Source organism: Planktothrix serta PCC 8927 (genome assembly GCF_900010725.2).
GTDB classification, from domain to species: Bacteria; Cyanobacteriota; Cyanobacteriia; order Cyanobacteriales; family Microcoleaceae; genus Planktothrix; species Planktothrix serta.
On sequence record NZ_LR734870.1, the window covers coordinates 1 to 57,671 of the forward strand.

Annotated in this window: 38 protein-coding genes and 1 tRNA gene (1 of these 39 running past the window's edge); 19 read left to right on the forward strand and 20 right to left on the reverse strand. The window is 39.9% G+C overall.

From position 1 onward, the window contains the following. Positions 1–106 precede the first annotated feature (106 nt). On the forward strand, positions 107–1,816 hold the full coding sequence (locus PL8927_RS12760) for a glycosyltransferase family 2 protein (RefSeq protein WP_083622006.1): 1,710 nt from the start codon (positions 107–109) through the stop codon (positions 1,814–1,816). A gap of 409 nt (positions 1,817–2,225) precedes the next feature. Here PL8927_RS12760 and PL8927_RS28845 read toward each other — a convergent pair whose 3' ends face one another. Together PL8927_RS28845 and PL8927_RS12770 are read right to left on the reverse strand one after the other, a co-directional pair. Beyond that, positions 2,226–2,414, reverse strand: coding sequence for a tetratricopeptide repeat protein (locus tag PL8927_RS28845; protein ID WP_156093189.1), 189 nt, complete (start codon positions 2,412–2,414; stop codon positions 2,226–2,228). A 28-nt stretch (positions 2,415–2,442) separates the two neighbouring features. Continuing rightward, positions 2,443–4,032 (reverse strand): tetratricopeptide repeat protein, encoded by a 1,590-nt coding sequence (locus tag PL8927_RS12770; RefSeq protein WP_083622008.1) that lies wholly within the window; start codon positions 4,030–4,032, stop codon positions 2,443–2,445. A gap of 166 nt (positions 4,033–4,198) precedes the next feature. Here PL8927_RS12770 and PL8927_RS12775 point away from each other — a divergent pair, with 166 nt between their 5' ends. Together PL8927_RS12775 and PL8927_RS12780 are read left to right on the forward strand one after the other, a co-directional pair. Beyond that, entirely contained in the window at positions 4,199–5,290 is a 1,092-nt protein-coding gene (locus PL8927_RS12775) for a glycosyltransferase (RefSeq protein WP_083622207.1), read from the forward strand. A 54-nt stretch (positions 5,291–5,344) separates the two neighbouring features. Next, positions 5,345–7,510 (forward strand): sulfotransferase, encoded by a 2,166-nt coding sequence (locus PL8927_RS12780; RefSeq protein ID WP_083622011.1) that lies wholly within the window; start codon positions 5,345–5,347, stop codon positions 7,508–7,510. A 122-nt stretch (positions 7,511–7,632) separates the two neighbouring features. Here the strand turns inward: PL8927_RS12780 and PL8927_RS12785 are convergent, their stop codons facing one another. After that, the gene (locus PL8927_RS12785) at positions 7,633–8,880 is read right to left on the reverse strand and encodes a tetratricopeptide repeat protein (protein ID WP_083622014.1); all 1,248 of its coding nucleotides are present in this window, start codon (positions 8,878–8,880) and stop codon (positions 7,633–7,635) included. A gap of 200 nt (positions 8,881–9,080) precedes the next feature. On the opposite strand from PL8927_RS12785, the gene PL8927_RS12790 reads away from it, so the two are divergent. Further along, positions 9,081–14,396 carry an FkbM family methyltransferase gene (locus PL8927_RS12790; RefSeq protein ID WP_083622016.1) on the forward strand — a complete coding sequence of 1,772 codons (5,316 nt, stop codon included), beginning with the start codon at positions 9,081–9,083 and terminating at the stop codon, positions 14,394–14,396. A gap of 85 nt (positions 14,397–14,481) precedes the next feature. On the opposite strand, the gene PL8927_RS12795 is transcribed toward PL8927_RS12790, so the two are convergent. The 6 genes from PL8927_RS12795 to ctpB form a co-directional block, all read right to left on the reverse strand. Further along, positions 14,482–15,453: a methyltransferase domain-containing protein gene (locus tag PL8927_RS12795; protein ID WP_083622019.1), complete on the reverse strand. Its 972-nt coding sequence runs from the start codon at positions 15,451–15,453 to the stop codon at positions 14,482–14,484. Between the two features lie 98 nt (positions 15,454–15,551). After that, positions 15,552–19,019 carry a tetratricopeptide repeat protein gene (locus PL8927_RS12800; protein ID WP_083622021.1) on the reverse strand — a complete coding sequence of 1,156 codons (3,468 nt, stop codon included), beginning with the start codon at positions 19,017–19,019 and terminating at the stop codon, positions 15,552–15,554. Positions 19,020–19,120: 101 nt separating this feature from the next. Further along, a complete protein-coding gene (locus tag PL8927_RS12805) occupies positions 19,121–21,085 on the reverse strand; it encodes a glycosyltransferase family 2 protein (RefSeq protein ID WP_083622023.1) in 1,965 nt (654 codons plus the stop codon). A 140-nt stretch (positions 21,086–21,225) separates the two neighbouring features. Further along, on the reverse strand, positions 21,226–23,760 hold the full coding sequence (locus PL8927_RS12810; RefSeq protein ID WP_083622025.1) for a tetratricopeptide repeat protein: 2,535 nt from the start codon (positions 23,758–23,760) through the stop codon (positions 21,226–21,228). 156 nt (positions 23,761–23,916) lie between these two features. Beyond that, a complete protein-coding gene (locus tag PL8927_RS12815) occupies positions 23,917–26,643 on the reverse strand; it encodes a tetratricopeptide repeat protein (RefSeq protein ID WP_083622027.1) in 2,727 nt (908 codons plus the stop codon). Between the two features lie 347 nt (positions 26,644–26,990). Continuing rightward, entirely contained in the window at positions 26,991–28,289 is a 1,299-nt protein-coding gene (ctpB, locus tag PL8927_RS12820; protein ID WP_083622031.1) for a carboxyl-terminal processing protease CtpB, read from the reverse strand. Between the two features lie 417 nt (positions 28,290–28,706). On the opposite strand from ctpB, the gene PL8927_RS12825 reads away from it, so the two are divergent. Beyond that, complete coding sequence (locus PL8927_RS12825) at positions 28,707–29,582, forward strand: hypothetical protein (RefSeq protein WP_231506000.1); 876 nt, start codon at positions 28,707–28,709, stop codon at positions 29,580–29,582. Positions 29,583–29,810: 228 nt separating this feature from the next. Then, positions 29,811–30,287, forward strand: coding sequence for a TspO/MBR family protein (locus PL8927_RS12830; RefSeq protein ID WP_083622034.1), 477 nt, complete (start codon positions 29,811–29,813; stop codon positions 30,285–30,287). A 64-nt stretch (positions 30,288–30,351) separates the two neighbouring features. On the opposite strand, the gene infB is transcribed toward PL8927_RS12830, so the two are convergent. The 5 genes from infB to PL8927_RS12855 all read right to left on the reverse strand — a co-directional run bounded on the left by infB (position 30,352) and on the right by PL8927_RS12855 (position 37,693). Further along, entirely contained in the window at positions 30,352–33,453 is a 3,102-nt protein-coding gene (infB, locus tag PL8927_RS12835) for a translation initiation factor IF-2 (RefSeq protein WP_083622037.1), read from the reverse strand. Between the two features lie 354 nt (positions 33,454–33,807). Next, positions 33,808–34,122 (reverse strand): YlxR family protein, encoded by a 315-nt coding sequence (locus PL8927_RS12840; RefSeq protein ID WP_083622039.1) that lies wholly within the window; start codon positions 34,120–34,122, stop codon positions 33,808–33,810. A 65-nt stretch (positions 34,123–34,187) separates the two neighbouring features. After that, complete coding sequence (nusA, locus tag PL8927_RS12845) at positions 34,188–35,414, reverse strand: transcription termination factor NusA (RefSeq protein WP_083622041.1); 1,227 nt, start codon at positions 35,412–35,414, stop codon at positions 34,188–34,190. 139 nt (positions 35,415–35,553) lie between these two features. Beyond that, positions 35,554–36,021, reverse strand: coding sequence for a ribosome maturation factor RimP (rimP, locus tag PL8927_RS12850; protein ID WP_083622043.1), 468 nt, complete (start codon positions 36,019–36,021; stop codon positions 35,554–35,556). A 238-nt stretch (positions 36,022–36,259) separates the two neighbouring features. Continuing rightward, complete coding sequence (locus PL8927_RS12855) at positions 36,260–37,693, reverse strand: hypothetical protein (RefSeq protein WP_331281819.1); 1,434 nt, start codon at positions 37,691–37,693, stop codon at positions 36,260–36,262. A gap of 126 nt (positions 37,694–37,819) precedes the next feature. Here PL8927_RS12855 and PL8927_RS12860 point away from each other — a divergent pair, with 126 nt between their 5' ends. Then, complete coding sequence (locus tag PL8927_RS12860; protein ID WP_083622046.1) at positions 37,820–38,854, forward strand: glycosyltransferase family 2 protein; 1,035 nt, start codon at positions 37,820–37,822, stop codon at positions 38,852–38,854. Here the strand turns inward: PL8927_RS12860 and PL8927_RS12865 are convergent. Beyond that, positions 38,841–41,498, reverse strand: coding sequence for a tetratricopeptide repeat protein (locus PL8927_RS12865; protein WP_083622048.1), 2,658 nt, complete (start codon positions 41,496–41,498; stop codon positions 38,841–38,843). The genes PL8927_RS12860 and PL8927_RS12865 overlap by 14 nt on opposite strands. Positions 41,499–42,053: 555 nt before the next feature. Between PL8927_RS12865 and PL8927_RS12870 the strand changes: the two genes are divergently transcribed. The 4 genes from PL8927_RS12870 to psbD all read left to right on the forward strand — a co-directional run bounded on the left by PL8927_RS12870 (position 42,054) and on the right by psbD (position 45,392). Then, the gene (locus PL8927_RS12870) at positions 42,054–42,878 is read left to right on the forward strand and encodes an SDR family NAD(P)-dependent oxidoreductase (protein ID WP_083622051.1); all 825 of its coding nucleotides are present in this window, start codon (positions 42,054–42,056) and stop codon (positions 42,876–42,878) included. A gap of 260 nt (positions 42,879–43,138) precedes the next feature. Beyond that, entirely contained in the window at positions 43,139–43,660 is a 522-nt protein-coding gene (locus PL8927_RS12875; protein WP_083622054.1) for a photosystem I assembly protein Ycf3, read from the forward strand. Between the two features lie 83 nt (positions 43,661–43,743). Then, entirely contained in the window at positions 43,744–44,037 is a 294-nt protein-coding gene (gatC, locus tag PL8927_RS12880; protein WP_083622057.1) for an Asp-tRNA(Asn)/Glu-tRNA(Gln) amidotransferase subunit GatC, read from the forward strand. Positions 44,038–44,333: 296 nt separating this feature from the next. Beyond that, positions 44,334–45,392: a photosystem II D2 protein (photosystem q(a) protein) gene (gene psbD / locus PL8927_RS12885; protein ID WP_083621619.1), complete on the forward strand. Its 1,059-nt coding sequence runs from the start codon at positions 44,334–44,336 to the stop codon at positions 45,390–45,392. Between the two features lie 257 nt (positions 45,393–45,649). Here psbD and PL8927_RS12890 read toward each other — a convergent pair whose 3' ends face one another. Next, positions 45,650–46,183: a DUF1499 domain-containing protein gene (locus tag PL8927_RS12890; RefSeq protein ID WP_231506001.1), complete on the reverse strand. Its 534-nt coding sequence runs from the start codon at positions 46,181–46,183 to the stop codon at positions 45,650–45,652. Between the two features lie 566 nt (positions 46,184–46,749). Between PL8927_RS12890 and PL8927_RS12895 the strand changes: the two genes are divergently transcribed. Both PL8927_RS12895 and nblB read left to right on the forward strand, forming a co-directional pair. Further along, positions 46,750–47,217 carry a CBS domain-containing protein gene (locus tag PL8927_RS12895; protein ID WP_083622060.1) on the forward strand — a complete coding sequence of 156 codons (468 nt, stop codon included), beginning with the start codon at positions 46,750–46,752 and terminating at the stop codon, positions 47,215–47,217. A 203-nt stretch (positions 47,218–47,420) separates the two neighbouring features. Further along, positions 47,421–48,074: a phycobilisome degradation protein NblB gene (gene nblB / locus PL8927_RS12900; RefSeq protein WP_083622063.1), complete on the forward strand. Its 654-nt coding sequence runs from the start codon at positions 47,421–47,423 to the stop codon at positions 48,072–48,074. Between the two features lie 180 nt (positions 48,075–48,254). Here the strand turns inward: nblB and lipA are convergent, their stop codons facing one another. Next, entirely contained in the window at positions 48,255–49,124 is an 870-nt protein-coding gene (gene lipA / locus PL8927_RS12905; protein ID WP_083622066.1) for a lipoyl synthase, read from the reverse strand. 90 nt (positions 49,125–49,214) lie between these two features. Here lipA and PL8927_RS12910 point away from each other — a divergent pair. The 3 genes from PL8927_RS12910 to PL8927_RS12920 all read left to right on the forward strand — a co-directional run bounded on the left by PL8927_RS12910 (position 49,215) and on the right by PL8927_RS12920 (position 51,006). Further along, positions 49,215–49,288 (forward strand) — tRNA-Pro (locus tag PL8927_RS12910). Between the two features lie 4 nt (positions 49,289–49,292). Continuing rightward, positions 49,293–49,433, forward strand: coding sequence for a hypothetical protein (locus PL8927_RS12915; RefSeq protein ID WP_156093186.1), 141 nt, complete (start codon positions 49,293–49,295; stop codon positions 49,431–49,433). 115 nt (positions 49,434–49,548) lie between these two features. Next, positions 49,549–51,006, forward strand: coding sequence for an RNA-binding domain-containing protein (locus PL8927_RS12920; protein ID WP_083622069.1), 1,458 nt, complete (start codon positions 49,549–49,551; stop codon positions 51,004–51,006). A gap of 419 nt (positions 51,007–51,425) precedes the next feature. Here PL8927_RS12920 and PL8927_RS12925 read toward each other — a convergent pair whose 3' ends face one another. Beyond that, positions 51,426–51,623: an NAD(P)H dehydrogenase subunit NdhS gene (locus PL8927_RS12925; RefSeq protein WP_083622072.1), complete on the reverse strand. Its 198-nt coding sequence runs from the start codon at positions 51,621–51,623 to the stop codon at positions 51,426–51,428. 173 nt (positions 51,624–51,796) lie between these two features. Between PL8927_RS12925 and PL8927_RS12930 the strand changes: the two genes are divergently transcribed. Further along, a complete protein-coding gene (locus PL8927_RS12930; RefSeq protein WP_083622074.1) occupies positions 51,797–52,999 on the forward strand; it encodes an RNA-guided endonuclease InsQ/TnpB family protein in 1,203 nt (400 codons plus the stop codon). Between the two features lie 453 nt (positions 53,000–53,452). On the opposite strand, the gene PL8927_RS12935 is transcribed toward PL8927_RS12930, so the two are convergent. Then, complete coding sequence (locus PL8927_RS12935) at positions 53,453–53,593, reverse strand: hypothetical protein (RefSeq protein ID WP_156093187.1); 141 nt, start codon at positions 53,591–53,593, stop codon at positions 53,453–53,455. Positions 53,594–53,639: 46 nt separating this feature from the next. On the opposite strand from PL8927_RS12935, the gene PL8927_RS12940 reads away from it, so the two are divergent. Continuing rightward, a complete protein-coding gene (locus PL8927_RS12940) occupies positions 53,640–54,986 on the forward strand; it encodes a F390 synthetase-related protein (protein WP_083622077.1) in 1,347 nt (448 codons plus the stop codon). 40 nt (positions 54,987–55,026) lie between these two features. Here PL8927_RS12940 and menD read toward each other — a convergent pair whose 3' ends face one another. Then, complete coding sequence (menD, locus tag PL8927_RS12945) at positions 55,027–56,799, reverse strand: 2-succinyl-5-enolpyruvyl-6-hydroxy-3-cyclohexene-1-carboxylic-acid synthase (RefSeq protein WP_083622079.1); 1,773 nt, start codon at positions 56,797–56,799, stop codon at positions 55,027–55,029. Positions 56,800–56,845: 46 nt separating this feature from the next. Between menD and dnaE the strand changes: the two genes are divergently transcribed. Then, positions 56,846–57,671 carry the beginning of a DNA polymerase III subunit alpha gene (dnaE, locus tag PL8927_RS12950; RefSeq protein WP_083622082.1) on the forward strand. Its footprint extends 3,950 nt past the window's final position, so the window shows 826 of its 4,776 coding nt (coding positions 1–826); the start codon lies at positions 56,846–56,848; its stop codon lies off the right edge, out of view.

The following is a 57,671-nucleotide window of genomic DNA, read 5'->3' on the forward strand; positions in this document are numbered from 1 at the left end:
TAAATCTTGAAACCCTTTCACTTCTTACTGTTCCCTGTTCCCTGTTCCCTGTTCCCTTTCGCGTAGCGCTATAGCAGAAACCATTGAAGATTAGCGAGGATATATTGTGACAGCGACCCCTTTATCAATTTCTCCCCAGATTCAACCCTCGTTAACAATCACGATTTTTGCAGTTCCTAAACCGTTTCGAGGTCAGATTGGTCTGATTCAACGCAATGCCATTCAAAGTTGGTTACACCTGCAACCCCAACCGGAAATCATCTTATTGGGAAACGATCAGGGAACAGAAGCAACGGCTAGGGAGTTTGGTTTACGCCATATTCCTGACGTGAAACTTAATTCTCAAGGAACTCCCCTGTTAAATAGTATTTTTTTCCAAGCATCCCAACAAGCAACTCACCCGATTTTGACTTATGTTAACTCGGATATTATTTTAACCCGTGATTTTCTGCCAACAGTTCAACAAGTTATCCGCCAATACCCGCAATTTTTAATTCTAGGAAGACGTTGGAATATTGATATTACTGAACCCCTAAACTATGATAATCCCAATTGGGAACAAAATTTGCGCGATCGCCTTCATCAAGCGGGAACTTTCAGTGGAGTCGGCGCGTTAGATTATTTCGTGTTTCCCAAACCCCTATTTTCCCAATTACCCGAATTTGCTATTGGACGAGCAGGCTGGGATAACTGGATGGTCGGGGAAGCTCTTAAACAAAATATTCCGGTAATTAATGGGAGTCAATTAATTACGGCTATTCACCAAAACCACGATTATAACCATCTGTCAGGACGGCGTTTAGAAGCTTTTCAAGGAATAGAAGCACAACAAAATCAAACCTTCCTCCAGGGTCATTTGGCGGGAAATAGTGCTGATGCAACGGTTTACTTAACTCCCCTATCTTCTAACCACACTCCTAGAGTTAGTGTGATTATTCCTAACCTCAACGTAGAGACGTTGCAGGCAACGTCTCTACTACAGAATCAAGCCATTGATAGTGTTTACCAACAAACTTTTACCGACTTTGAAATTATCGTAATTGATGATAGTTCTACCGACGAAATGCGATCGCAACTTCAAGCAAAATATCCCTTAATCTATTATATCCATCAACCCGATCAAGGGATAGTAGCGGCTTGGAATCGGGGTCTGGATGTCGCTCAAGGGGAATTTATCACCTTTTTGCACCCTGGGGAGGTCTTTTTACCGGACAAACTCGCCCAGCAGGTCGCCTGCTTTGAACAGAAAGCAGGTTCTTTAGAAATAGTTTACAGTTGTTGGCAAACCTCTCCACCCACTAATATTCAAGCCTTTCAGTCGGTTCTACAAGGGCGGGAAGGGTTGCACGGTGTTCATGCTTGGATGTTACCAACCCTGTGGCAATTTATCCGAACTAGCACTATTTTATTTCGGCGCAGTTGGTTACAGCGTTATGGTGGTTTTAATATCTTTGTGGGCGAGGCGACCTCGCCCCTACAGCCCCAGGCTGCTACCCTTGACTTACTCCTAAATTTATCCTCAAGGGGGGCGGCGGCGGTTTGTTTGGAACAGCCAACGGTTTGCTGTTTGGAAACCCAACCGTTAACGCCTCAAATAATTAGTCAAATGGCAGCCGAGTCAGAACAACTTCTACACAACTATTTTTCTCGCCCTACCGTTAAACCTTGGATGCGTCCCCTGGAGTCCCAAGCCTATGCTCAAACTTTCCTGTGGTTAGCAAGTTTGATCTCTAATAGTGGAGACAAACAGCAAGAAGCAAAATTCTTAGACCGTTATCATTATTATTTGAGAATCTTGAAATCAAGAACTGCATAAAAGTGTATTTTTGTCAATCCCCTCGATATCGGCTTTCTCTCCTGTTCCAAAAACTCGTGCATCGCCTACTCCTGATTAGGGCTAAAAACTATTAAATTTGCTTAATATTTAACCAAGTTATAGGCTTATAGCCCCCATTTTTGCATTTAGACAGAGTAACCCCTTGGGTGATGTTTTTTTTAGTCTACCACAACCCCGATGATACTGTCAACTTTTTGAAAATAATTTTCAATAAAAAATCTTGATCTTTTAAATTTTAAAATCAATTCCTGTTAAACATAAAATAAAATTATGTAAATCTCGATAGGGATCTGTGATCAGGGTCAAGCCTAATTTAACCACAAAGACACAAAGACACAAAGACAGGGAGCGTGTTTTCACTCGTTGGCTATTCTATTGTTCCTTGATTTTACATAGATTGCTGGAGTTCTAATAACGCTTCTCCTAAATTGCGATAAAACCATAAATGAATCGGTTCTCCTTGCAATTCTATCCCTTTTTGATAACAATTAATCGCTTCTTTTAAATAGCCTTGACGATGTAATTGTTGTCCTAGATCCTGATAAATCTCAGGATCGGTAGGACTATTTTTATGAATTTCCCGATAGCGAAATAGAGGATCTAAGTTAACTCCCTTTTTTTTTTGAAATCACACGACCCATCGCTTCATAAGCTAAATCAAAATCTGGTTTGAGGTTAATAGCTTTTTGCAAATAAGCGAGTGCATCTTGATAGTTTTCCTTCTGTTCTAAGGCTTCTCCCCAATGTAAATGAATATCGGGAGAATGGGGATAAATTTCACAAGCACGCCGATAACAACTAATGGCTTCATCCCACTTTTGTAACATCGCAAAGGTATGACCTAACAGGTGATAAGCAATCGGAGATCCAGGGTTGAGAATACAAGCTCGACGTAAAGCTACAATTGCATTTTCAATGTCACCTTGTTGTCGGAGAGTTTGTCCTAAATTTTGATAAGATTCAAAGGAAGCAGGAATAAACTCTTGGGTACGACGATATTGAGCGATCGCTTCTTCAAATTGACGTTGTTTGTCTAAAATTTGTTGTAAGCGAAATTGAATTGTACTAGGATTTTCTGGATTTAGTTCTAAGGCTTGGCGATAGGTGGCGATCGCTTCTTCCCATTGATAAAATTGCGCTAAAGCCTGTGCTAATTCATCATATAATTCAGCCGAGGTAGGTTCTAAATGACAAGCTTGACGATAAACTGTAATCGCTTCTTCCCAATTATAAACTTGAACCAATGCTTCAGCTAAACCCCGTTGAGATTCAACAGAATCAGGATTAAGTTCAATACAACGCCGATAAACCGTTACAGCTTCTTCCCATTCATTTTGTTTAGCTAAAGCTTTTCCTAACTGTTCATAAGCCTCTACAAAATTAGGATGGAGTTCACAAACTCGACGTAAAGCGATGACAGCTTCTTCCCATTCTTGTTGATGAATTAATGCTGTTCCTAAATGATAATAAGCTTCCGCCGAATTAGCATTAACTTGACAACATCGACGAGAGAGGTTGATAATTTCCTGCCATTGTTCCTGCTGTTCTAAGATTTCTCGCAAATTCTGGTAAGCTTCGATTAAATTAGGATTCAATTGACAAGCCCGACGATAATTGTTGACGGCTTGATCAGTTTGACCCAATTGCTCTTGAAGTTTGGCTAATTCCAAATAACATTCTGACCAATAGGGGTTAATTTGTAAGGCTTGATGGTAAGCAGCGATCGCTTCTTCTGCTTGGTGCTGTTGTGTGAAAGCCTGTCCAAGATGGTAATAGATTTCCCCATCCTTGGGTTGAAGTTCTAACGCCTTGTGAAAGGAGGAAATCGCTTCGGGAATATTACCATCTTGAGTCAGAGCGATGCCCAAATTCATGTAAAATTCATAAAAACTGGCATCAAGAGCAATCGCTTTTTGAAAGCAACGAATCGCTTCCTTTGAATGTCCCGCTTGCAGTTTGACACTCCCTAAGCGATCATGAAACCAAGGGGAATTAGAGTTGAGATCAACAGCTTTTTGGTAAGCGGCGATCGCTTGTTCAATACTTCCGGTGTTGACGAGAGCTTCCCCTAAGTTATAGTAAGACCAAGCCGACGTCGGATTTTCCTCAATCGCTTTCTGGTAACTTTCGATGGCATTTTCAAACTGGTTTCTTCTTAACAGTTGATTGGCGGTCTCAAAATAGCTAACACTCATACCAAAATTCTCAATAAGTTCTATGATTTAATTAAAGGCTCAGGGATATTTTAGGAAAGCTGAAAACAGGAGCAAAAGAGTTAGAGATTAATAAGTTAATCACTACTTGATTGTTCCAATTGAGTTTTCACCCAGGTCTACCTATTTTAAATTTTACACCGAATTTATGCCATTGTCTTCTTCCCAATTACAAAAAATTCGAGACCAACTAGAGCGATCGCAGTCCTGGTTACAGGAAATTCAATCTGAGATAGAATCCTGTCAATCTCAATCAACTCTACCCTTTTCGTCCCCCGCCCTGACTAAACCCTCTCGTCAGTCAATTTTATTTTACCGAGATTATGGGGGGTTCACAGGGGGACATTTAAAAGTTTGGGATTATTTTAATCATGTCACATTTTCACAGAATTATTCTCCCTCTATTTATTTTACACCTCAAAGTAGTTGGGATAAAAATAATCCTTGGTTAAACCTTGAGCAAAGTTTTATCTTATCTCAACCCTTAGAGTATCCAGATCTAATATTTATGGAAGGGTTAGATTGGCAGTTACTAGATGAACGCTATAAACACAATTCACCTATTCCTATTATTAATCTAATTCAGAGCGTTAGACACGCCTATCCTGATAATCCTCGTTATCCATTTTTGCAATATAAAGCAATTCGGATTTGCGTTAGTCCCGAAATCAAACAATATTTAGAAATCCAAGCTAAAGTGAATGGAGAATTATTAGTCATTCCCTGTGGCTTAGATCGGACTCAAATTCCTGAATCGTTAGATTGGGAACAAAAGGATGATCATATTTTAATTGCAGCTTTAAAAGAACCTGAACTAGGACAGACCTTAAAAATAGAATTAGAAAAAATAGGAAAGAAAGTAGAACTACTAACAGCACAACTTACGAGAACAGAATATTTAGACAAGTTAAATCGTGCTAGAATAACGGTATTTCTTCCGAATCAAAAAGAAGGAGAGGGGTTTTATCTTCCTGCTTTAGAAGGAATGGCGGTAGGAACACTGGTAATTTGTCCAGACTGTATTGGCAATCGTTCTTTCTGCATTTCAGGGTATAATTGTTTCCGTCCTCACTATCGGGTAGAAAGTCTATTGAATGCGATCCAACAAGCGTTACAATATTCTCAATCTCAAGTTCAGGAAATATTAACCCATGCCAAACAAACTGCCAATGAACATAATCTTCTCAAAGAGCGTCAAGCCTTTTTAGAGGTTCTCGATAATATTCGAGAAATTTGGTAAAACAGACAACCCCTTTATACTAAAATTATTTAATTGACATAGTATTCAAAAATTATGCAAAAATCCAACAGCGAACAAACCGTTTTCATTATCACCGGAATGCACCGTTCAGGAACATCCTTAGCAGCATCTATTCTTCAGAGTGCGGGGGTTCATATAGGTCGCCGCTTAATGGAATCTACCGAGTTTAATGCAAAAGGACATTTTGAAAACCTAGATTTTTTTGAATTTCATTTAGATGCGTTTCGTTCTGTCGGTGTTAATATTGATGGATGGACACTTCAGGAAAATCTACAGGTTGATGAACCCTTAATTGATCGAGCTAAAGAACTAATTGAACGCAACTCTATCAGTTCTGTTTGGGGATGGAAAGAACCTCGAACTACCTTATTTTTAGAATTTTGGGCAAAATTGTTACCGGAAGCTAAATTTTTATTAATCTATCGTTCTCCTTGGGAAGTCGCCGACTCTTTGTATCGGAGACAGGATGAAATTTTTCAAAGTCAACCCGAATTAGCCATTAAGTATTGGCAGCATTATAATCAAAAAGTCATCAATTTTTATAATCAGGAGCAACATCGTTGTCTATTGGTGAATATTCAAACCCTGGTCAAATACCAAACAGCCTATATTGATACAATTAATCAAAAATTTAATGTTAATTTAAGTTATCCGGCTCCCACAGCTTACGATCCATCTCTTTTGAAAACAGGAATTTCATCGGATAGCCAGCACCCTAGTTTGATTGACTATTATTTTCCTGAAGCGATAGAACTTTATCAAGAACTCGAAGGAAGAGGATGGCATCCTGAACAAACACCGGACTTTTCTTGGCAAGAATTATTAAAACCCACTCTTTATAAAACTTGGGTTTTTCAAGATTGGGCTAATTTACGCCGATTAGAACAAGACAATAAATTACTGAAAGCTCAATTGCAAGAAGAAAAAGCTGAATTACAAGAAGCAAAAGCAATTCAAGCTGAATTAGAACAAACAAAAATTCAGTTGAAAACGGCGGAATCTCTATTAGAGCAATCTCAAACTCAGTTACATGAAACAGAAACTGTTTTAGAACAATCTCAAGAACAATTGCAAAAAACTGAGTCAGTCTTAGAAATCTCTCAAAAACAATTGTGTCAAAATCGCGATCAATTGAACCAGACTAATTCGGAGCTAGAGAAAACTAAGACACAACTTTATCAAGCTCAATGGGAAGCCCAGCGTTATCAGTTTCAGTGCCATGAGTTGGAAGAAAATAAGGTTCAACTTCAGAAAATTCAGTGGGATGTGCAACGATATCAATCTCAGTTACATCAAACGCAGGAAGAATTGGAATACTACGAACTTCACCGTCAAGATTGGGAAAATTCTCAATCTCAACTCTATGAAAATGAGGTGGCTTTAAGCCAATTAAGAATGCAGTTACAACAAACAAAAAAACGTGAACAAAGGTTTCAGATTCAATTGCATCAAAGTTTAGAAGAATTAGAAAAAACCGCAAATAACCTAAAACAAGAACAAGATAATTTGCAACAAGCAAACCATCAAGTTAAACAGTTAAAACGAGATTTAAAACGATCTAATTCTCAGTTTTATCAAGTGCAAAGCGAGTTAGACTTATATCATTCTCAACTTTTAGAACTTACAGACCCCACATCTAATGTCAATCAAACTAAACGAGAATTAAAACAAAAACAAGCCCAAGTTAATCAACTGCAAACGGAATTAAAGCGATCGCAGTCTCAACTCCATCAACTTCAAGTAGAACTTTCCCAATCTCAGTTACAAATCGAGCAAATTCAAGAACGGCAACGGCTGGAGCAAACCCTCACTGATGATCCCCAAAAACACAGCGATATGGACTACAATCTCCTAATTTGGGATGCGTGGAATGCTTATCGCAATGGTAAACTGTCTCAGATGAAAGCGCACTTACAAAAAGCCTTGAAGTTAACCAAAACCTCTCCTAGCGAAACCGTCCTAACCTGGTTAGAAAGTTTTTCTAAATTGTCCTTAGCTCAAGGAGTGGAACTAGATTCCCACAGTTTAACTAATTCTGATGAGTGGAAACAGTTAATGCGACAAATGACTGCGAAAAAAGGTGTTTCCTTAACCCCAACCGATAATTTTCTGCAACCGGATCGAACAATGGAGAAACAGTTGGACAAGTTGCAAACTGTTGGGACAAAAACCAAAGAGACCGAAACCGAATCAGAATAAACTAGCCTAAACTCAAGAAACCGGGTTTCTAACCCCAACTCAAGAAACCAAGAAACCGGGTTTCTAATTTAGGTGAATTGCATCTTATCAAAATCTGTTGAGAAACCCGGTTTCTGATCTCCCTAACCGTCAGTCTGGTTAAGTTGAGCTAAAGCATGATTTAACTGCGAGTAAATAGCCTCTGAGTTGGGATTTAACTCAATAGCTTTACGATAACAACTCACCGCTTCTTCAAGATCAGCATGAGCATCTCGTTCTAGGGGTTGAACGTGAGAACGCTGTTCTAGTGCATCTCCTAAATGCCCATACACCACATCAGACAAACTGATATCTAATGCTCGACGATAGGCTAAAATCGCATCATCCCAACGTTCCAGTTGAGCCAGAGCAAACCCCAAATGATCCTGAGCTTCCAGGGAATTAGGTTCTAAATCTACGGATTTCCGATAAGCCGTAGCCGCTTGTTCCCAATGTTGTAACGTCGATAACCCATCCCCCAAATGTTGATAAATAATCGCTGAGGTGGGAGCTAGTTCTAAAGCTTTCTTATAAGCTGCGATCGCCTCTTCCCACTGATGTGTTAGGGATAAGGTATGTCCCAGAAAATGATAATAAATCGCGGAGTTGGGGTCATGTTCGGTGGCTTGGCGGTAGTAGGCGATCGCCTGCTGATATTGACCTTGATCTCGGAAAATCATCCCTAACTGATAATAACTCCAAGCGGATTTAGGGTTAATCTGAATTACATTTTGGTAAGCAGCGATCGCCTCCTGAATTTGATTATTGGCCTTTAACGCTTCTCCCAACTGCTGATGCAGTTCTCCATTGTTAGGAGTCAGTACAACTGCTTTATGCAAATAAGCAATCCCTTCGGTTCTCCGTCCTTGTTGAGCAAAAGCTTCCCACAAATATTGATAACAGGAGCTCGCATCGGGTTCGAGTTCAATTGCTGTTTCTAGGGAACTGATGGCCTCCGAAAAATGTCCTTGTTGACAGAGCAGTTTTCCTAGACTCTGCTGAAACTCATAAAAGTCAGGATTGAGTTCCACCGCCCGACGATAGGCTTCTGTTGCTTCGGGGAGTCTCCCCTGTTGCTCTAAGAGTTCTCCCAGGTTATAGTAAGACCAAGCCGAGTTAGGGTTCAATTCGCAGGCCTTTTGGAAACTTGCGATCGCCTCCTCAACCTGACCCAGTTGAGCCAGGGTTTCCCCTAAGTTATGGTGATACCAGGAAAAATTGGGTTTTTCAATGATGGCTTGGCGGTAGGCAGTTAAAGATTGATTAAGTTGATTAAGTTGTTGATATATATTGCCTTTAGTGAAATAATCGTTGGAGGTTGTTTTGGAAACCACGGCAGGAGAAGCATTCATGTTCTTAATTTTAACAAGCTAAATTTTTTATACCATAAATCTGTAAAAAATTGCTATATTGTCTGTGCAACTTTAGCAACAGGTTGGCTAAATTAGCTTGTTTTCAAGCTACTCTTAAGTGTAAATGATTAGAAAAATAGGTGTCTACTATCTTAATTTAAAATACTTATTTTTTAGATAATATCAGGAGAAAAAAGCGAATGATAACAACAGATTTGATTAGCCAATTTGTAGAAAGTGGTAACTTAGTTTTTGATGTTGGAGCAAATATTGGTCAAAAAATAGATGCCTATTTGGAGAGGGGGGCTAAGGTTGTCTGTTTTGAACCTCAACCTTATTGTGTCGAAATTCTCAATCAAAAATATCAAGACCATCCTGATGTTATTATCCTTAACAAAGGTTTAGCAGAAAAACAGGGAGAAATGCAGTTATCTATCTGTGATAATTCCAATGTTTTATCAACGTTTGCTGAACACTGGAAAACAGGACGATTTTCCCATGTTAACTGGGACAATACAATTTTAGTAGAAGTCGCAACCCTAGATGCAATGATCCAACAATGGGGCAAACCTCATTTCTGTAAAATTGATGTTGAGGGATTTGAGTATCCGGTTTTGCAAGGTTTATCTCAACCCATTGCTTATTTGTGTTTTGAATTTACGGCTGAATTTTTGGATGAAGCCAAACGCTGTGTAGATCATTTAGAGCAATTGGGATATAAACAGTTTAACTTCGCTACAGGGGAAGAACAAAAATTAACTCTGACAGAGTGGGTAAGTGCTGAAGGGTTATTGACAGCAATTTTAGAATGTAATAATTCTCTATTATGGGGTGATATTTATGCAAAATATGATCAGCAACCTCCAATAGGACATCAAGCTCCGGTCACAAGCGCAAACCCAGAAATGGTAGCCAGTGGTGAAATTGAAATTATTCATCGGTATATATCCGATCACCAAGTTATTTTTGATGTCGGTGCTTATATTGGGGACTGGACGAAAGAAGTTGTCAAAACAGCCTCGAATTTAGAAATTCATTTATTTGAACCCAATCCGATTGCGTATCATAAACTGCTGCAAAATCTGCATCAATTTTCATCTCCTGATACTCAATTAGTCCCCCAAAATATGGGGGTAGGTTGTCAAGAAGGAGTCCAAACATTTTATCGTTATGGTTCTTTACCCGTTTTAAGCACCTTATACCGCCGAGTCGCCGTTGAACAAGAGGGACTTCAAACACCGGAAGCATTTACAATTTTAACTACTACCCTTGATCAATATTGCCAACGCCAAGCGATTGAACGAATCAATTACCTAAAAATTGATGTTGAGGGGGGAGAATTAGATGTTTTATTGGGTGCTGAAGTATTACTCAAAGCAAATAGAATTGATTATATTCAATTTGAATATGGGGGAACTTATATTGATGCGAATATTACCCTCAAACAAGTTTTTGAATATTTACAACAGTTTCGATATTCAATCTTTAAGATTAAACCCAACCAATTAGAATATATCCCTGAGTTTAATTCTGAGCATGAAACCTTTGCATTTAGCAACTTTTTAGCAGTGAATGAACGATTTCACTGTCCTGCTTATCAAGGACAGAATGGAATGTTAGATTTACAAAAACTTTGTCAGAAACATAATATTGTCCCTCGTGGCGTTATTCATATTGGAGCGCATGAAGGGTCAGAATTGCAATCCTATCAAGCGATGGGAGTCCCAAAAGTTTTATTCATTGAAGCTAACCCAACTGTATTCGAGCGTTTACAGCAAAAAGTTGCTGAATTTGAGAATGTACAAGCGGTGAATTATGCCATTACTAATGAAAACGGGAGAATTAATTTACGAGTTACTTCCTTTGACCAAAGTAGTTCGATTTTACCCTTAAAACATCATCAAGATATTTATCCACAGATAGTAGAAACTCATCAAGTTAATGTAGAATCTCGAACTTTGGATACATTACTATCTGAATTAGGACTCAACCCTGTTGACTTCAATCTGCTTAATATTGATATTCAAGGAGCGGAATTGTTGGCTTTGCAAGGTGCAAAAAATTGGTTGCGATATGTAGATGTAATTAATACAGAAGTCAATTACAAAGAACTCTATGAAGGCTGTGCATTAATTGATGATTTAGATGAATTTTTAGATCAATATGGCTTTGAACGAATTGCAACCATCACACCTCATCATCCTGACTGGGGAGATGCTCTCTATATCAAAAAACCTGTGATCACAGCATCCCTATTAGGAGAAGCTAGTTTTGGGCGTTTAGGAAATCAAATCTTTCAATATGCTTTCTTAAAACTATACGCTCTTGAGCATAATTTACGAGTAGAAACGCCCGCATGGATTGGTCAATATTTATTTGGTCACAATGATCCTTTAATGTTGAATCCTTTACCTCAAATTCAAGAACAGCAACAACCTTACAAACTTTCAGAATCAACAATTTTGAATGCAAAAAATCCATTTAAAAATGTGGATTTTCAGGGATATTTTCAATTCCATACCCAATACCATGCTCGACACAAAGAGTATTTTTGTTCTTTGTTTAAACCTGTACCCGCTCTTGAAAGTTTACTTCAAGAAGCCGTTCATTGCTTGCGTTTGAAAGGAAAAACTGTGGTGGGAATTCATTTACGGCGTGGAGATTATCAGGTTGTCAGTAGTGTCGTCCCTTATTTAACCGTTGTTCCCACTCAATGGTATCAGGACTGGCTTAAAGGCTTTTGGGAAACTTTAGATGAACCTGTGCTATTTATTGCCAGTGATGAAGTAGAAATGGTGATTGATGATTTCTCGGACTATAACCCGATTACCATCCATGATTTAGGAATTGATTTACCTCAAGCTCCTTTCTATCCAGATTTTTATATTTTGAGTCAATGTGATGTTTTAGCAATTTCAAACAGTACCTTTTCATTTGCAGCAGCCATGCTAAATGAACGCTGTAAGTTTTTCTTCCGTCCTCACTTGCACCAGAAAAAAATGATTCCTTTTGATCCCTGGAATAGCGAACCTTTATTACGTGAGCATCCTGATCATACAGAAAATCATCCGTCTCACCCCTTACTCCAAGTCAACTCAGTTGAGTCAGAGAATTCGGAATTACTCTGGGGACATCATATTGATGCTCCTGCTGTTGGCAAATTAGTGGTTAGCCAAGTTTTAATTGGTGGTTGGGTGATTGGAAAACAGTCACAAGCAGTGGTTGTTGAATTGATTCACCAGGGTCAGGTGATTCGTCAAATTCCTGTGGGTGACATTCGTACAGATGTTGCTCAATCTTACCCAGATGCTTCTTTTTCACTCGAAAGTGGTTATGCAGCTTTAATTAAAGTTCCTGAAACACAATCTAGTTCAGAAATTCAGATTCAAGTTGTTTTAGCTGATCAAACCTGTGTGAAATTAGGTGTTATTCACTTTCAACCTACAGAACAAAAATGGTCTGTAGTTTCAGTTGCTAACCGCAAACCCCGAAAACAATGTGAACTTAGTATTTGCGCGATCATGAAAAATGAAGCTCCCTATCTGATGGAATGGTTGGAGTTTCATAAACTGGTTGGGGTGGAACGATTTTATCTCTACAACAATAACAGCACTGATGAAACCCTAGATATCATAGAACCCTATATTAAATCTGGCCAAGTAATTTTACACAATTGGCCGTTTAGCCCTGGACAACAAACATTAGCTTATGAACATTGTTTAGAAACCTATTGCTTTGAATCCCAATGGATTGCATTCATTGATCTAGATGAATTTTTATATCCCACTGAACATCGGAATTTAAGAGATGTCTTAAAAGAGTTAAGTGAAGTGCCCGCAGTGGGAGTGAATATGCTTTATTTTGGCACATCAGGTCATCTGACCCGGCCCGATGGGTTACAAATTGAAAACTTTACAATGCGAGGAACTGATGATTTTAAAGATAATAAACTGATTAAAAGCATTGTTCATCCTGATCTGGTGCTTCCTCCTACTTGTCCTCATTTTTTCCCTCCCATCAATCCACAAACCTATGGTGTAACGGAAAACCAACAACCGCTTTTAAGTTCTATGACGGCTGAGGTTTCTGTGCAGAAGCTACGGATTAACCACTATTGCACTCGTTCTCAGGCAGACATGATCCAAAAAGCAATGCGAGGAGATGCCTTTTTCCCCTGGCAAAAAAGTTTGGAAGGTTTAGAAGATTTGAATCGAAATGATATTCAAGATTTAACAATTCAGCGTTTTGTTGCTCCCTTAAAGCAAGCATTACAATCTAAGATGAGTCAGTTACCAACTGCTCAAATTCTAACTGAAAAATGGGGTTTACAGTCTCAAGTTAGTCAGCTTAAAATTGAGCTAGAGCAATCACAAATCAGGTTATATAAATCCCTCTGGAAAAAAGCGAGTTTATATCATCCTTATTTTCCCCAGCAGTCCAAAATGAAATGGTTTTTTGCCATTAATGATGAAAGCCCATATTTTGCTGCTTATGCTCAAATGTTGAAAGTGGCTGTTTACACAGCACGACAATATACTTCCCTTGAACCTTTCTGTATTTATGATGGTCAAGAGAATGAAGTAACAGAGTGGATGCGGAATCAAGGTGTCACTATTATTCATCACCGAATTCCTCATTATGAAAAATTGAAGTCTGACTTTTCTTGGTCTTTAAATGTTGCATCGGGTGCTTTTCTAAGAATTGAAATTCCGACAATTATGGAACAGTATCAGATGGATGATGAGTATGTTCTTTATACGGATTGTGATGTGATGTTTTTAAATGATGTTGTTGACTATTTACAAGGAATAACTTGCCAATATATTGCGGCTACTCCAGAACATGATCCCAATGATTGGAGTTATTTGAACAGTGGGGTGTTATATATGAATATCAAAAACCTGCAAAAAATTAACCAGGAATTTAACACCTTTATTGATGGAAATTTAGATAAAATTATGCAGTTGGCTTATGATCAAGGTGCATATAACCTATTTTTTACGGGTAAATGGGATCGGTTAGATGTGGGAATGAACTGGAAATCCTATTGGTCACTTAATTGTGATGCAAAAATGATTCATTTTCATGGGCCAAAACCTAATCAAGAAGTTCCTCATCACTTAGGACACTTTGCGACTCAAACCTACTGGGAAAATACAGAAATTTGGAAAGATAAGTATCAAGAATTAGAAGACAACCATGCTGAATTAAAAACCCAACAGGAATTAGCAAAAACCCAATCTGAATTACATAACATCAAAGAAGAATTAGAGCGATCGCAATCTCAATTCGATGAAGTTTTAGCAGAGTTAGAAGAAGCTCATCTGCAACTGCACCAAAACTCAACAACTAAACCTGGAGAATCTGTTGCGACTGAATTACACCAACAAAAAGAGTTAGAAGCTGTTCAAAAAGAGCTTGCTAAAACTCAGTCAGAACTTCATACCACTCAAGATAAATTAAAAAGCCTAACAGTTCTTTTAACACCTGTATTAGAGACAATTAATCAACTGTAAAACTTTTATAAATAGAAAAATATTTGCACTTTTTAACCGAATTGCAAGTATTTTTCGTATTAACAATATCTACAGAATGTGGTGATTATTGTGGCTTAGGATAATAACTTTCAGACTCTAACACATCATCTAAGGTCACATCCCATCTGAATTTATCATAATTTACTTCCCCAACTTTTTTAGCTAAAATAGCAACTCCTCCAAAACCCGGTTGTGTTGCCAGTAATTCTTGGGGTGAATTAACCTGATCCAAATGAAGGCGCAAAGGCGCAAAAAGACCGGATTTAATAATCTCAAATCCTAAAGCTGGAGAAAATAGTACCCTTAAACCTTCATCAGAAAAACGCCAAAAGTCCCAAGGTTTTTCATGGCTAGGCCAAGCAAAATGACTACTATGGTAAATAATACCACCGACTTCAATAATTTTACTAATTTCTCTAGCAACGATCCAAGGCATTGCTAAATGTTCAAAGACAGAGATAGAAAAAATTGCATCAAATTTTTGATTCCCAAAGTATTGAGAAAGTTTATGAGCATCTCCAACAACATCCGTATTAGAGTCTGGATAATAGTCAAACCCAGTATAAGATTTAGAATCAGGAAATAAAGGTCGCTTGCTGGCACTTCCAGGAGAAACAATGCGGGAACCAATTTCTAAAACATTAAGATGATTTTGGTTAACTAAATTAATAAAATCATTAAATAAACTACCAGCATCAATATAGTCTATAGGAGGCAGAGGCAACGACCCGTCAAAAACAAGTGTTTTTTGATAAGTTTCACCTTGACTGTGAGTATTAAACGTGACTTGATGTTGGCTTAAACGAGGGAGATGAACTACAAAACCACAATTCCGAGTTTGATACTGGGGATAAATAGCAGTTACATCAGGACGAGGATACCATGCAGTAATCGGGACTCTATTCCCACCTACAGAAATTTCTACTTTTTCTAATGCTCCTTTTTTAGAAATTAGCCAGCCTCTAATAGTAATAGAGTAATCATTTGACCAAGACTCATCTATTGCTACAATTATCTTGTCGTCTTCTGCAATCATAAGTGGATTTCCTGGATATTCAAAAAATTTTCAGGTGAGAATCATAACTGTTACTATCTATTACTAGACAAAAATTCCGCTAGTGAATAATAACATAACTAATTATCCTGCACTTTAATACTAAAGTTCTGACAAACTCTTGTCAAGTGAGGACTATAACAAGGATCATTATCAATATACTTTTGCCAACGTCCTTCAATAATATTTGATTCTCGCTTTAGACGTTCTTTCTTTTCGGGTGTATCTTCATAACCTCGACTTTTTGATTCATGGTGATAAAGGGTAACGTGAGGTAAATACAAGTTACGATAGCCTTGATCTAACATTTTTAAACACAAGTCTACATCATTATAAGCGACCGTCAACTGTTCATCAAAACCCCCTATTTGTTCAAATACTTCTCGCCGACACATCAAACAAGCTCCGGTAACCGCAGAAACATTATTAAACCCAATAACATTGCCAAAATATCCGGGGATATCAGAAGACATGGCATAATATCCATGCCCGGCAACGCCCCCTAATCCCATGACAACGCCAGCGTGTTGAATCGTATTATCTGGGAATAATAATAACACTCCTACCGCACCAATTTGAGGACGTTGAACTTGTTCTACCATCGCATTCATCCAGTCAGGATTAATTACTTCGGTATCGTTATTTAAGAATAGCAGATAATCTCCCGTTGCTTGACTGACTCCATAATTATTAATTGTGGAGAAGTTGAAGGGAATATCTAATCGATAACATTTAAACCGTGAGGGTTCCTGAGAACTCCACTTAGAAAATACTTTAAAGGTATAGTCTTGAACGCTACCATTATCAATGATAATGACTTCATAGTTGGGGTAGGTTGTTAGAGTAAAAATAGACTCTAAACATCGGTCTAAAACTTCCCCTAAATCTCTTGTTGGAATAATGATGCTAACCTTCTTATAATCGGTAATTTCATACCGGACTAAATGATGTCCTAAAAATCCCGGAACTCCTGTTACTATTCCACACTCTCCCCGTCTATTTAACGCATCCTGAATAGCTTTTTCTGAGGCTATATAAGCATAGGGTTTTGCTTCACTTCCCCCTGCTGTTGAACCCGAGTGCATTCGCCAGTGATATAAAACTTTGGAAATATGAGCAATTTTTTGGGTTTTTTCGGTAAATCTCAAGACTAAATCATAATCTTGAGCGCCTTCATATCCGATTCTGAAACCTCCAATTTCTTCTATAATAGAACGTCGGTAAGTTCCTAAATGGCAGGTATACATCCGAGACAAAAAGGATTCAGGGCACCATTCTGGTTTAAAGTAAGGATTAACTAAGTTACCATTGGGACTAATTTTATCTTCATCGGAATAAATCATATCTAAATCAGGATTTCGATTTAATAATAAAGCAACTTCATATAACCCATCGGGAGTAATTAAATCATCATGATCCAGCAACGTAATAAATTCTCCTGTTGCCAATTCTAAAGCGGAGTTAGAGGATTCAGAAATATGACCATTTTTAGTTCTATAAATGACTTTTATTCGGGAATCTTTGGCTTTATATTCTTCTAAAATTTTCTTAACGTGGGGAGAGGGAGAAGCATCATCAGCAATACAAAATTCCCAGTAGGGATAAATTTGATTAATCACAGATTCTATGGCGTCTCGGAGAAATTCTTCTGGGGTATTATAAACAGGCATAATCACGCTGAATACGGGTTTATAGCTGAATAATTCCATTGTTTCTGCCATTTTGATTAAATCTGCTGCTCTAGGAAAGTTCTTGTCTCTCCAGAGTTTATACATATAATCTTCAACTAGAATTTGATCTAAAAGTGCTTTTTTTAAACCATTGAAATCAATTCCTAATGCGGGATCAAGTTCGGATGCACGTCGATAATGATGTAGAGAATCTTCTATTTTACCTTGTTTAGCTAAAGCGGTTGCTAAGTTACAGTGTGACCAACCAAAATGAGGGTTGATTTCTAAGCATTTGCGGTAAGTTGCGATCGCTTCTTCTGCATTACCTTGTTTTTCTAAAGTATCAGCTAAATTATGATAAGACCAGTAAAAACTAGGATTTAATTCAATAGCTTTTTTATAAGATAAAACCGCTTGTTCAAATTTCTTTTGGCGTTGTCGAATATCCCCTAAATTGTGATAGGAACCAAAAAAGTCAGGGTTTAATTCAATCGCTTTTTGGTAGCTTTTTGCTGCTGCTTCCATTTCACCTATTTTTTCTAAAGGTTCTCCTAAGTGATGGTAAATATCCGATGAATTTGGGTTAATTTCTAAAGCTTTATTGTAAATAGCGATCGCATCTTCAAACTCACTCATCCTGACAAATGCTTCTCCCAACTTTAGCAATAGTTCAAAGTCTTGGGGTTCAGCATCTTTGACTTTTTTATAATAAATCAGAGCTTGTTCACGCTGATTTTTACTCCATAATAAATTAGCGTATTCCCAACATAAATCTAAGTTATCCGGCTGAGATTTTAACAAGGTTTGATAGGCTTCTATATCCCCACTATTAGATTCAATAGACTTTTTATAATATTGATTTGCTTTTTCCAAATCTGCGGGGGTTCCTCGGTCTTTTAAAGCATCTGCTAATCGAGAGTAAATATCTGTTAAATTAGGATTTAATTCTAAAGCTTTTGAATAGGAAACGATCGCAGCATCCCATCGTTCTAATTTGGCTAAAACTTCAGCAAAACTCTGATGACAATCTGCTGATTCAGGATTTAATACAATAGCTTGAGAATAAGCAGAAACGGCATCTTCCCATTGATTGAGTTGAGCAAAAACATTCCCTAAACCGTGATAAAATATCGCTGTATTGGGTTTAATTTGAATCGCTTGGGAATAAGCGTCAATAGCTTGATTCCACTGTTTAAAATAAACATAAATATCTCCTAGCACATGATATATTTCTGGCGACTTAGGGTTAAATTCCTGGGCTTCTAATAATATATTTAGAGCTTCATTAAACAAACCTTTCTGAACTAATACTTTGCCTAATATTTGATAAGCATCTCCTAAATTGGGATTGAGATCAATCGCTTTTCGACAATAATCTATTGCTTCATCCAGTTGACCCCGTTGAGCTAAGGCTTCTCCTAAATATTGATAAGCGATCGCATCTTCTGAGTTAAGTTCCAGAGCTTTTTGATAGTAACTAATTGCTTGATCTAATTCTCCTTTTTTAAATAGAGCTTTCCCTAAACTATTATAAAATTCCGTAGCATTGGGATTAATATCTATCGCCTTTTTAAACACCTTAATTGCATCGGGTAAATTCCCCAATTTTAATAAAACTTCTGCTAATTGGTATTGTGACCAAGCTGAATCAGAATTTAATTCAATAGCACGCTGAAACGCTTGTATTGCTTCTAATAGTTGATTATTTTCAGCTAACGCTTCCCCTAAATTATGGTAAATCCAATGAAACTTAGGGTTTAATTGTGCAGCCTGACGATAAGCCATAATCGCAGCTTGTAACTGACCTGATTGTTTCAGTTGATTCGCTTCTTCTAGTAAATTTGTAGCGGTTTTCAATGTGTTAGATTTAGATAGCATTGTTGATATTTCCTGAATATTCCTAATGTGAATTAACTAATTTATTAGATGATCTGTTAAACCTGTTTTGGTGCGTGCGCTTTCGCTTACGCACCCTACATTTAAGGGTTGATTTTTAGCTTAACCTGTCCAAATTTAGCATAAGTTTCGTTATTTAGAACAGCTTGGAATAACAATTCTGTTTGTCCAGACAAATTTCTGAGTTCAATCGTTTCACAAAATCCACAAAACTCTGAATTTGGGTTTTCAGGATGTAGTAAGCGAACATCAGGACGGGTGAAGTTAGCAGGAATTTCCTTAATAACTTGACCGTGATTTCCTATAATTTGAACAGCAGTTATTTTCTGCTGTTTCCCCAGTACCCAACCTTTAAAAGTAATTTGGCTAATTCCCCAATAAGTTTTAATTTCAGGTTGATCTATCGCACAATCCTGTAATACTCTATCATCAAATTCTATGAAAACATCAAAAATTTCTACTTCAGCAAATTGCCTTAAACTATAATCCGATGCAGACAACGTTAAATTAGGATTATAACAGGGATCGTGATCAACATAACGTTGCCATCTTTGTCGTGTAATCGCCACTTCCTGCATAAATCGTTGTAACTTATCCGGTGTTGTATCATAACCTCGACTCTTGGATTCATAATGATATAAAACAACGTGAGGTAAATAAATATTCCGATAGCCTTGTTCAACGATTTTTAAGCAGAAATCAACATCATTATAAGCCACTGCTAACTGTTCATCAAATCCCCCCACTTGTGTAAATATTTCTCGCCGACACATCAAACAAGCTGCTGTCACCGCCGAATAATTACTAATAGAAATAATTTGACCATAATATCCGGGGTCTGTTTCCGATGCCAGGCGGTGACTATGGGCGGCAAAATGACCAATTCCCACCACAACGCCAGCGTGTTGAACGATTTTATCAGGATACCGTAATAACGCACCCACAGCACCAATAGAAGGCCGTTGGGCTTGTTCTACCATGGCATCAATCCAATCAGGATGAATGACTTCGGTATCATTATTTAAGAATAGCAAATAATCCCCAGTGGCTTTGCTAACGGCGTAGTTATTAATCTTAGAAAAATTGAAAGGAATATCTAAAGGATAATATCTAAACCGAGTGGGTTCTTTTTCTTGCCATTTTGCTAAAATTTCCTGAGTTTCTGCTTCTGTACTGCCATTATCAATCACAATCACTTCATAATCAGGATAAATGCTAAGAGTAAAGATAGATTCCAAACAGCGATTTAAGATTTTTCCTAAATCTTTAGTTGGAATAATAATACTCACCCGCTTGTAATCTAAAATTTTATAGCGGATTTGATAGTGTCCTAAATAAATCGGAACATCTTTAACAATTCCCGGTTCTTTTCTGCGGTCAATTGCATCTTGTAACGCCCGTTTAGCGGCTTCATAAGCGTAGGGTTTCGCCTCAGTTCCTCCGGCGGCAGAACTGCTATGAATGCGCCAGTGATAGAGGATTTTAGGAATATGAAAAATATTATCGGTTTTTTCAGTAAATCTCAAGACTAAATCATAATCTTGACTGCCTTCATATCCGGTTCTAAAACCTCCAATTTGATTAATAATTTCCCGGCGATAAACTCCGAAATGACAGGTATACATCCGAGATAAAAAGGAATCAGGACACCAATCTGGTTTAAAGAAATGACCTGTTAATTCGCCTTTTTCATTGAGTTTATCTTCATCGGAATAAATCATATCCGCAGTCGGATGTTGATTTAATAAACTCACGACTTCATATAAGGCATCGGGAGTTAACACATCATCATGATCTAATAACCCGATAAATTCTCCCGTTGCTAACTCTAAAGCAGAATTAGAAGTTGCAGAAATATGACCGTTTTTAGTTCTAAAAATGACTTTAATTCGGCTATCTTGCTGTTGATATTCTTCTAATATCTGTCTAACATGAGAAGCAGTTGAAGCGTCATCCGCAATACACAATTCCCAATTCGTATAAACCTGATCTAACACCGATTGAATCGCTTCGCGGAGAAACGTTTCAGGGGTATTATAAACAGGCATAATAATACTAATCAGGGGTGTAGTGAGCCCTTTAGGGCTATGATCCCTGAAGGGCTCACTACGGGTTGTGTTGTATTTTAGCCACGCCTGATAGAGTTGTTCATACTCAGATTGAGATTGAGAGACGGAAAAGTAGGGCGTTAACCTAGCTTTTTTTTTTCCACAATTCCCTCTAATTTTGCAATCACTTCGGGATGCTCCGGTTCTAAATCCAATGCCATTTGATAGAATACAATCGCACCATCCAAATGATTATGATTCACTAAAGTATTGGCTAACTGAATATACAATTGGGGATCATCGGGTTTAATCTCAATTGCTTTATGATAAGCTGCAACATGATCAGGGTTTTCTTGAATCACTTGATAATAATAATTTAAGGATTCCTGTAAATCCAATTTAGCTCGATTTCTCAACGCATCGGCGAGTTTTTCTTGAATATTCGGTAAATCAGATTGAACTTTAATCGCACCCCGATAGGCTACAACTGCTTCTTCCCAATTTTCTAATTGAGTTAAAACTTCTCCTAAATTATAGTAAGACCAAGGGAATTGAGGATTATGTTTAATCGCATTTTGATAAGCAGGAATTGCCTCTTCCCAGCGTTCTAATTGAACTAAAGCCTCGGCTAAACTATTGTGTGACCAAGAATAGGTTGAATCCAATGCGATCGCATTTTGATAAGCAGAAACCGCCTCTTCCCAGCGTTGTTGTTTAAACAAAATATCCGCTAAATTATTATGTGTCCAAAATACACTCGGATTAAGTTCAATTGAACGCTGATAAGCAATAATTGCCTGTTCAAACTGTTCTTGATCTCGGAGTAAATCCCCTAATTTTTGATAAACTTCGGCATTATTTCCATCAAGTTCGGCAGATTTTTGATAGGCGGGAATTGCGGCTTGCGCTTCCCCAACTTTTGCCAGTGCATCCCCTAAACCTTTATAGGCTTCTGCATCTCCACTGGGATTCATCTGTACTGCTTGACGCAAGACTTTAACAGCATCTTGCCAATTTTCTTGTTTAACTAAAACTTTGCCTAATCCATAATAGGAAGACACCAATTTAGGATTTAAAGCAATTGATTTTTGATACAGGTTAACCGCTTCATCTAACCGCCACTGACGATTAAAAATCTCCCCAACTTTGTAATAGGCAACGGCTTGATTAGCATCTAACCCCAAAATTTGGTTATAAACCCTGATCGCCTCATCCCAACGTTCTTGATGACTAAAGAAATCGGCAAACCCATAATAAAATTCTAATCGGGAGGGTTCTAATTCTAAGGCTTTTTGGTAAGCATGAATCGCCCCTTCTAGTTCCCCTTTTCTATAATATAATTGCCCTAACTGATAATAAGCTCCTGCCAACTCAGGATTTAATTGTAACGCCTGTTGATAAGCGCCGATCGCCTCATCTAATCGACCTTGTTTAAAGCGGGTATTTCCTAAATTAAAATGTTCTTCGGCTGTAGCTTTTTCTGGTTCTAAACTATAGGCTTTTTCCAAACATTGAGAGGCTTGATCTAACTGCCCCATTTGGGTTAAAACCTTAGCAAAATTGCGATAAACCCCAGCAAAATCCGGCTTTAAATTAACAGCTTGTTGATAATAGGAGGCAGCTTTTTCTAACCGTTCTTCTTGAGCATATAAACTGCCTAAATTTGCATAAACTTCGGGATATTGGGGCTGAATTTCTAACGCCTTTGAATAACAGCGAACTGCCGCCGACATTTCCCCTAAAATTTGTAAAGCATTGCCTTGAATTTTATAAGCTTCTGCTAAATCAGGTTTTAATCGTAACGCTTTTTGACAGGCTGCGATCGCTTGATCCCATTCTTTCAAAGCACAATAGGCCTGAGCTTGTTTTAAATAAGTTTGGGGATTACTGGGATGATTCATCGGGGGTGTTATCCCATTATTCACCGTTGGCTGTTGAGTCGCCCCGGCCAAGGTATCTTGAGGAGAAAGCTCAACATTCACCGTTGTTCTTGTTGCTGTGGCGGCGGCTAAGGTATCCGAAGGTGCGAGAGGAGTATTGATCTCAATCGCTTTGCGGTAAACCTGTGTTGCTTCCTGCGCCTTCCCCTGTTCTTTGAGGAGGGTTGCCAAACCTTGATGGGCTGCTGTTAAATTAGGATTGAGTTGAATAGCCCTGCGATAACAGGCTTCTGCTGCTTGGACTTCCCCTTGCTGTGCTAACTGATGACCTAAGTTTAAATGTTCTTCTGCTGTTGCTTTATTGGGTTCTAACCTCAAGGCCTGATATAATGCTTTTGCTGATTCCTGTGGTTCGTTGAGTTGTGTCCAAACTCTCGCCAAATTGCGATAGGCCCCTGCGAAATCCGGTTTTAGCATCACAGCTTTTTGATAACAAGCGATCGCCTGTTGCCATTGTTGCGCTTTAGCGTACAGACTCCCCACATTAGCATGAACTTCTGCCCAATTGGGTTGAATTTCCAACGTCCGGGTATACCAGTGTTGCGCCTCTTGGGGTTTCCCTTGGCGTTGTAATATATCCGCCATCAGTTTACAACCGGGTGCATAATCAGACTGAATTTGCAACAACTGGTTACAAGCCTTGATTGCATCCTCAAATTGTCCTTGATTAAAATAGATTTCTGTTTGTTGATGAAGAAACTGTACACTGCGGGCAGCGATTTCGTTAGGTAACATAGTAGGTTTCAGTTCAGACAATTGATATTTTATCACTAATTGAACCCCGAAGGCACAAAGGCACGAAAATTTACACCCAGTCTGTCCAGATCCTCACTTCTTCGTGTCTTCGTGTCTTCGTGTTTCTAAACCTTCCATCTAATTTAATATTAATAATTAATTCAGCAGTTCTAATAACCGTTTTAAAGAAACGAGATTGATCCAAATATCCTCTGTCAAGGAATTTTGATACATCAACCCCCGCAGAGGATAGCAAGAAAACCCTTCTCCAGTTAAAGAATAATGGTCTAATCCCAAATATTGACTAATCACCCAATAATAATGACGATTATAGTGAGGAGACACCCACTCAATCACTTGGGTTCCCGGTTGACAAAATATAATATTGGTTAAACCGCTTCCATGGGCTCCCATAATCACCTTAGCTTGAGCAAAGAGAGCCACTTGTTGGGAAAAAGATAGAGACTCCAGTTGTACGACCACAAACCCCCAGGGATGTAAGGTTTCAATCACCTCGTCTTCATTTAAAATTCGTCGATAGCGAGCATCCCCCCGACTAATATAAATCCGTTCTGGATAATTTACCCCCTGATTTTGACCCAAATGCAGAAACCAACGGCGTAAAGTATCAATCGCCCAAGGTTGTAACCATCCCATATATCCAGGGTATGAGGGAACAATCAACTGTTGGGCTTGGATATGGGGAAATTGATCACTTTCAAGGATTTTAAACTCCTGAATTCCTAGACGAGTTAGGGTTTCCCGTTGAAAGGACGCTTGTTGACTATTCACTAAAAACCAATCTATTTGATCGAAATCAATCCCACTTTGACGCAATAATTCCAGTCGCGGTAAAACATCTACCATCCAATGAAAATAGACATTTCCCGACAACCCCGACAATACCGCCACCCGTCCCTCAATGTGCTGGAGGGGGGGTAAATATTCTTGTTGAAAGACTTGATGCTTTTGGGGATCATAACTGGGACAACCCGGAAGCGGTGCGGGATATTCCCGCGAAACATCCGCTAATAGTTGGTTATCCGGTGTAATAATCGCGATCGCTTTACAAACCATCCAATAATTCTCTTGCGGAACAATCCAGGCTCGTCCATTAGGAATTACCGCCACAAATAGAGGTATTGAAGGGACGTTATGCTTTGAAATTGAACACTTTTGAATTCCATGTCCTAAATTTTGCCACTGAAAAGATTGAAATACACGTTTAAGACAAGGTTCGCAGTCTAACCCCCCGCATTCACTCGGAACAGGGGTGTCGAGTGTCGGGTGTTGGGTGTCAAGTTCTGAGTTGAGAGAATAATAATGACTATCCTGTAAATTCTGATTTCTCAGCCATGTCAGGGTTGAATCACAAACGCCTTGGGGAATATTACTCGATTCAATCTGTTGAGAATTAGCCCAATCTTTCAGTAACGTTAAAGTTGAGGGGGAGTTAGGAATTAAAGACTTAAACCCCTCCTGCTGCTGCATCTGCAAAACCTTACTGTAGTAGTCCGCCGCCGACTCCCAACATCCCTGTTTTTCCAGAATTCTCCCCAATTGTAAATCGACTTCTAGCAACTGCATCGGGGAAAAACTCGACTCCTGTTTTTTGAGTAATATTCGAGCAATTTGATAAACCGTTAAAGCCGCATTGAATTGTTGATTTTTGAACAAACAATTGCCCAATTTTAGGTAAATATCTACCGACTGGGGGTTAATTTGTGTCGCTTTTTGGTAGTAACCTACCGCTTGGTCATATTTGCCATAAATTGCTAAGGTATTTCCCAGATGCAGATAGGTTTGATAGAGATATTCATAGACTGCTGTGAAACCCTCCCCGCCCCACTGTAGAGCCGTGAGAAAATCAGCACAAGCTATTTTTGCTAGGGATAATTCATCATAACCCGAATGTTTCTGCACTCCCTGACAATACCCTTCCACAAACTTAGGTTCGAGAGCAATAACCTGTTTAAAACAACGTAAAGCTGCATCAATTCGTCCTAAACTCAGCAAGGACGCTCCACAATCGGTGTAAGCCAATAAATAATCCGGGTCTAATTCAATGACTTTTTCAAAACAAGAAACTGCGATCGCGTGTTGGTTTTGTTGTTGACAAAGTTTTCCTAAATTAGTATAAGCAAGAGCAAAATCAGCCTTAAGTTCTAGGGCTTTATGATACGCTTCAATGGCTTTTTGAATTTGACCTTGGGCAGCCAGAACTTTACCAATATTATTATAAATTAAACTATTATTTTCTTGATCATTATTATAGATCAGGGCTTTTTGCCACGCCTCTAACGCTTCTGCATAATCATTTTGATTAAATAATAAACAGCCTAAATTATTATAAGCGTTAGCAAAATCTGGTTTCAGAGCAATAATTCGTTGATATAGCGCTATGGCTCGTTCCGTTTCTCCTAATTGTCCATAAGCCATTGCTAAGGCAAAATAGGCATAAATATGATCGGGGTTTTGTTGTAATGTTTTTTGATAGCATCGAATCGCTTTCGGAACATCCCCACTCCACAAATAAGCTTGACCTAATTGAAAATATAACTCTGTCCAATCTGGGCACAGAGTTAGTGCTTTTTTATAACAGAAGAAGGCTTGATCAAATTCGCCCGTATTGCGATAAACCTGAGCTAAATAGGCATAACCTTCAACAAAATTGGGTTCTAGTTTAATCGCCTTTTGGTAGGCAGAAATCGCCTCTGGAAATAGTCGTTGAACTTCGTAGAGATCCCCTAATATTTTATAAGCTTTCGCACAATAGGGATCGATGGCGAAAATTTGTGAAATTGTCCCATGAGCTTCCCGAACATTTCCCAGATCTAGGTCAGATTCTGCCGACTTAATTAAGGCTTCAAGGCTTGAATTCACAGTTTTTGACTGTTGAGGTGTTGACTGGTACGGGCGGGGGAACCCCCAAGGAGTGTCAACTTAACGCTAAAAGTAAGCTAGAAAACCGAAAGTTCGTTGATTTTTTTAAGCGTCCTAGATCCCCCTAAATCCCCCTTAAAAAGGGGGACTTTGATCCCCCCCTTAAAAAGGGGGACTTTGATCCCCCCCTTAAAAAGGGGGACTTTGATCCCCCCCTTCTTAAGGGGGGTTAGGGGGGATCTGATCTCGGCTGTAATCACGAGTTTTCGGCTTAAGTTGACACGGATGGGGGGAACCCCGCCCCTACGACTGTTGACTGTTGGTTATTAACCGACAACCGACAACCATTACTTAGATTCATTAATCGCTAAGGGTCGATTTCCCGAACCCGCCACAAGAATAGAAATAGCTTTAGCGTAAAAAGGATCTTGGGGTGTCCCGATTAACTTCGGATCAGTGGCCAATTGTTTTTTCTGATCATCAGAGATATCAATTTTAATATCCGGCGTCACTCCTTTATGACTAATATCGGTTCCATTCGGCGTATAGTAATGGGCAATCGTTACGGCCAACCCTGAACCATCGGAGAGGGAAAACACCGACTGAACAAGGGCTTTACCAAAGGTTTGTGTTCCCATAACCACGCCGCGTTGATTATCTTTTAAAGCTCCGGCTAAAATCTCGCTTGCACTGGCAGAATTACCATCAACTAACACGACAACGGGTAATTGAGTCATGGCGGTGCTATTGTTGCGAATTTCCTGGGTTTTGCCATCCCGATCAACGGTACTAACAATTGCTCCGGTATCCATCCACATCCGAGCAATATCAATACTGCTACGCAATAATCCTCCTGGATTTCCGCGCAAATCGAGAACAAAAGCTTGAACCTTTTCTTGGGTTAAGGCTTCAATTGCTTCTTGCATTTGTTCAGCCGCATGGGAATTAAATTCGCGTAGTTGAATATAACCAATTTTGCGATCGCCTTCGCTATTGAGACGATAGGTTACAGTTTCTAATTCAATTCGGGCACGAGTCAGGGTCAACTCAAATTCTTTTTGTCCTTCGCGTCCAATGCGTAAACTTACATCTGTTCCCAGGGTTCCCCGAATTTTATTCGCCGCTTGTTCAACCGTCATCCCAGTGGTGGAAACTCCATCAATAGAAAGCACCACATCCCCAGGTAAAATTCCCGCTTTGATCGCCGGAGAATTCTTAATCGGCTCAACTACCGTAATGGCTTTGGTTTCTTCATCCAGTGTCAGTTGCATCCCCACCCCAGAGAGTTCTCCGGCGGTTTGATTCGTTAACGCCTCATACTGTTTGGGATCCATAAACCGAGTGTAAGGATCTTCCAGCCTTCCTAGGGCTTTTCTGAGGGCGACATAAGCTTCTTCAGGAGAGGTATAGTTTTTACTGAGGAGTTCTTCCCGTTCGGCTTGCCAGTTGACTTTGTTAAAATTTCTATCAACAAATTCTCGATTAACAATCTGCCAAGCTTCATCTAATACAGCTTTCGGGCTATCTTTGAGGGTGGCATTGACGCTGCTACTCCAAGCTGGCATCATCAAGGCGGTAACGGTTGCCAGCGCACCTGTAAACAGGGCTTGACGGAATGGGGAAAAGCGTTTCACTTTCTGATTCATTTAATCTCCCTATATCGCTTGAAACCCTTGACTTGTCGTTTACAGTCAGGGATGAAAGCCTACGTTAAATTTTAAAGTGTTCTGATTCTGATTAGGTGGGTAAAAGCAAAAACGCTGTCACTATGATTTTACCGTTTACCTGTTTCCTGTTTTTGACAAGGATGAGGTTTGGGAAAGACCAACAGTTTCCGATGGGGAATCTGAGCAAAATGTCAAATTCAGGAGATTCAGAACCGTTGTATTCAGAAAACCCCTAACTAATGATTCATTTCAGTGGGGGGATTTTCCTAACGGAATTATTGTTTTGATCAATATTATAGTCTGACTTGGAGTTGAACTAGAGGAGTTACTCCCCTATTTTATAGTTTAACTGGAGTTTTTACAACTGGGCAAAAAATTCATGATATTCTTATAATGATGCCATGTTTTCTTGTCTACACTGTGGTTAATCTTTCAGCTAAGTCTACTTTTTCTAAAGGGTTATCCATCCTCCTACCAATTGCGATCGCCGGAATTGCCTTAATTAGCATTGTGGGAGTACAACTGTATGCTCCGGGTGGGTTAGGGATTTCTACAGTTCAAACGACACAACCCGATCAGATTTCGACCGCCACAGCCCAACAAGCGCAACAACAGGAGGCGACGCGGTTAAAACTCCTAAAAACTTTACCCTCACTTGGTTATGGTAACTTACTGGCGGATTGGGCATTTTTAGGTTTTTTGCAATATTTTGGGGATGATCCGGCTCGTCAGAAAACCGATTATGAACTTTTAAATGATTATTTCGAGGTGATCGTTACCCATGATCCCCTCTGGGTAGAAATGTATAATTTCCTATCGACATCAGTTTCTTTTTACCAAGCTAGACCGGATTTAACGGTTAAATTGATCGAAAAAGGATTGCAATCTCTTTCCCCGGAAAAAAATCCTAAAGCTTGGTTAGTTTGGCGGGTAAAAGGAGTTGATGAATTATTGTTATTAGGAGATACTCAAGCTGCGATTAAATCTCATCGGATGGCAGCAAAATGGGCTGAAAATACACCCGATCAAGATTTTGCGCCCCGGTTACGAGAATTTGCCGAAATTTTAAGTCAAAATCCCGATAATAAATTGATCCGAATTCAATCTTGGCTCATGGTTTATGGGGCTACAGAAGATAAGTTAGTTCGCAAACGTGCGATTCAAGAATTAACAGAGTTAGGAGTTAAAATCAAATATCAGGATAATGGGGAATTACGGTTTACGATTCCTCCTGAACCCCCAAAACCTCAAACTAAAAAGAAATCAAATTAATAATTGATTAGGTGATAGGACTTGAAAGATAGAGGTTTGTGGAACTCCAAAGAATCAAGTTTAAATCGACATCAGCAAATATTTCTGTTTTTTGACAATATAAAAGTTTTGATGCAGTTAGAACGTTATGAAGATGCAATTAGGGCTTAATTTTCATGCTTTTGGGAGATTTGACTAATAACCAACTAATATAAAATAACCTGAATAGGGTTAAAAGAGTCAAAAATTATGATTAGATCTTGGATGGTAATTGGAGGAGTAGCCTTTTTGGTCGCCTTAGCCAATAATGTCCTTTTGACACCTAATGATATCCGATGGTTTAATCGTTTAACTCGTCCGGGTTGGTTAACGTTTGAAAAAGCCATTCCTTTAATTTGGATTATTGTTTTTATTGGCGGTGCGTGGTCGGCAATTTTAGTGTGGGAAGCAGAACCTGGAACGTCCCAGACTTGGGCATTAATGGGATTTTATCTATTATTAGAATTCGTAATTTTGTCCTATACACCTGTGATGTGTAAGGTGAAAAGTTTGCGGGTTGGAACAATTTTAGGAGGGACAGGTTTTATTTTAGGTTTAATGTTGATGGTTAGTGTTTGGCCAATTTCTCAAACCGCAGCGCTCTTACTACTCCCTTTTGTGCTGTGGAGTCCCATTGGCACCTATACCACTTGGGCGATGATCCCCCTCAATCCCGCAGACGCTTAAAAAAGCAACAACCACCTATTATTGCTGGAATAAAAAGTGGTTGTTAAACAATTAGGGATAAAGATTATAGGGTTAAGGTACGACGTTTCGTAGTCATCCGATAAGCTTCAATGATATCGCCCATGTTCCAGTCGTTGAAGTTATCCAAAGCAATACCGCATTCATAGCCAGCATTAACTTCCTTAGCATCTTCTTTCATCCGTTTCAGGGAGTCGAGACCGCCTTCATGAACGATTTCATTCTTGCGTCGGACTCGAACTTTACAGTTACGAATCACTTTACCCGATAGCACATAACAACCTGCTACCGTACTGCGTCCGACGGGGAAGATCGCCCGGACTTCCACTTGACCCAGGGCTTCTTCTACCAGTTCCGGTTCTAGTAAACCTTCCATCGCCGCTTGGACATCATCCAAGAGGTTGTAAATAATGTTGTAATCGCGGATATCCACTCCCGCCCGATCGGCTGCTTGTCGTGCGCCATGAGCCAAGGTGGTATTAAATCCGAGTAAGACGGCATTACTGGCGGCTGCTAAGTCAATATCCGTTTCGGTAATTTCACCCGGCGCGGCTAAGAGCAGTTGCAGTTCGACTTCTTTCTGAGGCAGTTTTTTCAGCGCGCCAACGATCGCTTCGACCGAGCCTTGAACATCTCCTTTGAGGATCAAGTTGAGTTCTTTCAACTCACCCTCTTGGGCGCGAGCCGAGAATTCACTCAGACTGATCCGACCCTTCGTTAAGCGGGTTTCGCGTTTAGCTTCTGCCCGTTGGGTTGCTAGAGCCGAGGCTTCTTTTTCACTTTCAAACACCTCGAATTCATCTCCAGCCGCCGGAACATCCCGCAGCCCTAAGACCTCAACCGCAAAGGAAGGACTGGCATCGTCTACGCGATCGCCTCGGTCATCCACCATTGCCCGCACTTTACCCAGGACTGAACCCGCCACAACGATATCCCCAACGCGCAGGGTTCCGTTTTGGACTAACAGCGTTGCCACAGGGCCACGAGATTTGTCGAGGTGAGCTTCAATAATCGTTCCTTTAGCTGCCCGGTTGGGGTTAGCATAAAGATCCTCAACCTCAGCCACTAACAGAATCATCTCTAACAGAGTATCGAGGTTTTCTCCCCGGATGGCACTGACCGGAACCATAATCGTGTCCCCACCCCATTCTTCGGGAACGAGAGCAAATTCGGTTAACTCTTGTTTCACCCGATCCGGCTGGGCACCTTCTTTATCAATTTTGTTGATGGCAATGATAATCGGGACTCCAGCCGCCTTAGCATGGCTAATGGCTTCAATCGTTTGGGGTTGGACACCATCATCGGCTGCTACAACCAGAATTGCCACGTCAGTAACTCTGGCTCCCCTGGCCCGCATGGCGGTAAAGGCTTCGTGACCCGGAGTATCCAGGAAGACGACTTGCTGGGTTTGACCCTCATGTTCCATATCGACATGATAGGCTCCGATGTGTTGGGTGATGCCCCCGGCTTCTCCTTGTGCCACTTTGGTTTCGCGGATAGCATCGAGGAGAGTGGTTTTCCCATGATCGACGTGACCCATGATGGTCACCACCGGAGGACGCCGTTGCAGATGTCCTAAGTCTTCCTCGTTGAGAATATTGTCGGGCTTGATCGCACCGGATTTGAGTTTTTCGTTTTCAACTTGAACGTTTAGATCTTGACAAATTAACAGAATTGTGTTATAGTCCAGCGTCTCTGTAATATTAACGGCAATTCCTTGAGAGAATAAGCGTTTGATAATTTCTGTTTCTGGCAAGATTAAAGCCATCGCCAGTTCCTGAACCGTCATTGGCCCTGGTACAATCACTTTCTCTGGGCGTTCTGCTTTCGGTTTAGCTTCTGTGCGACGCATATTTGCACCCGAAGAACCTCCACTCCGACCCGGAGTTTGTTTTTTCGGTTTAGCCGTCGTGGCGGCTAGATTATTTTGTCCCGGACTCGATTTGGGTTTGGGTGGACGCGCCAGGGATATAGTCATCATGGCGTTATTGGCGTTCGATAAAGCCAATGCGTTTAACTCATCATCATCGTCTTCATCTAAGGAAGGTTTCGCCCGTCGTTTAGCCTTGACTTTAGCAGCTTTAGCTTTAGCTGTATCGACAACTTCTTCTTCCTCTTCCTCCCATTCTGGCCCTCGTTTCCCAGTGCGAGGAGGGTTAGGTCGAGTTAATGTCGTCACCGCAGCCCGTTTTGGCCGTTTAATTAAATCGTCTGTAGCAATTAAGGGTTCTTCTTCTGCATTTTCTGAAGGTTCTGCATCCTCATCAATCGGTTGAACCGATTTACGCGCAGGAGGCGGTTGCAATTCCGGGCCACGGGGTCTGGGAGCCCCGATCTCTTTACGCGGTGCTTTTCGGGCTTCTGAGTCTTTTTCTTTAGCCTCAGTTGGAGCCAGGGATGGAGCCTGTTGTGTTTTGGGAGTCGGTTTTTCGGGAGTTTCCGTTTTGGGTTTTGATTCAACGGGTTTAGGCGTTGATTTATTCGTCTTCAAAACGGGCTTGTTTTTAATGATCGGTTCAACAACTTCAGAAGTAACAATAGGAACCGTTGATGCGGGTCTGACGGGTGGAGGAGACAGTAGAGCCGGTTCCGACAGATCTAGATCTTCTTCTTCAGGAATGGTGATCTCCTGCGGAGGAGAGTCAATGGCAATCTGCTCAGTTTCGGAACGTTCTTCGGCTGCTGTTTGGGAAGAGTCTGTTCCCGCTTGAGCAAGAGAATTGGGTTTCGATAATACAGGTCGATTTAACGTGGGTTTCACAGGCGCTTTTGGAGAAACAAGTGACTTAGGTGGTGTGGCAACTGATACTGATGCAGAGGAATTCTCCTCGCTGTACACAGGGGAGGAGTCAGAGTTAGGCCGAATTCTCGGCTTCTGGATCTCTAAAATTTCTTGCCTTTTCTTCTCTCCTGGTGTAGCTCCCGACGATTTCCCATTGGGGTGCGATCGCTCGGATTTGGCATCAAGCTGACCTGGGTTCGGGTGACTCGCTACATATTTTTCAATGCGTTCTTTATCCGATTCTGAAATCGTGCTACTGTGGCTTTTAACCGAAATATTCAGCCGTTCGCACACTGCTAAGATGTCCTTGTTATCCAAATTAAGTTCCCGTGATAGTTCGTAAATTCTGACTTTGGCGTTGTTCATCCACTGACCCCTCTTCGTACCAACCCATTGTTTGATGTTTACATAGTTCGATTTACTCTTACAACAGTAACCTCTACATTTTAAATAACGATATCATCTGCTCTTGTTATTTAAGTGTCAAGGATGCAGAGGATTCGTCTGCTGTGACAGTTCTTAATGTTATGTCGATTTTTGTTGAACTTGAACCCCTTAAATCTTTACACTTGTCTTTCTCAAGTTAACAGATTTGAACCTTCGGGTGAAGGAGGATCATTGGACAACTTAGCCAATTTATCCCATTCTGCTACAACTTGGACACCCCATTCTTCTATCTGGGGAGTAGGTTTAGTAACTAAATGTGAACTTGACACCTCCTTACAGGGGTTGTGAACGTGAACAGGTAGTTGATTCAGAAACATCGCCACAGGGCGAGGTCATCTCTGAAGGGTTTGCTAAACGTTGCCATAGGCTTTGATACAGTTCCTCTGGCACCGATGTTCGCAGTGCGTGTCCCAGTCGATTTTTTTTCTGAGCCACCCGTAAACAATCAGGGTTGGGGCAAAGGTAGGCTGAACGACCCATTCCTTGATCTAATTGTACCTGATGCGATGGATAGAGCCGGACAAATCGCCAGAAGGTTTCTTTGCCTGCTAACTGGCGACAAGCAACGCAACGACGTTGGTTTTTCATGGTTGACGGTTGACGGTTGACGGTTGACGGTTAGCCACTGCCTCCGGCGCTCCCCCGGCTCCCCTCTACTCCTCTTCCCCAAATTCGTCAAAGTCCTCATCCCTTGCCGCTAAAGCTTGACGTTCGAGTTCTTCGGCGATTTTTTCATCTTCGGCTGCTGCATCATATTTAGCAGTATCCTTAATATCGATTTTCCATCCTGTTAATCGGGCTGCCAGACGCACATTTTGCCCCTCTTTCCCAATAGCCAAACTCAATTGATCTTCAGGAACCAGAATATGGGCACGACGTTCTTCAGGATTGACTAAACGGACTTCATCGACTCTCGCCGGACTCAAGGCATTGGCAATATAGGTAGCCGGGTCAGGTGACCAACGAATCACATCTATTTTCTCACCCCGCAGTTCATTCACCACGACTTGAATCCGTGAACCCCTGGCTCCAATACAAGCCCCAACCGGATCAACATCTCGATCGAGAGTATCTACTGCTATTTTAGTCCGGGGGCCAACATGACGGGAAGGGGGGTTGGCTTCTCGCGCCACCGCCACAATTCGCACCACTTCATCCTCAATTTCTGGGACTTCATTGGCAAACAAATAAACGACTAACCCGGCATCAGCCCTAGACACTAACAATTGTGGCCCCCGTTGGGAACCTTGACAGACTTTTTTCAGATAGACGCGGAAAGTGGCATTGGCCCGATAATTATCATTCGGCAGTTGTTCCCGTTTGGGAAGTTCCGCTTCCACAGCCATGTGACCAAAGCCACTGGCCACTTCCATAATTACAGATTGTCGTTCAAATCGCAGGACTTTGGCTTGCAGCACTGTTCCTTCGAGTTCTTTAAACTCCTCTTGAATCATTTTGCGCTGCTTATCCCGCAGTTTTTGCGCTAAAACCTGTTTAGTTTGAATTGCAGCCATGCGGCCAAATTCCCCTTGATCCGGGGTGACATCCAGAGTAACGGTATCGCCTAATTGGGCTTCGGGTGCAACTTCTCGCACGTCTTTTAAGGCAATTTGATGATCTTGGTTACTGACTTGTTCAACAATAGTTAAATTTTTGGCTAAAACTCGAAATCCTTCGTCGTCTACATCGAGTTCTACATCAAAATTATCAAAATAATCGTCACTAAATTGAGTCTGGATTTCAATCGTTCGACGATAGCGTTCATATCCTTTTAACAATGCTTCTCGTAACGCTTCTTCTACGGCTTTTTTAGGTAAATTGCGTTCCTGAGAAATACTATTAATCATATCTTGCAAACCGGGCAAACTCACCATTGACATAGGGCTTTTATCCTCCAAATTGGAAATTTTGTGATCACAGGACTAGATTTTTCAACAGAGAAAGGAAGGGCGCAAAATCAAGGGGATAGACCCCCCTGCCTTCAATCACCAACGGTTTTAACTTGAGGTTGTAAAACCTTTATTCCTCCCCACTTTCATCGAATATAACTTGTGTAATTAACTCACGCGGAATTGCCAGTTGTCGCCCTTTTTGGCTTAAGTAAACAGTGGTTTCATCCCGACGCACCAGTTTTCCTCGTTGTTGAGAATGACCTTTGTAGGGTTCTGATGTTTTAACAATGATAGAAAATCCTTTGAATGAAACAAATTCTCGATCGCTGGTTAAAGATTGCGAAATTCCAGGGCTGGAAATCTCCAAAACGTAGGCATCGGGAATAATATTGCTGGTCTCTAATTGTTCTTCCAAAGCTCGGCTCATCCGTTCACAATCTTCTAATCCAGTATCCTGACTGGGGTTGCGGATATCTACACGCAGCACAGGAGGTTTCTGATTGGTGTAAAAGGTTGCCCCCACCACTTCCAGTCCCAATATTTGGGCGATGGGGGTGGCGATGTCGAGAATTTTGGGGATCAGAGGATGAGCCATAGTTGACGTGAATATTAGAGTCTACACAAGTTCTGACGTTACACTGCCATTAAAAAAGTGGGTGAAGCCCACTCAGCGCGTGAAACAGTGTCTTCTCAGAAGCCAAAGACGAACCCAAAGGGTTCGCCTCTTTCTCTAGTTTAGCTTACAGCGAAAGCATTTGCCAGGTGTGTTGTCTGTTATCTGTTGTCTGTTGACTGTTAACTGTTGGCTGTTGGCTATTTACAGTTAACGCAATTTACTCGGTTTCTGTTAATCGTCTTTGTTCGTGTAATTGGGCGAGAACCTGTTCAAAGTTAGATTCATCCACCTGTTGAATATAGTTAATTTTGAATTCTTCTAAAAAGTCAATTAATAAGGTTTGAATTTCGGCTAAACCTTGTTCTTTTTGGAGTTCTTCCCCTAAAACCTTACTAAAGTTTTTAACTAATTGATTGGTTAATTTTGTGCCCACGGGATCAGCCATTGCTGTTTTCACCGTTTCATAGGCATTCTGTGGCCCTTCCGTGGCTAATTTAGACAGTTCTGTAATTATTGTTTCTTGAATTTGTTCAGGAATTTGTTGTAACCCCGGAATATTTTTAAACTGTTGAATAACCGGAGATTGTTGCATCACTTGTTCAATATTATAGCGCAATAATGCTTCAATATCGGGTTCTAGTTTAGGAATAACATGATAAATAATTGTCTGGATTAAATGATTGGCGATCGCCTCCATTTCATTGATATTATTAATATCTAAATATTGTTTATTTTGATTCACAAAAAATCGTTTAACTACATCTCCTTTCCGAATTTCTCGTTGAACTTGTTCCAAGACTTCAATCACCACGGCTTCGGTTAATTCCCTGGCGATTCCAGCCACAAATCCGCGAGTGACCTGAATCCGAATATATTCTAAACTGATAAAATTGACTTGATTTAAACGTAGTGCTACAGGAATTATTCTTAATAATCGCCAAAAGGGTAAAAACAAAAAGACATCATACCACCGCCATAACATCGCATCAAACCAAGTCACTTTAGGATAGCGACGACTAATAAAATAAGTTCGGGCTAAAAATTCTAGGAAGAAAATAATAATAAAAGGTAAATCAATCTTCCAAAAGGTTCGAGTAAATTCCCCATTTTCTCCCAGAGTTCGATAATAATTTGTAGCAATTAAAGGGCGAATATTCTTCTCAAACCATTGAATTTCTCGATCATATCCTTTTGCTTGCAAATAAGAGGGACTCCAAAATATATTAAAAGATTGTTTAGCCGAATTATTTTTATTTTCGATCCGATCCCGCATCCGATTTTTAATCCGTTCTAAAGTTCCGCTTTTTTCAGCAATAGCAAACGGATTTTCATTGATCATTTCCTCACTTTGGCTGCGTAAGTTGGCTAAAATTTCCTCGGTTTCAGCCGAATTTAAGCTCGTTTCAACAACCGTAGTTTTTAACTGTTCAACGGTCTCTAAATATTTTTCAGTCTCTTGATGGGGCTCAATTCCTTTAAAGGGATCATAAATTTGGGTCAGGGTGGGAATATACCGGAAATAATAATCTCGCCAATGAGTATAACTGAGGTTAAATAAAATTAATCCATAGTTAACGGTCACTAAAATAGCCATTAACCGTTCAAACCAAGGGACATTTTGATGTTTTTTAACAAATACAGATTTTTTCACAATTGGATATCAAATGATAAGACAACAATTCAAAACTTAGAGAGGATATGAAAGCAGTTTTAGGTATTATAGAAGATCAGGATATATCCTGACATTTGACAGTTCATCAAGTTCTAGATTTAATATATGTCCAATACTTTAGAAACTCCCCGGATTAGTGTAGTGATTCCAGCATACAACTGCGATCGCTATATTGGGCAAGCCGTCGAAAGTATTCTTAATCAAACTTATTCTGCTGATGAAATTATTGTCGTAGATGATGGTTCCCAAGACAACACCCGCCAGGTATTACAACCCTATTCTGACTCTATTCGCTATGTTTATCAACCGAACCAAGGAGTTTCTGTGGCGCGAAATCAGGGGTTAAGTTTAGCGCGGGGAGAGTTTATTGTCTTCCTCGATGCGGACGATATTTTTCTTCCTGATAAATTAGAAACCCAGCTCGCCATTTTTGAAAAACAACCGCAACTCGGACTGGTTCAAAGTGGATGGCGTCGTGTTAACAAACAGGGAGAAACCTTGACAGAAGCGACACCTTGGGATTATGTTCCTGAGTTGAATTTAGAAATGTGGTTGCGTTGGAAACCGTTGGGAACAATGGGAACCTTAATGTTTCGTCGAGAATGGTTATTAGAAGTAGAAGGGTTTGAACCGGGGTTAGCTCATGGGGAGGATGTGGATTTAATTTTAAGACTAGCATTATTAGGATGTGAATCGGCTTGGTTACGTCAATCAACAGTTTGTTATCGTCAACATGACCGGAATACAATGCGGGATGGAATTTCTCAAGCGAAATCGATTAATTATGTTTTGGATAAGTTTTTTAATCTTCCCAATATTCCCTTAGAAATTCAGTTAATTGAAAATTGGGTACGTTACAGTACCTTAGTTTGGAGTTCTTGGTATTTGTATTATACAGGTTTTCCTGTTGAAATGGGAGAATATCTGCAAAAAGCTTGGAAATATACCCCGTTTTTAGCCGTGGAAACTCTAATCAATTGGACAGAAAGTTTTGTGCATTATTCTAATAGTTTAGGACAGTCTTTAGAGGTGAATCAGCTTTGCAATTTACCCGAATGGCAAAATTTAACGGTTTGGGTTTTAGAACAAACTTTAAAACAGCGTTCTCAATCTTTAGAAGGAGGATTTAAGTTGCTGTAATTCCTGCTAATTCCAGTAAGCTGATTAAATCATCGATATTAATTCGCATATTCAAGAATCCCAAATGGGTCAGATTCTGTTCGGTTTTATCCGCTAAAAGTTCCCCAATTAAATAGTAATGTTCTAAATTACAAACATTACTAATAATTCGATAACAAGGCGGCACATAGGTAGGAGTAAATAATTCAATGATTTTGGTTCCGGGTTGACAGAAAACAATATTGGATAATCCAGCACCATGCGGCGCTAAAACCACCGACGCACTCGCCATTAATAGCGCTTGCTCCGAGAGCGTTAACGATTCTAAAACAACGCTTTCAAAGTTAAACAATTCCAACCGTTGCATCAATTCATCTTGGTTAACAACACTGCGAGAACCTGCATTTTCTCGACTAATATAAATTCGACGGTTCGCCTTTACAGTCTTAGCTTGTTCAGGAAGAAACTGCTGTTTCAAGAACTTACAAATCCATTCCGGTGTTACTGTATTATTTTGAAATAAGTTAGGAGCAGGAACAATCAGCTTTTTAGCTTGAATATAAGGTTTGTCAATACTTTGAATAATCTTATGTTCAGGAATTCCTAAAAGTTCTAAAGTTTGTTTTTGGTAAGGGAAGCGGTAACTGTTAAACACAAAATAGTCAATACTCTCTAACTCGATCCCACTTTTTTGAATTAAATGAATTCCCGGTAAAACATCATACATCCAATGGTAAAATGATTCTCCCCAGCGAACCGACAAAAAGGCAACTGTTCCATTAATATGATGAATTGGAGGTAATTTATGAGAGGATAAAACTACTTCAGCGCATCCGGTTGAAATATCAGTCAGTAATTCATTTTGCGCGGTGATCACCGCACTGGTCGCGGAATCTCCCCAGACTTTCCCATTGTTTAATGTCACCACAAACGCATTTCGAGTTTCTGCTTGACCAAAGATAAATCCGGGATGAAATTGAGCAATAGTTCGGGAAGGGTTCAAAGGGATTTGACTACCTGGATAAACTGAAGTATAGCTGACATTAGAACTAAAGTCTGAGGTAATTAATTGATCGGGATTAACAAAACAATATTGTTCTAAAAGTGATAAAGGTAAATCTTTATAACTAAAACAGTTTATAGCCTCTTCATTTTTTCCTTGCTGTTGTAGAATTTTAGCAATATTTTCATAAACTGGAATGAAATCAGGTTTCATTTGTAAAGCGTCCATGAAGTAGGACATGGCGAGATCTAAGTCTTGTTTTTTTAACCACGATTCTCCTAATCCCGCGTAATATTCAGCAACTTTAGGATTAATATTGATAGCAGTTTGATAGGAGGCGATCGCCTCATCAAGTTGACCTTGAGAACTATACAAATTCGCTAAATTGTAATGTAAAATATCAGCTTTGGGAGCAACTTTTAGACGTTCTTTATACACTGAAATCGCGGTTTCAATTTCCTCCTGTTCAATTAAGATTTCTGCTAATTGCTCTAACAACCAGAGATTATTCGGATTGAGTTCAACCGCTTTACAATAAGCATTAATTGCCGGATTCCATTGTTGTTGAGCGATTAAAGCTTTTCCAAGTTGGGGATATAACCAATCGATGTTAGGTTCAAGTTCAATAGCTTGCTGATAGGAGGCTATTGCTTCCTCAAACTGTTGCATTTCAAATAAAGCATTTCCCAGGATAAAATACAGCCAAAAGCCATCAGGATTAATTTCAATGGCTTGACGATACCAATTAAGGGCTTCTTCTGGTTTACCTGTTTTTGAACAAATTTCTCCCTGTTTATAATAGGAGCCAAAAAATTTAGGATTTAGAGCAATTCCTTGGTAATAAGCGACGGTGGCTTCTTCCCATCTTTCTTGTTCAAATAACGCATTTCCCAGTTGGTGATATGTCCAAGAAAAATCCGGGCTGAGTTCAATCGCTTTTTGATAATTTGCGATCGCTTCTTCCCATTTTTGTTGCTGAACGAACGCATCTCCCAAACTTTGATAACATAAGTTACTATTCCCATCCAGACTTAGGGATTGCTGATAGGCTGCGATCGCTTCTTCCCATCGTTGTTTCCGACTTAATGCTTCTCCGAAATTAAAATAGGCGTGCGACCAATTCGGATAAATTTCTACGCCCTTACTATACAGTTCCAGAGCTTGATCTAATTTGCCTTTTTCAATTAACGTTTTCCCAAAATTCATATAATCTTGAGCCGAAACGCATTCAGGTTCTAAAATTAAGGCTTGATACCAAGCATTATTCGCTTCTTCCGGTTGATTGAGATTAATCCAAACAGTATATAAACTCTGATAAATTCTAGCTTGATTGGGTTTAAAATGCAGAGCAGTTTGATAGGCTTGTAGTGCATCCCGCCATTGCTGTTGTTGGAAATACACCGTCCCTAAATTAGTATGAACTTCTACCCAATCGGGTTTCATGTCGAGGGCTTTGGTATACCAAAATTTAGCTTCATCCAGTTTCCCTTGTAATTGTTTCGCCAACCCCATCGTGCTATAAGCCGGAATAAAGCGAGGTTGCAGTTTTAGGGCTTGTGTACACACTTCAACCGCCTCATCAAGCTGCTGTTGGGCGATATAGCGATGTGCCTCGGCGTGCAAATCAAGAACCGTTTTCTCTGGAGTGTCAGACAATGGCATGAGCAACCGTAAAAATAGACTATCAACATAGACGTTGTATTGATAAAGATAGTTTATCAGGCTTAAAGTTTCCGGTGTGGGGTAGCCAGAGGTTCAAACACCGAACGCTCACCTCCCGACTCATATTCCCTAACTCCATCACCGTAAGGAATCAGACAGCCTGACAACTCCTGTATATTGCTTAATTATGAAGTAATGTTAAGCAAATTTTATTAAAAAATGTTGCAACTTATTGCTTGGGTTGTTAGATTGTGCATGGAGGGTCTTTCCAATTAATGCTCGTATTGAGGAGACAGTTGAGCCATGCGTGAAATCAATGTCGCTCTATTAACCAGGAACTAAGGAAAAAAGATTACCTGGTGTGTTGTCTAATCACGACCCATTACTTATCTCTACACTCATGACCCAAAAATTTTAACTTTTCAAGATTTTTTCAGATCTGCACAGAGGAATATCGGTGTCTAATCACGGTTGTTAGGTTGGGATGTGATGGAATTGTATTCTCCATCGCTGCCAAGATTACACCGAATTCCTCCTCAACAGGAGGTTTTCGCAATGAACATTCAAGGAAAAACAGCCCTAATTACTGGGGCTTCTCGTGGAATTGGGCGGGCAATTGCCTTAGAATTTGCCAAACATCAGGTCAAACGTCTGATTTTAGTTGCACGGGATCGTCAACGACTCGCGGAATTGGCTACAGAATTAGAACCGATGGGCGTAGAAGTTGTCACCTTGGCCCTGGACTTAACGCAACCGATAAAAGTCAATATTGCGATCGCTCAAGCTTGGCGGTCACACGGGCCAATTGAGATTTTGATTAATTGTGCGGGTGTTGCCCACCAAACGCCGTTTTTACAGTCCAAACTCCTAGACGTTCAAGAAGAAATTTCTTTGAATTTTATGGGGTTGTATACCATTACCCATGCTATTGCCCGACGCATGGCCACCCGCAAATCGGGAACCATTATCAATGTATCGAGTTTAATGGGAAAAATTGCAGCCCCTACGATGTCCACCTATTCGGCGACTAAGTTCGCTATTTTGGGATTTACAGAAGCCCTGCGCCAGGAATTAGCCGCCTACAATATTCGCGTTATGGCCCTATTACCGACCTTAACGGACACGGATATGACACGGGACTTGAAACTGTTCCGTTGGGTGGTTCCCATGACCCCCGAACAAGTCGCCAAAGTGTTAGTGGCGGGTTTGGATAAAGACACCTCGGAAATTTTAGTGGGATGGCAAAGCCATTTAGCCGTTTGGTGCAACCGTTTTGCCCCTTGGTTGATGGAGAAGATTATGTTATTGGCTTCTCCAGTTACCCACAAAATCAAGAAATCCTATCCCGTCTTCACAGAAGCTGAAGCAACATTGCATTAGTTTGTTGGCGGTTGACCGTTGACTCTGATTGTTAGAGACGCGCCATGGCGCGTCTCTACACTGAACCGATTAAGGTAATATTAGGCAATAGGCTGTTATAGCAGTTGCCAAGGCAGTTAGGACATAGACTGATGCTAAAACCGTGCGGAGAGAACTCTTTTCCTGTCTGTTCCCTGTTCCCTGTTCCCTGTTCCCTGCTATAAGTAACTTCCCTTAAATTCTGAAGTTCCCAGTCTCAACCTTTGGAGATCAAAAATTTTATGCCCAGATCACAACGTAACGATAACTTTATTGATAAAACCTTTACGGTTATGGCAGATATGATCCTGAAGATACTGCCCACAAACCAAAAAGCTAAAGAAGCATTTGCCTATTATCGGGATGGAATGTCAGCGCAAGCAGATGGGGAATATGCAGAAGCATTAGAAAATTACTATGAAGCACTGACCCTAGAAGAAGATCCCTATGATCGGAGTTTTATTGTCTATAATATTGGCTTAATTCATGCTAGTAATGGGGAACATGAAGAAGCCTTAGAATATTATCAACAGGCAATTGAGTTAAACCCCCGAATGCCCCAAGCTTTAAATAATATTGCGGTGATTTACCATTATCAAGGGGAAAAAGCCAAAGAAGCGGGAGATGAAGACAAAGCTGAAGAAGAATTTCGGCAAGCAGCAGAATATTGGGTTAGGGCAATTCAACTAGCACCGAATAACTATATTGAAGCTCAAAACTGGCTGAAAGTCACCGGAAGAAGCAAGATTGATGTCTATTTCTAATAGTTTTTAACTTTAAATCGCCCAATTGCAACCCGATGACGGGTTGATCCCTTTCCCCACCCACCTGAAGATCGATTTAACCTATGACTATTGATCGTGAACAAGTCTCTAAAGTCGCTTATCTGGCTAGACTGGAGTTAACCCCAGAAGAAGAAGAAAAATTTACCGCTCAATTGGGTGAAATTTTAGACTATTTTGAGCAATTAAATGAACTCGATACCGCCCAAGTTCCTCCCATGACCCGGGCAATTGAAATGAGTAATATTACTCGACCGGATCAAGGCGAACCCTATCCCCAACGAGATCATATTCTAGCCAATGCTCCCGAACAAGAAGGAGACTATTTCAAAGTGCCTAGAATTATGGCAGAAGAATAAATCCGTAATTCCATCTCTGTGACCAGAAACCCCTTTTCTTAGGCGATCGCAGGTTCTTCAACCCCAGATTGTTCCGAGAAACGGGGTTTTTTTGCCCTTGTCCTAATTTTTTTGAAATTTGGGAGGCAAAAGAGTTGCTGAACTCAGGCTTTACCTCTATACTATGAACAGACGTAAAGAAACATTAACTGTGCTCATCAAATTTCTCAGATTCTGCTAGTGCAGATGAGAGAGTCTTAACGTGAGTCCAAGTCTCTTTACAACTTGTCATTATATATATTCGGAGATTTGCGTCCATGACTATTGCTGTCGAAAGACCGCAAGTTGAGAGAGGATGGTTTGACGTCCTCGACGACTGGCTAAAACGCGATCGTTTCGTCTTCGTGGGTTGGTCAGGAGTTCTGTTGTTCCCCTGTGCTTACCTAGCTCTTGGTGGCTGGTTAACCGGAACAACCTTTGTGACTTCCTGGTACACCCACGGTTTAGCAAGCTCTTATTTAGAAGGCTGTAACTTCTTAACAGCCGCCGTTAGTACCCCCGCCAACAGCTTAGGACATTCCTTGCTGTTTCTCTGGGGGCCTGAAGCTCAGTGGGACTTTACCCGTTGGTGTCAACTGGGCGGTCTGTGGACATTTGTAGCTCTACACGGTGCTTTCGCGCTGATCGGCTTTTGTCTGCGTCAGTTGGAAATTGCTCGTTTAGTGGGCATTCGTCCCTATAATGCGATCGCCTTTACTGGGCCGATTGCGGTATTTGTCAGTGTGTTTCTGATGTACCCCTTGGGTCAGTCGGGCTGGTTCTTTGGCCCTAGCTTTGGGGTGGCGGGGATCTTCCGTTTCATCCTGTTCCTGCAAGGCTTCCATAACTGGACGCTGAACCCCTTCCACATGATGGGAGTGGCTGGAATTCTGGGTGGTGCGCTGTTGTGCGCCATTCACGGAGCGACGGTAGAAAATACCCTGTTTGAAGATGGCGACAAAGCCAATACCTTCCGGGCTTTTGAACCGACTCAATCGGAAGAAACCTATTCGATGGTGACCGCCAACCGTTTTTGGTCACAAATTTTCGGGATTGCTTTTTCTAACAAACGTTGGTTACACTTCTTCATGTTATTCGTGCCTGTCACGGGTCTGTGGATGAGTTCTATCGGCATTGTTGGTTTGGCTCTAAACCTACGCGCTTATGATTTCGTCTCCCAAGAATTACGGGCAGCCGAAGATCCTGAATTTGAAACGTTCTATACCAAGAACATTCTGTTAAATGAAGGTCTGCGGGCTTGGATGGCGCCTTCGGATCAACCCCACGAAAACTTTATTTTCCCTGAAGAAGTTCTACCTCGCGGTAATGCTCTGTAATTAGAGATTCTAATTATTAGGGAATGTTTTAAAAACATCTGATTAATTTCAAAACCTCCTACAAATTTTGTAGGAGGTTTTATTATTTTATTAACAGTTGATTGCAGCCCTGAAGGGCTTACTACTGATTGCAGCCCTGAAGGGCTTACTACAGCAGTCGCGCCTGGGGTGTTAGGACATAGACTGATTCTAAAACCTAAACCGTACACCCCTCTTTTCCTGCCTGTTCCCTGTTCCCTGTTCCCTAATATAACAATTTATTGAAACTGTTCTCGAATGGTTTCAATCCGTTTGCGATTTACCCCTAAATCTGATTCTCCTAAACGGGAGGCAGAACGCACTTGAATTAAACCCTCTTGTTCATCTAAATAAAATTCTACATCATCGACAAATCCCATCAGAGGCGAGGTGAATTCGGCGTAAATATAATTGGTTTCATCCTTAATAATTGCAGCATTTTCAGTATTTTCAAGAATAGTTTGAATCTGTTTAAATGCTGTTTCAGGATCATCTTTATAGGAGAAAGGTTCAATTTGATGTTCGGCATCTATACTTTGACTAGAAACACAATTGGGAGAAGGGGGACAGGGTGCAAATTTCCCCTGTTCAACACCGAGGTTTGTCGGTGGAGTTCCTGAAAAAGAAAATAGACTTCCTAGGACTGGAGAAACAGAAAACCGGGAAGCCAAAGCCGGAGGAACTAACGCCAAGTGAGTCAGAATTAACACCATTACTGTTAACAAGACAAAGAAAGATTGAATTTTCCCAACAGACTCGATTAATTTTTTCATAATAAAAAAATGGGAAGTTTGGAAACCGCTTCTCTTCAGAGCGCGGAGGAAAAACGACTCAGGAGAATTTATTCTCCGTGAATACGAGATTAGGAATCGACAAAAATTGTTGTATTTGCCGATTCCCGGTTTTTTTGGTATTTCTACCACACTGATTTCTCAGGTAATGTTAGCTTCGCCAACCAATGTTATCGGTCGGTACTTTCTCGGTCATCACGGTCTTACCCCTCGTAAAACTGTTTAACTTTCAAGTTTTAGAGCTTGGGACTAGCTACGCATCCCAAGGTAAGAACTTTAACGCTTCCCGATAACGTAGCCCGTTAAGGCTAAGGCGGGTACGAGCTATCCAAAGGAGAGGCATGAAGCCCCGTCTCTTCAGAGCGGGGTGCTGACGGAAGATTAAGATTGGATTTCTCCCCTGATTGATTCTACAAGAAAAGCCCCTGAACACCCTAGAATCATCTTTCGAGGGAGGTTGAGCAAGAAATCTATTGAACCTCCACTGGCTAAAACGATAACTGATATGATCAACGGTATAGAAGTTTATCAATCAAAGACTGGAAATCATGCCTAAGACTGTTGCTGAGGTGATGACCCCGAATCCCATACTGGCCCAGCCAGAGATGCCACTCAGAGAGGCACTTCAACTGATGGTGGACAGACATATCGGTTGTTTACCTGTGGTGAATTCATCGGGTCATTTAGTGGGAATCATTTCTGGAACAGACTTGATGTGGCAGGAAAGCGGTGTTACTCCTCCGGCCTATATTACGTTTCTCGATAGTGTGATTTATCTGGAAAACTTTTCCCGGTATGAACAGGAATTACATAAAGCTTTGGGCCAAACGGTGGGAGAAGTGATGACTCCAGCACCCCTGGTGACGATTACTCCTGATCAATCGCTTTCTGATGCGGCTCGATTATTCAATGAAAAGCGGATTCATCGTTTACCTGTGGTGGATCAATCTCATCAAGTGATTGGGCTTCTCACCTGTGGGGATATTCTGCGGGTGATGGCAGAGGCAAAGAGTTGAAATCGGATTTAGCAATGGCTTCAGGGTTTGAGTCATGATAACAAAAGGGCAGGGGTCGAGATTCTGTTTCTACTTCTGTCCTAAATTTATGATAAATAATTGTTAATACTGGAAAAATATTGATGTATTGATGCCCGAAAACATGATATTATTTTAATCATTTCAAAACCGTTTAGATCTTTAATTTCACAACTTTAATTTTTATGACTATTACCCCTGAATCTGTTCAGCAGTTGTTAAGTTCCAGTGATTTTGGCGATCGCTTACGGGGTGTAAATCAACTTAGACAATTGGAACCTGTGATCGCGTTTGAGTTAATTCAAGTCCCCATTAAAGATAGTAATAGTCGAGTCCGATATGGTGCGGTGAGTCAGATGGCAACCTTGGGAGAACAAAATTTAGAAATCTCTTATCAAGTATTGCGCCATCACTTATTAAATGATCCGGAAGTGGATGTGCAAGCGGCGGCAGCAGATGCGTTAGGAGCTTTAAAACTTCAGAATGCGTTTGATGATCTGCAAAATGTTTATAACACAACATCTGAATGGCTCGTTAAACTGAGTATTGTGGCAGCAGTGGGAGGAATAGAAGAACCTCGTGCTTTTGAACTTTTAGAACAAGCACTTCAAGATGAAAATACTCTGATTCAAACCGTTGCCATTAGCGCATTAGGAGAATTAGGAGACAAGCGGGCAATTCCTTTATTAGTTCCTTTTGTTACAAATTCTGATTGGCAAGTTCGTTATCGTGTCGCCCAAGCTTTAGCGCGTTTAGGAGGCAGCGAAGCTGAAGTTTTGTTACAACAATTAGCTGAGGATGAAGTTGAAATTGTAGCCCAAGAAGCTAAAACGGTTTAATCACTGTAAGGGATCAAATCCCTGTAAAAATAGTTAGGAACTCCATACAGATTTAAGAGAAAACTAGACAATATTAAGACAAGAATCCGTCTGCTAAAATCTTGATTCTGGCTTTTATTTGATATTTCTGGGTAGAGACGTCAAATATTCCGTCTCTACCGAATATAATCGCCCCTCAAACTAACGCGGATATTGTTCCATTAATCCTCGAACTTGTTCGGCGTGGTAGGAACTGCGGGTTAAGGGAGAAGCAACGACCTGTAAGAACCCAATAGACACGCCAAACTCTCGCCAAGCCTTAAATTGTTCAGGAGGAATAAACTCTACCAGGGGTAAATGTTTGGGACTCGGTTGTAGGTATTGACCCAAGGTTAAAATATCACAGTCAACGGCTCGTAAATCCTGCATCGTTTCTCGAACTTCCGCATCCGTTTCACCCAGTCCTACCATAATTCCTGATTTGGTATAAACTTCTGGGGTAAGTTGCCGCGATCGCTTTAATAATTCTAAACTGCGGTGATAATCTCCTTGAGGGCGCACCCGACGATACAAGCGTTTAATCGTTTCGGTATTGTGGTTGAGAACTTCCGGCTTTGCTTGCAAAATCAGTTCTAAAGCGTCCCAATTTCCACACAAATCAGGAATTAATACTTCAATGGTAGTTTGGGGAGATACAGCACGCACCCGGTCAATACACCTAACAAATTGGGACGCACCGCCATCGGGTAAGTCATCCCGGTTAACAGAAGTGATCACAACATGATTCAGGTTCATCCGTCGAACTGCTTCCCCTAGTCGCTCAGGTTCAGTAGCATCTAGGGGTTGGGGCTTTTTCTCAAAATTAATATCACAGTAGGGACAGGCACGGGTACAAGCTGGCCCCATAATTAAAAATGTAGCAGTTCCGGCGTTGAAGCACTCGCCAATATTGGGACAGGAGGCTTCTTCACAGACGGTGTTTAGGCCTAAGTCCCGTAAAATTCCTTTAACGTTTCCGACGCGCTCCCATTGAGGCGCCTTCACTCGCAACCAGTCTGGCTTGACAACCACGCGCTACCTTTTCCTGCTAAATTCACATCTTTTAGATCCTAACTGATATTTTATGTGTTAAACTGTCTAATCATGTCTTGTTAAAGACACCGGGATGTAGCGCAGCTTGGTAGCGCACCTCGTTCGGGACGAGGGGGTCGCAGGTTCAAATCCTGTCATCCCGATTTGATGGATTCTCCCCCAAGTATTAGCGCAACGGGAACCGGACGCAGCATTTATTACTCTGGTTGGGAGTTGGTGAAGTTGGCAGCAATGGAATATTGTTTATATTTACGAGTCTTACTTTGGCAATGGTCAAAGCGTTTATAATACGGCTATAATACGGCGGGGTAGTTCGTAAAGATTTTGTATTGAGTTTTATTGATGCTCAATTTAAAAAGATTTATGAGGTTTATTGTTATTAAAGTTAACACAAATTAGTATAATGGAAAACGAATCTTTATTCCGGTTATTACAACAATTAATTACACTTCCTCAAGAAACTGAGTGGGTTGAATTTAAAAAAGATAATACAGAACCAGAAAATATAGGTGAATATCTATCAGCTTTGTCAAACTCGGCTACATTACACGATAAGCAAACTGCTTATCTAATCTGGGGTATTGATGATCAAAGTCATAATATCATTGGTACAAAGTTTAAACCCAAGCAAAAAAAAATTAATAGCGAAGAATTAGAGAATTGGCTGGCTATACAACTTCAACCCAGAATTGATTTTAAAATTTATGAGTTTACTAATAATGGCAAAGATATCGTTTTATTTGAAATACCTAGAGCTACTTATATTCCTATCGCGTTTAAGGGTGTTGAGTATATTCGTGTAGGGAGTTACAAAAAAAAACTTAAAGATTTTCCCGAAAAAGAAAGGCAATTATGGTCGTTATTTGATCGCCAACCCTTTGAAAAGGGAGTTGCCTTACAAAATGTAACGGCAGATGAAGTTTTAGCAAAGATTAATTATCCGAGTTATTTCGAGTTAACCAACCAAAATCTGCCAGATCACAAACAAGGTATTTTAGAACGTTTAGCAGCAGAAAATATAATTAATATCAAGCCAAGTAACTATTATGATATTACTCAGCTTGGAGCGATTCTTTTTGCTAAAAGACTAACAGATTTTAACAGATTAGGTAGAAAGGCAGTTAGAGTGATTATATACAGTGGCAACAATCGTATTAACACTCAAAGAGAAGAATTGTTTGATAAAGGTTATGCTGTTGGTTTTGAAGAAATTATAAAATTTATTAATAGTCAATTACCTCAGAATGAAGAAATTCGTCAAGCCTTACGCCAAAATATAAAAATATATCCAGAAATCGCCATTAGAGAATTAGTTGCTAATGCAATTATCCATCAAGACTTTAATATGACTGGTGTGAGTTCTACTATAGAAATTTTTTCTGATCGCATGGAAATTAGAAACCCTGGTGAACCCTTAGTTGATACAATGCGATTTATCGATTTACCTCCTCAATCTCGTAATGAAGATTTAGCTGCTTTTATGAGAAGAATTAATATCTGCGAAGAACGAGGTATTGGTATAGATAAAGTAATTAACTCAGTAGAGATTTGTCAACTCCCAGCCCCAGAGTTTAACGTTAAAAGTAAACATACCGAAGCTATCTTGTTTACTTATAGAGAATTAAAAGATATGGACAAGAGAGATCGAATTAGAGCTTGTTATCAACACGCTTGTTTACGCTTTGTATGTCGTGAACAAATGACTAATGAATCTTTGCGAAGACGATTCGCAATTGCTGAAAAAAATTACTCTATGGCCTCACGAATTATTGCAGATACAATTAATGAAGGACTAATCAAGCCTTATGATTTAGAAAATAAATCGAGAAAACACGCTAAATATGTACCCTTTTGGGCATAAATCCTTATCTATTCTGAATTAAATATAAATTTAGTTTATGTGACGGTTATGTGACTGACTAGCCAAAATCCTTGAAATAGTGACAAAGTAAAATCGCCAAAACCCCTGTTCATTAAAGGTTTCAGAGTTTTCTGCTTAATTGATTTTTATGTGATTTGACAAAAGCTATAACTCTCAACAAGCCTTCTGATGCTTAGTCATTTCTACAAACGCTAAGAAACATCTCTGACACCAGCCATCAACCCACAACGCCGGAATCTTAAACCGTGCCTTACAATTAGGACACTCTGAAAGTAAGCGTAAGGAATGGCGATCGCATCTTAAACTGCCATTCAATTCTATGGCAAGGGGAAGGGAGAGTAATTAGATTTATTGCTCCCCCTTCCCTGAAACCCGTTAACAGTCAACCGTCAACAGCCTTATTTTTTCCCTTTTCGTCCCGCAGTGGTATCGATAGCTTCTAGTTCAGAACGTTTGAAAGTGACGAGTTTATCCCAGTTTCCCCCTTCAAACAGAACAGCAACTTTCCCGTCACTGACTCGTTGAACTAGACCTTGGAAACCATAGTAAGTATCGACGGGGTTCGTGACTCGCACGGCAGAACCTGGCAAAATCATAGTATTTCAACTGTTCGGTGGACTCAATCTTAGTTTACACGAACAAGGGGGGAGCATGAAAGCCACCATGATTTATCTGGTGGATGAAATGCGACACGGCGGATTTATCCGCCTGTAACTTGTCAACCCAGAAAATATTACGCTATCATATTGGCGTAAGGAGGATTGAGCCAATGCTAGTGTACGAATTCAAGCTCAAGGGTAAAGCAGAGCAATATCGCTTGATTGATGAAGCGATTAGAACTGCCTTGTTCATCAGAAATAAGTGTATTAGACATTGGTTGGATAACTCCAAAGTTGGTAAGTATGATCTAAGTGCTTATTGCAAGGTATTGGCATCGGAGTTCAGTTTCGCCAAGAAATTGAACTCAATGGCAAGACAAGCATCGGCAGATAGGGCTTGGTCTGCAATTTCACGGTTTTATGATAACTGCAAAAAGAAGGTTAAAGGCAAAAAAGGTTTTCCACGATTCAAGAAACGGGGCCATTCAGTAGAATATAAAACAACTGGATGGAAACTATCAGAAGATCGAAAATACTTAACTTTAACTGATAGTTTTGGGATGGGGAAACTTAAATTAATTGGAACCCATGACTTGCATTTCTATCAGTTGGCAGATATCAAACGAGTTAGACTAATCAGACGAGCAGATGGTTATTATGCTCAATTCTGTATTAACCACAATCGTGAGATCAGAACCGAACTCACTAAAAGAATGATTGGACTTGATGTAGGATTAACTAATTTTTATACTGACTCAGATGGAAATAAAGTAGACAATCCCAGATTTTTGAGACCGTCAGAAAAATCCCTGAAAAGACTACAAAAAAGGGTGTCTAAAAAGTTTCGTCGGGGTCAGAAACAGTCAAACAACTACATTAAAGCCAAGCAAAAATTAGCCAAAAAACACCTCAAGGTTAGTAGACAACGTAAAGATTGGGCGTGTAAGTTAGCCCAGTGCGTAATTCAGTCTAACGACTTGATTGCCTACGAAGATTTGCAGGTGAGAAATATGGTTAAAAACCATAAATTAGCAAAATCAATTAGTGACGCAGCGTGGTATCAATTTCGAGTTTGGCTGGAATATTTTGGAAAGATATACGGAAAAATAACCGTAGCTGTTCCCCCTCAATACACCAGTATTAATTGCTCAAATTGTGGTAACGAAGTTAAGAAAACACTCAGCACCAGAACTCATAAATGTAGTTGTGGACTGGTGTTATGTCGGGATACTAATGCTGCAATCAATATCTTGACTAAAGGATTAGGTACGGTAGGGCATACCGGAACTTGGGCGCAAGACGCTCTAAACGCTTGGGGAGAGTTGTCCCTCTATTTAGATTCAGTAATGGATCTAGACAAGGACTCTCGCTGAACCAAGAATCCCCCGATTTTTAATCGGGGGAGTGTCAACCCTCCTGATCCTGCTTGGTAAGGGGGGTGAATTGATCGCCTTTCCTCTAGGACTAAAAACCCTTGCTGAAAAGGATTCTAGCTATTCTGAAAAAAAACTTTCCCAAAACCCTTGCAAAAATCAAAATAAAATGCTTAGATATAAAAATGTGAGAATTCAAAAACGAATTAACACATAACCCAATACGGGGGCGTGGCGGAATGGTAGACGCTACGGACTTAAGATAAATTGAGCCTTGAGGCGAGAAATTCCTCAAGTGTAAGCTGTCAAATTCAGGGAAACCTAAATCTGTGAATTCAGACAAGGCAATCCTGAGCCAAGCCGAAGGGTATTAGAAATGAGGGAGAGAAAGTTTCCCCAATCTAAGATCAAAACTTCGGAAGGTGCAGAGACTCGACGGGAGCTACCCTAACGTTAAGCCGAGGGTAAAGAGAGAGTCCAATTCTCAACGCCAATGGGCAGTAGCGAAAGCTGCGGGAGAATGAAAATCCGTTGACCCTTATCCGGTCGTGTGGGTTCAAGTCCCACCGCCCCCATACCTAAAAATATAGTCAATATTATTAGTTTGTAAGGTGCTGTTTAAGCATCCTACAATAATATTATGCAGGTGAAACGCACATTAACAATTCTCCAGCACTATTTACAAACTAAATATTTTAGACAATTTAATAGTCGAGAACAGTTATTAACTTGGCAAAATCAACAGGTTCAAAAGTTTTTAAAGGTGATTGTACCTCAATCTCCCTTTTATCAAAAGTATTATCAAGGTTTAGACTTGCAAGATTGGAAAAATTTTCCCCTGATTGATAAGGCTACAATGATGGAAAATTTTGATCAACTCAATACTGTTGGAATTGCAGCATCAGAGGCGTTTGAAATCGCATTGAAAGCCGAACAAACGCGGAATTTTAGCTCTAATTTTCGAGGTTATACGGTTGGGTTATCAACGGGAACCAGTGGAAACCGAGGATTATTTTTAGTCAGTTCTCAGGAACAAAGAATATGGGCAGGAACGATTTTAGCAAAATTATTACCCAATTTTATTCTATTTCCTGAGAAAATCGCATTTTTTTTGAGGGCAAATAGTCGATTATATGAAACGGTCAAAAGTCGGCGTTTGCAGTTTAATTTTTTTGATTTATTAGAACCTATTACGGATCATATTCAAGGGTTAAATCAGGATCAACCCACAATTTTAGTCGCTCCTGCTTCTTTATTACGATTATTAGCAGAATCTCAAAAACAAGGAGTTTTAAAAATATCCCCGAAAAAAATAGTCTCTGTTGCAGAGGTACTTGATCCCTTAGATGCTAATTATATTAGTGGAGTTTTTAATCAAATTATTCATCAAGTTTATCAATGTACAGAAGGATTTTTAGGTTTTACCTGTGACTATGGAACTTTACATCTTAACGAGGACATTGTTGCTATTCAGACAGAATATATAGATGAAAAAAAATCAAGATTTATGCCGATTATAACAGATTTTAGACGAACAACACAACCGATTATCCGTTATCGTCTGAATGATATTTTAGTAGAGCGTAAAACACCGTGTAAATGTGGGTCGGTATTAATGGCAATTGAACGAATTGAAGGACGACAGGATGATATTTTTTATCTCCCTCATCGGTCTACAAATGAATGGGTGACAATTTTTCCTGATTTTATTCGCAGAGCAATTGTTATGGTTTCTACGGATATTGAAGATTATCAAGTCATGCAGTTAAGTTTAAATCGGATAGAAGTTGCTTTAAAAGTTAGCAATAGCCAAAAACAGATGATTCAAGAGGAGGTTATGAAATCGTTGCGATCGCTTTTTGAACGTCTGCACTGTGATCAGCCTGAAATTGTATTTCTTGATCAATTTCCTGCTATTCCAAAAGGTCAAAAACGTCGGAGAGTTTGGCAAAAAGATAGTGAAATTAGAGGCGTTTTTAATGGGTAAAGATAAGGTGGTGCGTGCGCGGAGCTTACGCACCCTACGTTTAGAGCATTTTTAAATTGAGTTGATTGGCGAATTGCTGTAGATGTTTTTGCCTCCATTGAGCATCTTTTTTACGATTTGTTGGAATTTCTAAAATCCTAATTCCTGTTTCTGGAAGGGGATTTAATCGTTGTTTTAACTGTTCCCAAGATAGGATGTTTTCATATTTAATATTATAAGTTACAGCTAATTGAGAAAAATCAATATTTTGAGGGGTAGTAAAATAGTCCTCGAAGGGAGGATCAAATTGAGAAATGGGTAACATTTCAAAAATTCCACCCCCATTATTATTGATTAAAATAATTGTTAAATGTCCGATGAATTGATTCCTAATTAAAAATCCATTAGTGTCATGAAGTAAAGCTAAATCTCCTGTTAATAAAATACTACTTTGTTGATGATGGGCAATTCCTAACGCGGTGGATAGAGTTCCATCAATGCCATTAGCTCCCCGATTAAAAAAGGGTTGAATGTTTAAATTATTAGGAATCCAAAAAAACTCTACATCTCTTACTGGCATACTATTTGCAATAAAAATTGGTGTATTTTTAGGTAAAATATTAGGGAGAAAACTAGCAATTTTAGGTTCTATTAATAGATTAATGGGTTCTACTTGTTGCTCAATGACGGTTCTCGCTTGAGCTTCTAATTTACACCAAAGATGACAATAGAATTGAGATTGAGTTAAATTAATCGGTTCTGGATTTTTCCCTTGATGAATTTGTTCTGATAGCTGTTCGATAGATATCCTCAAATGGGTTGTTTTTCCATGTAACCCATCTAAATTTTGATAGGTTGGGTCAAGAATAAAATAATCCGGTTGTAGTTGCTCTAACCAGTTTCTGAGGGTTTTACTGGTGGGTAAATCTCCAATTTGAATCACAACTTGAGGCGCGAGTTTGTCCGCTAATATTGAATTTTTCAGGATTAAATTATAGGTTGAAATTAAATAGGGATTAAGGTTAGAATAATTTCTAACGGGGGATAATCCCTCTGCTAATACGGGATAATTTAATTGTTTAGCAAGTTGGGCGATCGCTTGACAATAAACCTCGGAATTTTGAGGTTGAGCGACACCCGCAATAATAATTCCTTGAGAATAATTATACCACTGTTTAAAATAATTTTCAACATCAAAACTAGAGAAAACAGAAGTTTTTACTGAATTTATTGTACTGAAAAAATTATCAGGAAATATCGCTTTTAACGCTTCTGTTTCCGGTTGATAAACGGGATGTAATGGATCACGAAAGGGAATATTAAGATGAACAACACCGGGAATAGGAAGTTGCGATCGCTCCCAAGCATAAATCAAGGTTTGTCGCAAATAACGTAACAATCCTAAATCTAAACTAGGGATGGTTAATTCTGTTTGAAAATTGGGATAATTGCCATATAATTTAACTTGATCAATGGTTTGACCCCCATGACAATCTCTTAATTCAGGGGGACGATCTGCTGTTAAAATTAATAAAGCAACTCGGCTTTCTTTAGCTTCTATAATAGCGGGATAAAAATTAGCTCCTGCGGTTCCTGAAGTACAAACTAAAACCGTTGGTAAACCCGAATTTTTAGCAATACCTAAAGCAAAAAATGAGGCAGAACGTTCATCTAAAATGGGAATTGTTTCAATATTAGAATGTTGAGCAAAAGCAATCGTTAAAGGGGTAGAACGGGAACCGGGACAAAGAATAGCAGTTTTTAATCCTAATTGAGCCAGGGTTTCCACTACTACAGAAGCCCAAACTGTGTTAATATTACGGAAGTCAATCATTTTATCTTAATTAATCTAAAGTTTAATTTAACCCAGGAACTCAACCATGTCTTTTGTAGGTTTACATATTCATAGTGATTATAGTTTACTCGATGGTGCGTCTCAATTACCTCAATTAATTGATCGAGCGTTAGAGTTAGGAATGCCTGCGATCGCTGTCACCGATCACGGTGTTATGTATGGGGCAATTGAGTTAATTAAAACTTGCCGAAATAAAGGGATAAAACCCATAATTGGCAATGAGATGTATGTGATTAATGGGGATATTAAAGTTCAGGATCAGAAGGGTGAGAAACGAAGAAAATATCATCAAGTGGTCTTGGCTAAAAATACCCAAGGTTATAAAAACTTAGTTAAACTAACCACCATTTCACACTTGCAAGGGTTTCAAGGAAAAGGCATTTTTGCACGTCCCTGTATTAATAAAGAACTATTAGAACAATATCATGAAGGGTTAATTGTTACCAGCGCTTGTTTAGGGGGAGAAATTCCCCAAGCGATTTTACAAGGACGTTATGATGTGGCGAGGGAAGTCGCTCAATGGTATCAAAGGGTATTTGGAGAGGATTTTTATTTAGAAATTCAAGATCATGGTTCTCCAGAAGATCGGATGGTGAATGTTGAGATTGTTAAAATTAGTCAAGAATTAAATATTAAAATTGTAGCCACTAATGATTCCCATTTTATCTCCTGTAATGATGTAGAAGCCCATGATGCGTTACTTTGTATTAATACTCAAAAATTAATTAGTGAAGAAAAACGGATGCGTTATAGCGGGACAGAATATTTAAAATCTGCCGAAGAAATGGCGCAATTATTTCGAGATCATTTATCGGATGATATCATTCAAGAAGCGATTAATAATACGGTAG

Excerpts from the sequence above, each read along its gene's own strand:
- PL8927_RS12860 (WP_083622046.1), top strand. The coding sequence starts at position 37,820 with ATGTCCAATACTTTAGAAACTCCCCGGATTAGTGTAGTGATTCCAGCA.
- PL8927_RS12915 (WP_156093186.1), top strand. The coding sequence starts at position 49,293 with ATGGATTCTCCCCCAAGTATTAGCGCAACGGGAACCGGACGCAGCATT.
- PL8927_RS12870 (WP_083622051.1), top strand. The coding sequence starts at position 42,054 with ATGAACATTCAAGGAAAAACAGCCCTAATTACTGGGGCTTCTCGTGGA.
- PL8927_RS12925 (WP_083622072.1), bottom strand. The coding sequence starts at position 51,623 with ATGATTTTGCCAGGTTCTGCCGTGCGAGTCACGAACCCCGTCGATACT.
- PL8927_RS12895 (WP_083622060.1), top strand. The coding sequence starts at position 46,750 with ATGCCTAAGACTGTTGCTGAGGTGATGACCCCGAATCCCATACTGGCC.
- PL8927_RS12875 (WP_083622054.1), top strand. The coding sequence starts at position 43,139 with ATGCCCAGATCACAACGTAACGATAACTTTATTGATAAAACCTTTACG.
- infB (WP_083622037.1), bottom strand. The coding sequence starts at position 33,453 with ATGAACAACGCCAAAGTCAGAATTTACGAACTATCACGGGAACTTAAT.
- PL8927_RS12805 (WP_083622023.1), bottom strand. The coding sequence starts at position 21,085 with ATGCCTGTTTATAATACCCCTGAAACGTTTCTCCGCGAAGCGATTCAA.
- PL8927_RS12810 (WP_083622025.1), bottom strand. The coding sequence starts at position 23,760 with ATGTTACCTAACGAAATCGCTGCCCGCAGTGTACAGTTTCTTCATCAA.
- PL8927_RS12775 (WP_083622207.1), top strand. The coding sequence starts at position 4,199 with ATGCCATTGTCTTCTTCCCAATTACAAAAAATTCGAGACCAACTAGAG.
- PL8927_RS12790 (WP_083622016.1), top strand. The coding sequence starts at position 9,081 with ATGATAACAACAGATTTGATTAGCCAATTTGTAGAAAGTGGTAACTTA.
- rimP (WP_083622043.1), bottom strand. The coding sequence starts at position 36,021 with ATGGCTCATCCTCTGATCCCCAAAATTCTCGACATCGCCACCCCCATC.
- PL8927_RS12840 (WP_083622039.1), bottom strand. The coding sequence starts at position 34,122 with ATGAAAAACCAACGTCGTTGCGTTGCTTGTCGCCAGTTAGCAGGCAAA.
- PL8927_RS12800 (WP_083622021.1), bottom strand. The coding sequence starts at position 19,019 with ATGCTATCTAAATCTAACACATTGAAAACCGCTACAAATTTACTAGAA.
- psbD (WP_083621619.1), top strand. The coding sequence starts at position 44,334 with ATGACTATTGCTGTCGAAAGACCGCAAGTTGAGAGAGGATGGTTTGAC.
- menD (WP_083622079.1), bottom strand. The coding sequence starts at position 56,799 with ATGATTGACTTCCGTAATATTAACACAGTTTGGGCTTCTGTAGTAGTG.
- PL8927_RS12795 (WP_083622019.1), bottom strand. The coding sequence starts at position 15,453 with ATGATTGCAGAAGACGACAAGATAATTGTAGCAATAGATGAGTCTTGG.
- nusA (WP_083622041.1), bottom strand. The coding sequence starts at position 35,414 with ATGTCAATGGTGAGTTTGCCCGGTTTGCAAGATATGATTAATAGTATT.
- PL8927_RS12920 (WP_083622069.1), top strand. The coding sequence starts at position 49,549 with ATGGAAAACGAATCTTTATTCCGGTTATTACAACAATTAATTACACTT.
- PL8927_RS12770 (WP_083622008.1), bottom strand. The coding sequence starts at position 4,032 with ATGAGTGTTAGCTATTTTGAGACCGCCAATCAACTGTTAAGAAGAAAC.
- ctpB (WP_083622031.1), bottom strand. The coding sequence starts at position 28,289 with ATGAATCAGAAAGTGAAACGCTTTTCCCCATTCCGTCAAGCCCTGTTT.
- PL8927_RS12865 (WP_083622048.1), bottom strand. The coding sequence starts at position 41,498 with ATGCCATTGTCTGACACTCCAGAGAAAACGGTTCTTGATTTGCACGCC.
- PL8927_RS12825 (WP_231506000.1), top strand. The coding sequence starts at position 28,707 with ATGCCATGTTTTCTTGTCTACACTGTGGTTAATCTTTCAGCTAAGTCT.
- nblB (WP_083622063.1), top strand. The coding sequence starts at position 47,421 with ATGACTATTACCCCTGAATCTGTTCAGCAGTTGTTAAGTTCCAGTGAT.
- PL8927_RS12930 (WP_083622074.1), top strand. The coding sequence starts at position 51,797 with ATGCTAGTGTACGAATTCAAGCTCAAGGGTAAAGCAGAGCAATATCGC.
- PL8927_RS12785 (WP_083622014.1), bottom strand. The coding sequence starts at position 8,880 with ATGAATGCTTCTCCTGCCGTGGTTTCCAAAACAACCTCCAACGATTAT.
- PL8927_RS12780 (WP_083622011.1), top strand. The coding sequence starts at position 5,345 with ATGCAAAAATCCAACAGCGAACAAACCGTTTTCATTATCACCGGAATG.
- PL8927_RS12890 (WP_231506001.1), bottom strand. The coding sequence starts at position 46,183 with ATGAAAAAATTAATCGAGTCTGTTGGGAAAATTCAATCTTTCTTTGTC.
- PL8927_RS12830 (WP_083622034.1), top strand. The coding sequence starts at position 29,811 with ATGATTAGATCTTGGATGGTAATTGGAGGAGTAGCCTTTTTGGTCGCC.
- gatC (WP_083622057.1), top strand. The coding sequence starts at position 43,744 with ATGACTATTGATCGTGAACAAGTCTCTAAAGTCGCTTATCTGGCTAGA.
- PL8927_RS12940 (WP_083622077.1), top strand. The coding sequence starts at position 53,640 with ATGCAGGTGAAACGCACATTAACAATTCTCCAGCACTATTTACAAACT.